This is a genomic window from Nocardia sp. NPDC004278 (assembly GCF_053602975.1).
Genome location: NZ_JBSGEQ010000011.1, coordinates 187830 through 244628, shown reverse-complemented (window position 1 = coordinate 244628; position 56799 = coordinate 187830). Strand labels below are relative to the sequence as shown.

Here is a 56799-nt window from a genome sequence, read left to right as displayed (position 1 = left end):
TTCGCGGCGCAACCGGACCAGGGCGGTCTGCAGAATGTGCTGGCCGCGCGGAATCGTCGCCAGGAAGTGCGGCTTGTCCACCACGAGCAGATCGTCGTCGCGATGGACGATGGGGATATCGAAGGGCACCACGGTTTCGTCGGGCAGATCGCGATGGAACCAGACCGCACCGCCCGGCACATAGGGCGCGTCCGGGGCGATCGGACCGGCCAGGTCGACGATGCCGCCCTGATGTAGTAGCTCGTCGATCCGCGCGGCCGGCACGCGCGGCAGCCGCTCCACGAGGTGGTCGCGAATCGTCGCCCAGCCACCCTGCTCCGGTAGGCGGAGCCGGGCCGGGTCCAGGCCGTGCCGCTTGGGCAACGGCGGCTGCTGCCTCCTTCTCATCGGCAATGACCTTAGCCGCCGGTAAACCCCCAGCTCACGGCCGGGTCGGGCTCAGAAGCCGCGCAGCCGATCCGGGGTGATCCGTACGGCGACCGAATATTCGGCGTGGAATTGGTCCTCGGTCATCGAGATGGAGGCCAGTCCCTCGGTGTATTTCTCGGTGAATGCGGCGGTTTCCGCCGGGGTGGCACCGGACTCATCGATCCGGGCGGTGCCGGTCAGCACCACCACATCGCCACCGCTCTCGGTGCTGTTGAGGTGTAGCGATACCCGCGGGTTGCGGGCGATATTGCGCAGTTTGGACTTATCGGCCTGGCTGAAGATCAGGAATTCACCGTCGCGCCACTGGAACCACACCGGATTCGGCTGCGGTGTCCCACTGGGGCCGACGGTGGTCAGCCAGATGATGTTCTCCTGTGCCAGGCGGGCGGCGACCTTGGCGCCGAATGTGGTACCGGTGTCGACGATGGCGGAGCGATCGGATTCGGTGGCAGGCCCACCCGTCACCCGACCACCACCCCCGGCGGAATCGCTTTGCGATGCTGCTCTCATAGTTGTGCACAACGCCGGGACAGTCGCGTCGATTCCGGGTCGGCACGGTTGCGCCGCCTACGGCTGGGCGCGTTCGTCCAAGACCATCCGACGGGACTCGACCAGGGTCTGTCTGGCGCGGCGGCGGACCTTGCAGATGTCGACACTGCAATACAGGTGCACTTGCATCGCGCGGTGCGCTTGCTCCTTGGTCAGGTCGCCCGGATCGTGGTGGCAATCGCTCATATTCGAAATAATTGTCGTGACAAACATTTTCACAACTCCAACCACAGTCGAATTCTGTTCAGCAGCAGAAGCTAGTGACGTTCGGGCGCGAAAGATACCGGTATGACCCGCCGTTCACACAACCTTCCTCGGCGCGTCGAACGCGTGAAATCCGCGGGTCCGGGTGGTCGTTCGACCGAAAGCCCGGCGTGGTCGGCGACACCATGAGTGGGCGGTTGCCATCGACCGCATCGCATGCGTTGCCAAGTGTCCGTGAGGTTTTCGACACCTGACGCAGCACCGCTTGGATCAGCTCGGTCCGGCTCGGAAAGTAGTGCTGCAGATGGCCGATGCGCACATCGGCCGCGGCGGCGACGGCGCGCATGGAGGTCTGTGCGTAGCCGACGGTGCGCAACCGGGCGACCCGAATCTTTGCACCGCCGATGCGCACCTGCCGGGAATCTCGCAGTGGCATCGTCATGCGCCGAACGCCATTCTGGATTATCTCGAATTCCATGCCGAGTCGGTCCATGAATTCACCGAGTCGAACCCTGCCCGATCGGCAAGCGCTAGCGAACTGCGATATCGACTTCCTTTGCGCCGCCCACTTGTTCGGCGAGCGCGGCGGTCACCGATCCGGTGACGCCACCAATCCAACTCGAGGACAGTAGAACCGGTGCGGTGGGATGCAGCGTCGCGGCGACCACGGCGGCCCGAGTTGGGCGGGTTGTCCAACGGGTGATGTCGACGTAAGGGATGCCCGCGCGGACGGCGGCCCGCAGTACGCGGTCGTCGGGATCGTTGACCGTACTCACCACCGCGCGCGCGTCGGTGTGGAAGCCGGTGGCGTCAGTGCGGTGCCAATGTGCCACCCGCGCGCCGAGTTCCTCACCAAGGGGCCTGCCCCGCACGGCATTTCGGCCGGTGAGCAGCAGCTGCCGAGGTGCGGGAGCGCGGCGGGCCAGTTCGGCGCCGACGGTGCCGTAGCCGCCGACGATGAGAACCGTTGCGTTGGTGTCGAACTGCAGGTGGTCGGGCATATCGGTAAATCCAGGTTGTTGTCGAGTCCACCCCCCCGGTTCACGGGTCTTGTGAAGTTGCCCAAATCGGATGCATCGTCTTCTTCGGATCTGATCGATATGACGGTCCACGCGGATTCCGGTGTCGCCGAGACGAACTCGGCGCTACGGTGGTCCGCATTCGATTCCGAAGGGCAGCGGGATCGGGGACGGGAGGTAACAACGTGTGTTTCCTCTATTTGCGCGTCCAGAGCCGCCGAAACCATTCACCACAGTTGGTTCGGTGCTACGACCGCCGCGGGCCGGGCGGCGATGATCAAGTAATGCGAGGGAAGTTTCAATGTCAACAGGGGTGACGCCGTCGAGTGCGCAGGACTACGCCTCCGACAAGTACACGAAGGGCTTCGAAGTATTCGAAGAATGGCAACTGCACCGCTACAACCGGGAGAGTTATCTCGCACATCCGCTGCGCTCCGTGCAGCTGGGAATGCGCTATCTGACGCTGCCGCATTATTTCGGCAGAGTACCTCCGGTTCGGCTGTGGTTGCGGCGCTTCGGCGGACCGCGAGTGTCGCCGGATTTCGCCTGTGTCGGCGCGCTGAAAAGCGGTACGACCGATCTGGCCAGCTATCTCATGCAGCATCCGAGCATCCTGGCGCCGCTCACCAAGGAGATCGGCCACGGCTACCCGCAGTTCTGGGGGCCGTACTTCCCGACCGAACATGAGAAGGCCGAGGTGCTGCGATGTACCGGCCGGGCGCTGACGGGCTACTTCGACCCACTGCTGCACGATCTTCCGTTGATCGACAACTACAGTGCGGCCCGTCCGGACGCCAAGATCGTCATGATGTTGCGTGATCCGGTGGATCGTGCCTATTCGCACTACAAATGGGATCTGTTCCTCAGTAACAAGGACGGCCTGTGCGCCATGCCGTACGGCAGGACCTTCGCCGACTACATCGGATACGCGCTGGACATGTTTCCGGCCCCACCGCCCCCGACCTCGCTGCCCTCCATGCCGGTGCTCAGCACCGGTGTCTACGCCAATGCGGTGGCCCGCTGGCTCGCGGCATTCGGCAAGGACAATGTCTATATCGTCACCGCCGAGGACTTCTTCGCCGATATCTGCAAGACCGTGCGCGGTATCCACGAATTCCTCGGACTGCGCGCCATCGAGCCGGTCCTGCACCACGTATTGAACCGCAATCCGCTCGAATTCCCCGACCCCGACGACGCATCGGTGGCCCGGCTGCGTGAGTTCTATCGCCCGTGGAACGAGCAGCTGTTCGAGCTGATCGATCGTGACCTGGGTTGGAATGATCACCAGTGACTACGCCCGCTTAGACGCGCTGCGCACCCAACGGTAGGAGAGCTCACTCGCTATGCCTATCGTCAGCCCGCTGGATGGGTCGATCCGACAGGACGGTCGGGTTCGTCGGTGGGAACGTCAGTTGCTGCGGTGGTAGCGATGCAGAAGGGATGTCCGACGGGGTCGAGAAGGACACGGAAGCGCTCACCGCCGGGCTGTTGAGACGCCAGCACGGCGCCGAGGCGGAGGAGGTGTTGTTCGGCCTGGCCGAGGTCTTCGACAGCGAAGTCGAGGTGGAGTCGACGTGGCGCGGCGGGATCGGGCCATGCGGGTGGCTGGTGGTTGGCAACGCGCTGGAAGTCCAGACGGACGTCGTGGCGGCTGGTGAGCACAACGAAGTCCGGGCTGGAGGAACGTAGCTGACCGCCGAGGAACTCCTGATAGAACCGAGCGAGTCGGGTGGGGTCGGGGCAGTCGATGGTGACGGCGAACAGGCGGGCGGTGATGGCCATAGGCACATCCTGTCAGCTGCGGCGGCCCCGGTGCCTGCCTTGCGGGGCGGTATCCGGTGTCGTCGACGAAGCAGCGGTACGGGGCCGACATACGCAACATCCTCACGTCAGCATGAGCGAGCAGTCTCAAAAGGGTTACGTCGCCGCGCTTGCGACCCCCTCGCCGCCCAACTAACGTCCGGCGAGCTCGGCGACGACCGGAGCGAACCTGTCGGCGCAGTCGGCGCCGAAGATGAAATAGGAGAAGCCGATCTCCTCGCGTCGCCGCTGAATTTCCTCGGCGGCGGCCGCCGGGTCATCCGGAAGTACGGTCATTGCGTCCACCGCGCGCAGCGCAGCAGGGTCGGTGTCGGGAGGCGCCATATGCGGCGCGACCGTGTCGCCGATGACCGGGACGGCGAGCGCGAGCTCGACGTCCGCGACAGCGCGGAAATCGCGTGCCAGCCGCGCGACTTCGCCCCGAGGCTGATCCCCAAGCACGAAGGTGACCGTGTCTGCGACCTCGGCCGCCAACGCCTGGGCCTTCGGACCGAGTACGGCCATCGCCACGGGCGTATGCAGGTCGGGGCCGTCGAGATCTCGCAGCGTCTTGACGGTCTCACGTACCTGTGCCAGCCGCTCGTACGGCGGCGGTACGTCGGGCATTCCCTTGTCGCGGAGCTCGTCCTCGATTCCCGGTCTGCCGGTGCCGATGCCCATCTCGAAGCGACCCTCGGTCAGCAGCGACAGCGAGTGCGCTTCCCACGCCGTCAGCCAGGCCGGGCGTAGTGGGGAGGCGTACACCCAGGTGCCCACACGCAGGTCGGTCAGGGCCGCGACGGTGGCCAGCATGGGGCCGGGCGCCGGTTGCGTCTGCGGGAAGTCGGGCACCAGCAGCGTCGAGTAGCCGCTGTCGGCGATGCGGCGCACGCGATCTCGCCACGTCGGCAGGTCGGTTCTGAGCGGGGCAACGACCCCGAATCGAAACGGTCGCATCATGTCTGGACTCCTGTCTTTTCGGTCTATCCAGACGTATGGACGAAGGATCCACCCGGAATTCATCGGTGCAGCCGAGATCGTGTACACGCTCCTGCGAATGCCCTGAATCGGCATTACCGCGCGGTCGCGACGGACGTTTGAAACTATCAGCTACGTGACCAGGCAAATCCGGCCAAGATCTTGACTCGAGACTTCTATCTAGCGAACTCACCAGGGATAAACGGTCATGCGTTGTCGCGCATCGGCTGGCTACCATCGCGCACGTCGATCAGATCCTGTTCCTGGATGACGGACGGATCTTCGAACGTGATACGCACGCTGAGCTTTTGGCACTGGGTGGACGATATGCGGACTTCTGGAACGAGCGGTCGCCTGCCACCGGTTGGCAGCGGCTCCCGCCTAGCCGCTCAGCGTTCGGGCCTCGCGTTGGCCGGAACATCCCCGGGTGATCCACCGCGTGGTCCTTGTAGGAATGCCGCGAGTATGTCGTTTGCCGCGCGCTGAGTATCCACTGGTCGTCGCGGTCGGTGGTTTCGGCGGCGCCTGATCTGTGAATGTCGTTGCAGGTGAAAGGTATTAGGCTCGGCCTGGTGGGGTCCGAACATAAAAGAACGCCTAGTAGATCAGCGGTTGTCGAGAACACTCGATACGACGAACGCCCCGAACCTCCACAGTGAGATTCGGGGCGCTGTCGTCGTTCCCAATGGAGTAGGCGGGGCGCAGACTTGCTTGGACTAGAGCAGATGCGCGATGCGGTCGATCATCCAGTCGGTTGCCGCGTCATGGTCGTTACCAGGGATTTCCCGAGTCGCATACATCGGCTTGCTTACGAAGCGACGTGAACCCTTGCCCATCTCCGGTCGCACCGTCCACCACCACAGCTCGCGATGCAGCATCGGACCGTTGCTCACGTCTCGGGGGTGCCGACGCCGCGTCCTTGGGCGCGAGAACCGGCGTGCGAACGATGCCGCACGTTCGCGCAAGCTGATCGGCCCGTGGTAGTCGGCGTATCGGCGTCCACTCAAAAGCGACATATCATCCTCTATTCGCATTGGGCGGCGGTCACAACCCGCACATGGCAGCTGTCACGACTTTTTGGCCGGATACCTGGGGGTACTCGTAATCTCGCCCCTGAATCTTACCCGTGGCGTTGGCATAGATCCGATAAACCCCAGGCACGCAGGGCGCCTGGGGGTCGTGTAGGTCTGACGCGATGTGGGGATGATGCTCGACCGCTTCGCTTCGCCGACCCTCTCCCATGTGTTGTCAGGAGTTCGCCGTTGCAGTTGCAGGTAGTAGTTGTGGGTCAGCCCCGCGTCGGCAGGTATGGGATCGCACTCCGCCCATCCGTAACCCTCGATATTCGGGATCAGAACTGTCGGCGTGCTGTAGGTGCACTTGCAGTCCGGGCTGGCAGCGTCACGGTCGGGCAAGCCTGTAGTCAGGCTGCGGGCAGGCCCTTCGAGACTGCTGGGGCAAGGAACTCGACGCGGAACGATGCGACGTATTCGCTGCGCTGGTCCAGGAACCGCCGGGTATGCGGCTGCCGCTCGTGCTCCTCGAACGCCTCGCGGTCGCGGTACACCTCATAGAAGATCCGCGAGAGCGGTTTCCCCTCAACGGTGTTGGTGGCATACACCAGCGTGCCAGGTTCGTTTTCGATGATGCTCTTAACGGTCTCGGCGACGAGTTGGTCGAAGGCCGCCACCATCGCGTACGCCGATCAGATCCTGTTCCTGGATGACGGGCGGATCGTCGAACGTGGCACGCACGCCGAGCTTTTGGCGCTGGGCGGACGATATGCGGACTTCTGGAACGAGCGGCGCCTGCCACCGGTTGGCGGTTGGAAGCGGCTCTTGCCTAGCCGCTCAGTGTCCGGGCCTGTGTTGGCTCGGAAAGGCGGGAGCCTACCGCCCCGCCATTCCAGCCTACGAGGCTGCCGCGGGGTCTAGGCGATGGGGCCGCCGCGGATATCGGCGTGCTGGGCCGCAGCGGCCGGAACATCCCCGGGTGTTCCACCGAGCGGCCCCTGTAGGAAGGCCGCGAGCATGTCGTTGGCCGCGCGCTGGGTATCCACCGGACCGCGCTCACCGCCGATGAATTGGGCGACGGCGAATCGTACTGGTGCGGTGAGGAATAACGGGACATCGGTGAAGCCGAAATGGTTGGCCTCGGCGATCTCGTAGCGGAAACCGCCTGCGCGCAGGTGCTGGATGAGATCGCGGTTGCGGTCCAGGTAGTTCGTGGAATGGCCGGTCTCGGCGTGATCGCTCTCCAATAGCAGGAACGGTTGTGGCAATGCGCGGTTCGGCAGATCGCCGTAGAGGGTGCCATCGATATTCGCCGCCGCCTTGATCCGGGGATCGTCGGCCGCCGCCGCGACTGCGCTCGCGCCACCGAACGAATGTCCGATTGCGGCAATGTGATCGGTATCCAACCGTCCCGCCAGTGCGCCCATCGCCTCGGGCCGGTCCAACTGATCGACCACGAAACGCAGGTCGCCCCTGCGGACTTCGAGTTGTCCGGTCATATACCGCTCGCCGTCCGCGTCGTTGTCCGGGAAGTCCTCGATCGGGGTTGCGACGGAGCCGTCCGCGAGTTCGGTGACGGCCACCTCATAGGGATGGTCGATGGCCAGTACGACGAAGCCGCGACTGGCGAGATCGCTGACGAGTCCGGTGTAGAACGCGCGGGGAGCGCCGTATCCGGGTGAGAACAGCACCACCGGCCAGCGCGCGCGTTCGGCGCTGATCGGCACATCGGCGTACGCGTGGGTATCGATCCGTCCGTAGTTGTTCATGAGGAACCCGGGAATCTGGGTGACTCGGCTCGGCAGCCGGTCGAGCCCGTCGATATAGACCCACTGCCGTGCCGAGGTGAACTCCGTCGGATACCAGGCCTGCACAATGACATTGCGCCGGTCCGCAGTGGAATCCGTTGCCGTCTCCGGCCTTTGCTGATCGACCCAGCGAAAGATCTCCGAGCCGACGCGGTATCGGCCGGACGGCTCGGGCAGGGTGGGAACGGGCGGAACGCTCCACGGCACAATGGCGAGCACGGCGAGCAGACCGACGGCCACGGGCGCGACGAAGGCGGGGATTCGGTGCTTCGCTGGCGGTTCGGTGATCGCGAGCTCGCGCAGTATCGCCGCGCTACGCCGCGATCGGCTGAAGACCAGCAGCGTCGCGGCGACAATGGCCAGATAGCTCGGCACCATCTGCCAGTAGAGGTTCTCCAATAGGAATTGGACCAGCCAGCCGACGACCAGCAGCGGCAACACCACCGGCATGGCGTGCGCGACGTGCCTGGGAAATACCGCCGCGGCCATCGCGAAAAGGATGGCAGTGGCGGCTACGACTGCATCGATGATCGACATTGCCCGCTCGCTTCCGCGCCACCGGGCTCAGAGTGCTGCGGCGGCGATTCGAATTCGAGCATCAGCATCGCGTATCGGGTGGGGCGGATACGTCGCCAGAAAGTAGCGAGTGGGGTCATCCCGGAGGATGATCTCGTTACTTCCAATAGGCGCGGGACTTGATCGAGGTCTTTGGCAGCCCGTGGGTTGTCTTGAGCGCCTTGACGATCGAACGCGTGGTGTGTCCGTCGCAGGCGACCCAGGCGTAGGTGTCCTTCGGGCAGTCCATTTCCTGTGCCTGTTCGCGCAGCAGTCGGCCGTCGTCGACGCGCTGCACCCAGGTCACCCGGTGGTGCGGCTTATTGCGCACCGGCAGACCGGTATCGGATTCGTATTGCCATTCCAGCCATACCCGCGCCGGAATATCGCCGATGGCATCGAGTAGGGAGTTGATGGCGGGCAGCGAGGCGGTGTCGCCGAAGATGACGAATTCGCTGGGCAGCGGATCGGGGAGTTGGAAGTCCGAACCCTGCACCGACACATCGATCTCATCGCCCACCGCGGCATTCTGCGCCCATACCGAGGCGGGGCCGTGGTGCACCGCGAATTCGATCGAGAATCTGTCCCCGGCCGGATCGGGATCGACCAGGGTGTAACCGCGCTGGTGTTCGCGCTCGCCATTCGGAATCCACAGCCGCACCCACTGGGTCGGATGCACCGGATGATCCGCGAGCAGTCCGCCCGCCTGGAAGCCGAGCCGCAGGTACTTATCGCTGATGTACTCGGTCGAGGTCACCGTGAGTCGGTAGTCCTCGGCACGCCACGCCTTCAGCATCAACCCTTCGAAACCTCTGCCCATGAAGATTAGGTTAGCCTAAACACACTTGAATGTCGCGGGGTGTCCGCTATCGCGTGCGGAGTGCCCGCAGTGGTTGAAAGGTTGGGGATCGACTTCGTTCGGGGCGTACTCCGACGATATGGATCTGTCCGGCTTCTGGGGGCATGGTCGTTGCCGCAGTCAGTTGGCTCGTTGCCGGCTATTGGGAGTTGTTGTGGCGCGGCGCCCTTCGCCTCGCGTGCCGGTCGCGTATTCCGGCGGTACGCTACCCGCCGCGCCGCAGCTGTCGGCCGAATAGTCGTGTGGCCCCGAGGTATTCGTTCGCCTCGGGGCCGACTTGCCTGTGGTGCCCGTGATTACAGGTTGCAGGGGAGCATGGCGACGCCCGCAAGGGTGCATTCGGCCTCGCGGGTCAGCTTCCAGGTGCCGTCGATCTGCTTCCAGGACAGGTCGAAGTACCAGGGGTCCCAGCCGTCGATGGCGGTGGTCAGCTGGGCGTTGAGCAGATCGCCGGAGATATTGACCGGTCCGAGCACATCCCAGCGGAAGCTGGACGGGGCGGCGGCCATGACGGTGCCGATCTGATCGACCAGGCCGAGACCGGCCTCGCCCGCTTCGAGTTCGGCCGCGCGGGCCGAGCGCCCGGCCCCGGTGTTGAACACCAGCTGCAGCTTGGCCTTCAGCTCACCCACGCCGGGTGCGGCGGTCCGCATCCGCGCGCCGATGGGCGCGGCAGTGGCCGGAACCGCCGTGGCGACGGTGCTGAATGCGCCGATCACGGCCGCCGCGGCGAGCGAGAACACCGCGGTGGCGGCGCGCGCCACCGGCTTGTTTCTGATGCTGAACATCGATACTTCCAATCGTTCGGAGGCGGTAGTGCATCCGTCCCAGGGACTGGCACTGCAGTGCAATATAAGGTAAGCCTATGCAAAGCTATTAGCCAGAAGTTAGGTGACCCTGGTTGCCGCCCGTGATCGAACGCAGGAGAACCGTGGACACACTGTTGGTGGTCGGAGCTGGGCCGAAAGCTCTTGCGGTGGCGGCTAAAGCGCACGTCATGCGGGAGTTGGGGCTCGCGGCCCCGCGCGTGATCGTGGTCGAGGCGCATGCGGTCGGCGGCAATTGGCTGCCGAGCGGCGGCTGGACCGACGGACAGCACCGGCTGGGCACCAGTCCGGAGAAGGACATCGGTTTCCCGTACCGCTCGACCTGGGCGCGCGGGCACAACCGCGCCATCGATGAGGCGATGATGGCCTACAGCTGGACCTCGTTCCTGGTCGAACACGGCACCTATGCCGAGTGGATCGATCGCGGCCGCCCGAGCCCGCAGCATCACGTGTGGGCCAAATACCTGCAGTGGGTGGCCCGCGTGATCGATCTCGAATTGGTGCTGGGGACGGTGGATTCGGTCGCCGCGGCGGCCGATGGCTGGCTGGTTTCGGTGACCGGCGCGGACGGCGTGACCACCGAAATAGATACCGACGCACTGATGATCACCGGCCCCGGCCACAGCCGCCGGGCACTGGCCGAGCATCCCCGGGTGCTCAGCATCGCCGAATTCTGGGATCTGGCGGGTAAGCGCGCATTGCCGGTCTCCTCGCGGGCCGCGGTGATCGGCGGCGGCGAGACCGCGGGCTCGGCCCTGGACGAGCTGGTCCGCCACGACATGCTGACCATCTCGGTCATCACGCCCAAGGCCACGATCTACACCCGCGGCGAAAGCTATTTCGAGAATGCGCTTTTCAGCGATCCGACCAAATGGAACACGCTGAGCATGGACGAACGCCGCGATGTCATCCGGCGTACCGACCGCGGCGTCTTCTCGGTTCGCGTGCAGGAGAGCGTGATCGGCGACAACCGTGTGCACCATCTACAGGGCCGGGTCGTGCGGATCGCCGAACAGGGTGACGGAGTCGCCATGACACTGCGCAACGACCGCCGCCCGGATCAGGTGCACACCTTCGATCTGGTGATCGATGCCACCGGCGGACAGCCACTGTGGTTCCTGGAACTTTTCGATGCCAACGCCGCCGACCTGCTCGAACTCGCGGTCGGCGGACCGCTGACCCAGACCAGGCTGGAGGCCGCGATCGGCTACGACCTGGCGGTCTCCGGACTGGACGCGAAGCTCTATCTGCCGAATATGGCGGCCGTCGCACAGGGGCCGGGATTCCCGAATCTCAGCTGCCTCGGCGAACTTTCGGATCGGGTATTGCGTACGGCCCCGGCGCGTCAGGTCGTCGGTGCGCGGCGTGGTGTGGCCGCGCGACCGGCCTGATCTCCCTTAATTCAGCTACGTGAGGTTTTCATGCGCATTGTCTTCTTCGGCTTCCAGACCTGGGGTCGCAGCACCCTGCAGGCCCTGATCGATTCCGAGCACGAGGTCATGCTCGCGGTCACGCATCCGGCAAGTGCGGACTCCTATAAGGGGATCTGGTCGGATTCGGTCGAGGAACTCGCCCGTGAGAACGGCATTCCGGTGCATCTGACGCAGCGGGCCGATGCCGAGACCATCGACCTGGTGAAGCGGGCCGAGCCGGACGTCATCGTGGTGAACAGCTGGTACACCTGGATGCCCGCCGAGCTCTACAACCTGCCCCCGCACGGCACCTTGAATCTGCACGATTCGCTGCTGCCCAAATTCACCGGATTCTCCCCGGTGCTGTGGGCGCTGATCAGCGGTGAATCCGAAACCGGCCTGACCGTGCACCGGATGGACGAGGGGCTGGACACCGGCGACATCCTGGTGCAGCGGTCGCTTCCCATCGGGCCCACCGATACCGGCACCGAACTGGTGCTGCGCGGTATGGAACTCATCCCCGACGCGTTGGCCGAGGCGCTGCACGCCCTCGAATCCGGTACCGCGCAATGGCAGCCGCAGCGCAAATCCGAGCGGACCTACTTCCACAAGCGCTCGGAGCGGGACAGTCGAATCGACTGGACGTGGTCGGCGGTGGACCTCGAGCGTTTCGTGCGTGCGCTGTCCGAGCCGTATCCGCGGGCATTCACCTATTACCGCGGCGAGCGGATCGAGGTGCTCGAGGCCGTGGTCTCGGAGGCGCGCTATGGCGGCACGCCGGGCCGGGTGATCGTGCAGGAGGGCGGCGGCGCGGTGGTCTGCGGTCAGGAGGCGCATCGGGGTCGCAATCGCGGTCTGGTGATCACCCGGATCCGCACTGCCGACGGTGTGGAGCACGCGGCCACCGAATTCTTCACGCGCGGCGGATATCTCACCGATCAGTGAGTGCGGAGCACGAACCAGTGGACTTGTTAGGGTAGCCTACGCTAATATCGGGCGACCGTTCAGAAATCAGATCAGTGCAGCGAGCCGGGGGGTGTTGTACGCCGCCGACCATTGACGCTGCCGCGCGACCATCGCGTCGGGCAACGTTCGGCGGAAGCGCAGGAGTCAAGAAATGCCAGCAACTCTCGGATGGATCCGGCAATTCCACCGGCCCCGCTCCGTCGATTGCCCACCGCTGTTGATCTGCCCGCACGCGGGTAGCGGCGCCTCCACCTATCGGGCGTTCTCGAAGGTGCTCAGCGAACACTTCGATGTGCTGGTCTTCCAATATCCGGGCCGTCAGGACCGGGCCCGCGAGGCGGCGCTCGGCACGCTGCCCGAACTCGCCGCCGGTGCGTTCGCGGAATTCCGCACTTCGGCACACAATCGCGGTCTGCCGCTCACCGTCTTCGGCCACAGCATGGGCGCGATGGTGGCATTCGAGCTGGTCCGTGCCGCAGAGGCGGCCGGAATCGAGGTGCGGCTGCTCGCGCCCTCCGCCGCGGTCGCACCGGGTCGGGCCGTCGATCTGCCGCCGCATCCGACCGACGACGAACAGATCCTGGACCACCTCGGCGCGTTGGCGGGGACCGGCGCCGAGGTGCTCGGCAGTCGCGAGGTGATGCGGATGGCGCTGCCGGTGGTGCAGGCCGACTACCGGGCCTTCGATGCCTATACCTGCCCGGTGGATGTCAAGGTGCAGGCCAAGATTCATGTGCTCGGCGGCGCCGAGGATCACTTCATCACCCCGCGTGAGCTGTATGCCTGGTCCAACCACAGTGCGCAGGAGATCGACGTCACCGTCTTCGACGGCGGTCACTTCTACCTGAACGACAATGCCACCGGTCTCGCGGAATTGCTGGCGCCCGAACTGGATCGGGTCGGATGAGCCCGGATATGGATCCGATCGTCATCTCCGGTATGGCCGTCGAGGCGCCGGGCGGTATCGATACTTTGCCCGAGTTCTGGTCCGCGCTGGCCGAGTCGCGTGAACTCATCGGACCGTTCCCACGCAATCGGGAATGGCCGATCGATGAGCTGCTTTCGCTGCATCGCCGCGAGGGCTGGAGCCGGGTCGCCGACGCCGGTGGCTTCCTCTCGGAGGCAACCGAATTCGATCCGATGTTCTTCGGCATCACCCCGCGCGAGGCGCTGTCCATGGATCCGCAGCAGCGGGTCGCGCTACGGGTGGCCTGGCGGGCGCTGGAGAACGCGGGCATCAATCCGGGCGCGCTGGACGGCGTCGAGGTCGGCTGCTTCATGGGCGCGTCCATCAATGAATACGGTCCGCAGGGCGGTGTGGTCACCGAGTACACCGGATACCGGGTGACCGGGACGGCGCTCGGCGCGGTGGCGGGCCGGATCTCGCACAGCCTCGGGCTGGTCGGGCCGTCGGTGACCACCGACACCGCATGCGCCTCAGCGTTGACCGCGGTCCACCTGGCCGCAAATGCGGTGCGCGCCGGCGAGTGCGATTGGGCGCTGGCCGGTGGCGTGTGCGTAATGGGTTCGCCCGCCGCATTTTTCGAGTTCTCCAAGAACAACGCATTGGCCGCCGACGGACACTGCCGCTCCTACGCCGCCGATGCGACCGGCACGCTGTGGGGCGAGGGGGCCGGTGTGGTGGTCATCGAACACGAATCGCGCGCACGCGAACTCGGCCATCGGATCTACGGCCGACTGCTGGCGACCCGGATCAATCACAATGGCAGGGGCGCACCCATCGCCGTGCCGAGCGCCCCGGCGCAGCGGCGGCTGATCGAGAAGACTGTGGCCGCGGCCGGAATTCGGCCGGACGATCTCGGGCTCATCGAGGGGCACGGCACCGGAACACCGGTCGGCGATCCGCTCGAGCTGACCGCCCTGGCGCAGGTGTACGGCGATATCAATCGCGGCGAAGACGGTCCGCTGCTCGGTTCGGTGAAGTCGAATATGGGTCACGCACAGGCCGCCTCGGGGCTGCTCGGCTTGATCAAGGTGCTGCTCAGCGGTGCGAACGGGCAGATAGCGCCGAGCCTCTACGCGGAAAACCCCACCGCCGAGGTGGATTGGGATGCCACCAGCCTGCGGCTCGCCACAAAACTCGAACCCTGGGATCCGGTCGATGGCCTGCGCTACGGCGCGGTGTCCTCGTTCGGCGTCGCGGGCACCAATGCACACGCGATCCTGGCGATGCCCGTGCTGGAGGATATCGATGCCTGAATACCGACTTCCGGACGGAACCATCCCGGTCCTACTGTCCTCCGATACGGTCGATGGACTGCGCGGTGAGGCCGCGGCGATCCTGTCGTATCTGGAACGGCATCCCGGCATCGGTCCGGATCGCGTGGCGGACATGCTGTTTCGCACCAGGGTCGCGCGGCGGCGCCGGGCACTCGCCATGGTCGAGACCAGTGCCGAACTCCGCGACGCGCTGCGGTCGATCATCGCCGATGCCGAACATCCCGCGGTGGTATCCACCGACGGCGTGGCTGCGGCTCGGCGGATCGGATTCGTGTTCCCCGGCCAGGGCAGTCAGCGCCCCGGAATGGGCAAGCTCTACTACGACTTCTCGCCCGCGTTCCGCGCTGCAGTCGACGAATGCGTCGCGATCTTCGAGGATCGGTTCGGTCACCGGGAGCCGCTGCACTATCTGCTCGGCACCGAGGGGGAGTTCGCGGACGCCGTGCGAGTGGTGCAGCCCGCATTGATGTTCCAGATGTTCGCGCTGGCCGCGATGTGGCGTGCGGCCGGTGTCGAACCCACCGCGACGATCGGACACAGCCAGGGGGAGTTGGCGGCCGGTGCGGCCTCAGGGGTCATGACGCTGCGCGATTCGGTGCTGGCGGTGACACATCGGGCCCTGTGTGTCGATCAGCTTTCGCCGCGCGGCTATTCGATGGCCGTGCTCGGCATGGACCGCGATCAATGTGAGGCGCTGCTGGCCAGGCATTCGGGCTGGGCCGAGCTGTCGGTGATCAACTCGGCGCACATCCTCGCCATTTCGGGTGACCGCGAGACCATTGTCGATATGGTGGCGACCGCGACCGCGCGCGGCCAGTTCGCGAAGGAGATCCGCGTCGCTTATCCGGCGCATACCTCGGTGGTCAGCGAGTACCGGGAGGTGCTCGAGGCGGTGCTCGGCGACGAGATGACCGGCGCGCACTTCGCGGCCACCGAAATTCCTTGCTACGGAGCGACGCTCGGCACCGCCATTACGCCCGATCTGCGGCACGACCAGTACTGGTACTGGAATCTGCGCAATCGAGTCCGGTTCGATCGGGCGATCACGGCGGCCACCGCCGATGTCGACACCTTCGTGGAAATGTCGGAACATCCCATGCTGCAGTTGGCCATTCAGGAAAACCTGAGCACGGTGCCGCGGGATCCGGCATCGCCGCAGCGCGAGTTCCGGGTGATCGGCACCTCGCTGCGCAGCGCGACGGGGCTGCGGGAGTTCACGCGGAATCTGGCGACCGTCGCGGTGCACGATCTGAACTATCGGTGGGATGCGTTGCGGCTCGAATCCGATTCGGGTGCAGCGCGATTGCCGCTGCGGGACTTCCCCAACACCGTGCTCGATCCGCATCGGCTGTGGGCCGCATACCGGACGAACGACACCCCCGGACCGGTCCGCTCCGAACATGCCGCGACCCGGCTGGCGGAGCGCTGGGTGCGGCTCGAGCGTCGCTCGCTGGTGTCCCCGCGCACCATGCTCGTCGTCGATCACACCGGACAGTGCGCCGAACTCGCCGCGGCACTGTGCACCGCGGCCTACGACCACGGCGGCGGCGCTTGCGTCTATGACCCCGACAAACCAGCCGATACGGGTGCCTACGACTCGGTCGTCGTACTGCTGCCGCAGCTGCCCGACCTGGACGGACCCGCCGCGATCGAGGAGTTGGCGCGGTTCTATGACGCCCGCTGGCTCCCCGCGCTCGACGCCACCATCACCGACTGCTGGCTGGTGACCGTCGGCGGTGAATCCGCGGTCGCCAACGATCCGGCACCGCAGCTGTTCCACGGCGCGGTCTCCGCCGGATTCCGCTGCATCGGTCTGGAGAATATCGGCACCGCCTTCCGGCATCTCGACCTGGGCGATGCCGATCCGGCGCAGGCCGCCGCGATCGTGCGGGCACTGCACGCCAAGGCCGAACCGCAGCTCGCACTGCGCGCGGGCGGTCTCTACGCCAAGCGGCTCGAGGTGGACAGCGATCCGCTCGCCGGGGCTCCGGATGACGCGGAGCTCGAGCATGTCGTCATCGTCGGCGGCACCGGCACGCTCGGCCTGAAGTTCGCCGAACACTTCGCCGATCGTGGCGCGCGGCGGATCACACTGCTGAGCCGGTCCGGCGAGACCGACGCCGTCGCAGCACGATTGCGCGCCATTCGGCAGATCGGCGCGGCCGAGGTCGCGGTCTTCGCATGCGATGTCAGCGAAGCATCCAGTGTGCGGGATCTCGCCGCCGCGCTGACGGACACACCGGCGACCATGCTCGTGCACGCCGCGGTGAACTATGTGCGCGCCGAACTCGCCGAGGTGACCGGCGAGAAGCTGTTCGAGATGGCGGCATCGAAGATCATCGGCACCGAACACCTGCTGCGGCTGCTGCCGCTGGCCGCCGATGCTCGGATCATTATCTGCTCCTCCGCGGCGGCCACCTTCGGTGGTCGCGGGCAGATTCTCTACGCGAGCGTCAACCGGATGCTCGATGTGCTGGCCAGCCGTCTGCGCGCCGCGGGTACGAATGCCGTTGCGATGCAATGGGGCATCTGGGATCTCGCGGGGCCACTGCATGCGGTCGGCGTGGATCGGATCGCCGCCGCGGGCGGCCAGTCCATGGACCCGCACGACGCACTCGCCATCGGTTTCACCGAGTACGCCGAGATCGGTCGGCCCGGCAATCGCATTGTCATGGCCGCCGACTGGCCGCAGTTGAACGACATCATCTCGGCCGTCGGCTGGGGTCCGCTGCTCACCGATGTGCTGGCGCGGGTGGACTCGGTGCCAGCGCCGGTCATGCCGGTTGTCGCTGCGCCCGCTCCCGTCGCGGCCCTGCTGCCGGAGGCGGTCGAGCCGTCCGCCGGTTTGCTGTCCGAGCAGGTGCGGGTGGAACTGGGCAAGGTAATGGGCACCGATGGGCTCGACCTCATCGACAGCTCCGTGCCGCTGGTCGCGCTCGGCCTGGATTCCCTGCAGGCGTTGGACTTCCGCAAACGGGTCCGGGCCGAATTGAACCGCGATCTTCCGGTGGCGGCCATTCTCGGCGGCGCGTCATTGGACGATGTCGTGCGCCTGATGGCCGACAGCAACGTCTAGGCGAGGGATCTGATGTCGAACAACGAGCTCATGAGCGTGCTGGACCGCCGGAAGGCACTGCTGCGCAAGCGTTTGGCCGAAAGCGGTCTGACCGCACCGACACCGACGGCCGCACCGATGCGAAGATCGAAACCTGGTGTGCGTCATCCACTTTCGGCCGGACAGCGGCGCATGTGGTTCCTGCAGACCCGGGATCCGGAGGACACCACCCTCAATATCTGTGTGGCCTACCGGCTGACCGGCGCACTCGATGAGACGCGGCTGCGTGGGGCGATTACGGCCGTCGTCGACCGCCACGACATCCTGCGCACCACCTACGGGCTCGACGAGAACGGTGAGCCGTATCAGATCGTGCGGTCTGATCTCGAATTCTCCTGGCAGTCACACGATCTGACCGATCTGCCGGAATCCGGCCGGGAACGCCGCTCGGAAGTACTGGCGCGTCGGGAATTCGGCCGCCCTTTCGATCTCGCGGCCGAATCGCCGTTGCGCATCAGCCTGGTGCGCACCGGTGCCGATGAATTCACCCTGCTGCTGGTCGTGCACCACATCAGCTGGGACGATGACTCGTGGGCGGTCTTCTTCACCGAACTCAACGACGCCTATCGCACCGCACCGGCTGAGCCCGACAGTGCACGTGCGCAATTCGTCGATATCGCGGTCTTCGGCGATAGCACCGACGACGACGCCATCGATATCGACTACTGGCGTGCGACACTGCGTCCGCTACCGGAATCCCTGGAACTCCCCGGTCCGGCCACGGTCCGCACCGTCGCGACCAAGCAGTCCGATCGTTGCACCGTGTCACTGTCGGCCGAGCTCGTCGGTCGAGTAGAGGCTTTCGCTCGTGCGCGCGGCGCTACCCCGTTCATGGTGTGGCTGGCCGCCTATGACGCGGTGATCCATCGCTACACCGCGGCAACGGATTTCCTGGTCTCGGTACCGGTGACCGTGCGCCGCGCTGCCGCCGCCGAATCATTGATCGGCTATTTCGGCAATACGCTGCTGCTGCGCGCCACCATCGGCGCGGGCAGCACCTTCGCCGACTTCACCGAATCCGTTCGCAATACCTGTGTCGGGGCCTTCGCCCATCAGCATGTCGGCATCGATCGCGTGGTGCGCGCGGCGAATCCAGACCGCGTCGGCGGTCGGGACGGGCTGGAGCAGCTGGTCCGACTCGGCTTCGGGGTACGCAAGAGCGCGCAGGGCTTCGATCTCGACGGTGTCGACGCGACGCTGCTGGACCTCGGCAGCGCGGTTGCGCAGGTGCCGCTCGGCCTGACCGTGGTCATGGAGGCCGATGGCGCCCATCTGGAGGCCGAGTACCGGATCGCCGATCTGGACCGCGCACTGGTGCAGCAGCTGCTCGGCCACTACGTGCAGCTGCTGGACAGCGCGCTCGCCGAGCCCGATCGCCGGCTCGGCGATATCGATATGCTCGGTGCGGCCGATCGTGCTGCGATCCTGGCGCTGTCGCACGGCGCGATCGTCGATGCGGAGCCGACCACCATGGTCGCACTCTTCCAAAACCAGGTCGCCGCAACGCCGGACGCGCTCGCCATCGTCGCCCCGGCCGAACGCGGCAGCGCCGATACCGAACTCGGCTACGCCGAGCTGAATCGTCGCGCCAATCGGCTGGCGCGCTGGCTGATCGGGCAGGGCCTCGGTACCGAGGACATTGTCGGATTGCGGCTGTCCAACTCGGTCGAGTTCGTGGTCGCGGTGCTCGGTGTGCTCAAATCCGGTGCGGCGTACCTGCCCATCGACCCGGCCTACCCGGACGAGCGCATCGACTATCTCGTCGAAGACGCCGCACCCCGACTGGTGCTCGGCCGGGTCGAGTTGGCGGCCGCCGAGACCGCGGCCGACCGGCTTCCGGACGCCGATCTGGTCGATGCCGACCGGCTGCGGCCACTGCTGCCCGGTCACCTCGCCTATGTCATCTACACCTCCGGGTCCACCGGAAAGCCCAAGGGCGTCCCGGTATCCCATGCCGCCATTGCCGAACATCTCTCGGGCTTCGTCGCGGAATGGAGTATGACCAGCGAAGACCGGCTGCTGCAGTCGTCTTCGGTGAGCTTCGACGCCTCGCTGCTCGATATCTTCGTGACGCTGACCCTCGGTGCCCGCCTGGTCATCCCGAAACCCGATGCGTTCCGCGATATTCCGTATGTCGCCGAGCTGATCACCCGCTGCGGGGTGACCGTGCTGCATATGGTGCCGTCGATGTTGAGCACCTTCCTGCTGCTGCCGGAGGTGAGCGAATGGCGTGCGCTGCGGCATGTGCCGGTGGGCGGTGAGGCGCTGCCCGGTGAGGTGGCCGACAAGTTCGCCGGTGTCTTCGATGCGGAACTGCGCAATCACTACGGCCCGACCGAGGCCGTGGTGTGCGCGACGCATATGAATGTGGACGGCCCGCAAGGGACCCGGAGCGTGCCGATCGGGGTGCCGAACCAGAACGTCACGGTGTATCTGCTCGACGAGGCGCTGCAGCTGGTGCCACCGGGTGTGGTCGGTGAGATCTATCTCGGCGGTGCGCAATTGGCGCGCGGGTACCTGAATCGGCCCGGACCGAGCGCGGAGCGGTTCGTCGCCGATCCGTTCGCATCCGGCGCGCGGTTGTATCGGACCGGAGATCTCGCGCGGCGCAATGCCAATGGTGAGATCGAATTCGTCGGCCGGGCCGATGAGCAGGTCAAGGTGCGCGGTTTCCGGATCGAACTCGGCGAGGTCGAGGCGGCCATCGCGTCCTATCCCGGTGTCGGACACTGTGTGGTCATCGCGGTGGCCGACGCGGCGGTCGGTGCGATGCTGGCCGCGTATGTCGTGGTGGCCAATGGACTTTCGGAGTCGGCACTCGATATCGATGACGTTCGGCGCCATGCCGCGGCCACGCTGCCGGAGTACATGGTGCCCAGCGCGTTCGCCGTGATCGATGAGATTCCGCTGACCGCGCACGGCAAACTGGACCGGCGCGCATTGCCCGCACCGGAGCGCACCACCACCCACCGCTATCGGGAGCCGGGCACCGCCACCGAGATTCGGCTCGCGGAGCTGTTCGCGCAGATCTTCGGTCGCGAGCAGATCGGTGCGGACGATTCCTTCTTCGAACTCGGCGGACATTCGCTGCTGGCCACCCGGTTGGTCGTGCAGATCCGCACCGAGTTCGGCGTCCAAGTCGATGTCCGGGCGCCATTCGATACCCCGACCGTGGCCGGGCTCGCCGCGCTCATCGAGGCGGCACCGGCGCGCATCGCCGCCGCCGTGCCCGCACTGCGGAAAAGGTCGAGACCCGAACGCATTCCACTGTCCTACTCCCAGCGCGCGCTGTGGTTCCAGCGAAAGCTGGAGGGGCCGAGCGCCATCGGCAATATTCCGTTCGCGGTGCGGGTGGACGGTCCGCTGGAGCTGGACGCGCTGACCGCCGCCCTCGCCGATGTGGTGGCTCGGCACGAGGTGCTACGCACGGTATTCCCGGAAAGCGATGGCGTGCCATATCAGTCGGTGCTGCCCGCCGGGTCGATCGATATTCCGGTGACGGAGCTCAGTGATCCCGAACAGCTGCGCGCCGAGCTGGCGCAGGCGGGTCGGCACTGCTTCGCCCTGGATGGCGAATTGCTCATCCGGCCGCGGATCTTCGTGCTGGACACCAGGACCCATGTGCTGTCGCTGCTGGTCCACCATCTGGTTGCCGACCACTGGTCGTTCCGGACGATTCTCGACGATCTCGCCATCGCCTACCGGGCGCGCACCGCCGGTGCGGCACCGGAGTGGTCACCGTTGGCCGTGCAGTACGCGGATTACGCACTGTGGCAGCGTGAGGCGGTCGATGCACTCGATGCGCAGGTGGACTACTGGCGCGGCGCACTCGCCGGTCTGCCGGACCAGATCAATATCGCCACGGACAAGCCGCGCCCCGCGGTACTGAGCAAGAGCGGGCAGGTGGTGCCGTTCGCGGTCCCGGCCGCGCTGCGCGGGCAGCTGAAGTCCGTCGCCGAGGCGAGCGGGGCCAGCGAGTTCATGCTGTATCAGGCCGCGGTCGCGACACTGCTGCACAAACTCGGTGCTGGCGTCGATATTCCGCTCGGTACCCCGATCGCGGGCCGGGTCGACCCGGCGGCCGCGAATCTGGTCGGCCTGCTGGCCAATATGGTGGTGCTGCGCAATGACCTGTCCGGCGATCCCACGCTGCGCACCGTGCTCGCGCGCTCCCGCGATATCGCGCTCGGTGCGTACAGCAACCAGGACATCCCCATCGAGCGTCTAGTGGATGCGCTCAACCCGGCCCGTTCGCGGGCCAGGAATCCGCTGTTCCAGGCCATGATGCACTTCCGCGAGGAGAACTGGGACGGCGCGGCCCAGGGACTCGACGCGCGGACCGCACTCACGGTGCTGCCATTGGACTTCGATATCTCGCTGCTCGACCTGAGCATCAATTTCTTCGCGGGATCCGATGGCGGCTTCGAGGCCAGTGTGATCGTCAATACCGATCTCTATGAGCCCGCGACCGGAGAGTTGTTCGCGCAGCGCATGCTCCGCGTGCTCACTGCCTTCGCGGAATCTCCCGACAGCACCGTCGGCGAACTCGACATCATGCCCGTCGCCGAGCGTCAGCGGGTGCTCGGCGAATGGGCCACGGGCGTCGAGCTTTCCTGGATGCCCGGGATCGCCGAGCTGATCCGGCGCGGGCGCGGCATTCCCGCCGACCGGATCGCGGTGCGTTGCGGTGCGGAAGCCCTCAGCTATGGTGCGCTGTTCGAACAGCTCGATCGTGGGGCCGGGGCGATTGTGCCCGATGGTGCGTCGGTGGCCGCAGTGGTCCGTCGCCTGGCCACGCTCGACGCGATCACGAATACCGATGGGAACATTGCACTTTCGCGTGTCGATGCGCCTACCGCGGTGTTCACGCGGGACGCCATCGCGGCCGCTGTCGCCGATCGACGCGCTGTCGCCGCCGATCGCCGTGCCGAATCACGCGACCGGGCAACGGGTTCGGCGGATGTGCGACTCGTCGCCGCACCATGGTCGGGATCCGAGATCGAGGTCGAACTGCTGGCCGCGCTGGCCGATGGTGCGACGCTGATCTTCACCACCGATTCGCAGCGCGACGATCCGGTCGCACTGGTCGAATTGATCGGCGCGCACGCGGTCACCCACGTGGTCGCCGAACCCGCCACGCTTGCGCGGATCGTGCACACCGGAATCTCGATGCTGCCGTCGGTGCGCAGCTGGGAGGTCACGGGAACCGCGTGGCCCGCCGCACTGCCCGATCTGCTGCCCGCGCTCGCGGCCGGTTCGATCGCCACCTTCGACTATCGGATCCGGGAATACGCGGGCGCGGTGGCGCGCGGTGCGGTCGACGGAAGCGGCTACGCGCGTCCCATCCCGGGGGCTCGGGTGCTGGTTCTGGATGCCGCCTTGCGTCCGGTCGCACCCGGTGTGCACGGCGATGTCTATGTGGGTGGTGCCGGACTCGCCGACGGATATGTCGAGGAGTCGGCGGACGCCTTCATCGACGATCCGTATCTGCCGGGAGGCCGATTGTTCCGGACCGGGCAGCGAGCGCGTTGGGATACGGCGGGGCGACTCGCCTTCGCAACCGAGGTGACGGCAATCGTCGACACCGGCACAGCGCCTTCCGATGCCGCGCACACCGATACCGAACAGCAGCTGATCTCGATTCTCGAGGAACTGCTGGAAATCGAGGACGTCACCGCCGATGACGGCTTCTTCGCACTCGGCGGCGACAGCGTGATCTGCATCCAATGGTCGGCACGCGCCAACCAGATCGGACTGCCGCTGTCCCCGCAGCTGGTATTCGAACACCTGACCATCGCCGAACTCGCGGCCGCGGTCGATGCGGCGGTAGCGGCGGGTGTGACCACGACCATCGAAGACACCTTCGGTACGGCCCTGGACGACGCGAATAGCGATGGCGTACCAGCGGATACCGATCGGCCCGCCGAACCGGCCCGGCACCAGCATGCCGCCATGACTGTGTCCGGCCTCAGCTCGGACGCACTGGCCGCATTGGGTGCGGCGTGGAAGCAGTCGCAATGAGGGGCGGCTGCTTCCGATCGGCTCGCCGGATGAGTGGCGGTATCGCGGTGACCATCGGTCGAAAGGCGTTGCGATGAAGGTGGACCGGAGCGTTCCGGCCGAAATCGAGGATGTGCTGGCGCTCAGCCCGCTGCAGGAGGGCCTGTTCTCGCTGGCGCGACTGGCCGCCGACGGGGTCGATCTGTACACCATGCAGTTCGTCATCGATATCGGCGGTCCGATCGACGTGCCGATGCTGCGGCGCAGCGCGGAGGTGATCCTGGAGCGACACGCCAACCTGCGGGCCTCGTTCTGGGATAAGGATCTACCCAAGCCGGTGCAGATCGTGCCGACCTGGGTGGATCTGCCGTGGCTCGAAATCTCTGCCCGGCCGGAGGAATTCGATGCCATCGCCGAGGCCGAACGGCAGCAGCGGTTCGACCTCGGTCGCGGCCCGGCCCTGCGCATTACGCTGGTCGCGCTGCCCGATGAGCGCCGTCGAATGATCGTCACCGCACACCACATCCTGATGGACGGCTGGGCGGTCGCGGTGTTCTTCCGCGAGCTCATCGCGGTGTACGAGGCCGGGGGACAGGCGGATTCGCTACCGCCCGTCCGGCCCTACCGCGACTACATCGGCTGGCTCGTCGTACAGGACGCCGCCGCGATCACCCGCAGCTGGACCGAATACCTTGCGCCACTGAGCGGTCCGCTCATTCTCGCTGGTGGTACGGCGACCGAGGTCGGCGCGGCGATTCCGCGCCGCAGCCGATTCGGCTTGGACACCGCCGAAACCGCGCGGCTGGTGCACTGGGCGCGGTCGAACGGCCTGACTCTCAATACCGTTGTGCAGTACGCCTTGGCGGTCGTGCTCGGCAGGCTCACCGATCGACGCGATATCGTTTTCGGCACCACCATCTCTGGTCGCCCGGATGCGCTGCCCGGTGTGGAGACGATGATCGGGCTGTTCATCAATACCGTGCCCGCCCGCGTCCTGATCGATGGCACCCGCACGGTCGCCGAGCAGTGCGCGCAACTGCAGCGTGAATCGGCGGCCATGCGCGATGCCGGATACGTGAGCCTGTCGACCATTCAGCGCGCGGCCGGTCACGGTGCGCTGTTCGATGTGCTGTTCGTCTTCGAGAACGCGCCCATCGGCGCGGCCACCGATCCGATCGTCACCGCGAATGGCACCCGCTTCCTGCCGGTCGCAATGGAAAGCCTGGTGCACTACCCGCTTTCGGTGGTCTCCTACCTGAACGACGGGACGCTCGTGGTGATGCTGGAGGCGATTGCCGAAGCGCTGCCGCACTTTTCGGTCGCCGATATCGGCGCGCGGATCCTGTCGGTGCTCCGCCAGCTGCTCGACCATGGCGATGCGAGTCCCGATACGGTGGATGTGCTGCTGGCCGAAGAGAAGGCGCGGATCGGGATCGAATCGCCTTCGAGTACTGCCGGGCTGCATGAGGCCGCAGGAGTCTACGAACTATTCCTGAGCCAGGTCGACCGGACCCCGGACGCGGTTGCATTGAGAACCGGCACCGCGCGCTATTCCTACCGTGAGCTGCGGGAAGTTGCCGGGCAGCTGGCGAGCGAGCTCGTCGCGCACGGCATCGGACCGGAAACGGTTGTGGCCTTGATGCTTCCGCGATCAGCGCGATCGATTGTCGCGATCCTCGCAGTGCTGGAGGCGGGTGGCGCCTATGTGCCGGTGGATATTTCGGCGCCGGCCGCGCGCATTGCATCCATCCTGCGTCAGGCGAGCCCGGAACTCGTCCTGACAGTGGGCGACTGCGCACACCTGCTCGGCGAGAACGAGCGCCCGCTACTGGTACTCGACGACCCCGCCGTTGCCGAGCGGATCGCGCACCATCCCATTTCGCCCTACCGGCCGATCCACCCGGAGACCGCCGCATACCTGATCTTCACCTCCGGCTCCACCGGCGAACCCAAGGGCGTCATGGGCACGCACGCCGCCCTCAGCAGCTATTTCGCCGATCACCGAGACCGTGTCTACCGTCCGGCCGTGGCCCGGCTAGGCCGCCGACTGCGGATCGCACACGCCTGGTCGCTGAGCTTCGACGCCTCCTGGCAGCCGATGATCGGACTGTTCGACGGCCACGCGGTGCATCTGTTCGACGAGACCGAAATGCGTGATGCGCAGGGTCTGGTCGAGGGCATCGTCGGGCACGAGATCGATATGATCGACACCTCGCCGTCCATGTTCACCCAGCTGGCCGCGGCCGGTCTGGTGGACGGTGAGCGGCTGACCGTGCTCGCGCTCGGCGGTGAGGCCATCGGTGCGCCCATGTGGGAGCGGCTGCGCACCCTGCCCGGCACCGCCGTCTACAACTGCTACGGCCCCACCGAGACCACCGTCGAGGCGGTGGTCGCGACGGTGAACACCGGTCGCGACCAGCCCGGCAATGCGCAGCCGAGCATTGGCGGACCGGTGGATCGCATGTCCGCCTACGTCCTGGACGCCATGCTGCGGCCGGTGCCGCACGGCGTCATCGGTGAGTTGTACCTCTCGGGTGCCCAGGTGGCGCGCGGTTATATCGGTAAGGCCGCCACCACGGCCGACCGCTTTGTCGCGAACCCCTTCCGGCCGGGTGCGCGCATGTATCGCACCGGCGATCTGGTGCGGCAGTTGCCGAATGGCAACCTCGCCTATTTAGGTCGGGCCGATGACCAGGTCAAGATTCGCGGCTACCGGATCGAAATCGGCGATATCGAAACGGCTTTGCTGCGGCTGCCGCAGGTGCGTGCGGGCGCGGTCGTTGTGGTGCAGCGGCCCAGCGGCCCCAGCCTCGTCGCCTTCGCGGTCGGTGCGACGGCCGATGCGGCCACGCTGCGCGCCGACCTCGCCGAACAGCTGCCCGGATATATGGTTCCGGCCCGGATCATTTCGCTGCCGGAGCTCCCGGTCACCTCCAATGGCAAGCTCGATATCCGCGCGCTGAACGCACTCGGCCAGGAGGCACTGCGGGGGTCGGCCGGTCGCACCCCACCGAATACCGATACCGAGCGGACGCTGTGTCGCGCCCTCGCCGAGGTGCTGGGTGGGACAGCGCCCGGCATCGATGACGACTTCATCGCGCTCGGCATGGACAGCATTGTCGCCATCTCACTGGTGAACGCGGTGCGCCGTGCCGGGCTATCCGTCAGCCCGGCCGCGGTCATGTCCAACCACACTGTCCGTGACCTGGCCGTCGCAATCGATTCCCGTGTGGCACATCAGGAGTCGGTGCGCACCCCGGTCGAATTCGGTGAGGTACGTCCGACGCCGATCATGTCCTGGATGTACGAGTACGGCGGTTTCCGCAGGCTCGCACTCTCGACGCTGATATCGCTGCCCGCCGAACTGGACCGGCCGCAGTTGGAATCGGTACTACAGGCCCTACTCGATGCCCACGACATGCTGCGCGCCCGGCTGACGACGACCGCGGACGGGCACCGGCTCGAAACCAGGGCGCCGGGTAGCGTGCGCGCCGCCGATATCGTGCGGGAGGTCCCGGTACCCGGCGACTTCGCCGCCGTGCTCGCGCAGCATTCGCGCGCGGCGATCGACCGTATCGATCCGCTGACGGGCACCATGATGCAGGTCGTCCGCTTCGAGGGCACCGACATACTGCTGCTGTCGATCCACCACCTCGCGGTGGACCCCGTCTCCTGGCACATCATCCTCGCGGATCTGGCCGATGCCTGGTCACAGCTCAGCGCAGGCCGAATCCCCACCATCGCAGCGGAATGCACCAGCTACCGAGGCTGGGCCGAACTGTTGCACGAGCGCCGAACGGCACCGGAAGTACTCGCCCAACGCGACTTCTGGACAGCGCAGCTGACCGGCCCCGATCCGGAACTCGGCCGGCGCCACCCGGATCCGACCCGCGACACCTGGTCCTCCTACCGGATCACCCCATCGTTCGCGCCGACCGACCGCACCCGCCGCATCCTCGACCGCCTCGGCGCCGATATCGGCATGCACGAATTCCTGCTCACCGCGCTGACGATCGCACTCACCACCTGGCGATTCGAACGAAACCAGGACGCCACCACCGGCGCACTGGTGGCCCTGGAGGGACACGGCCGCGAAGACGCCACCGTCGGCGGTGTCGACACCGCTCGCACCGTCGGTTGGTTCACCACCGTCTATCCGCTGCGCGTCGGCGCGGGCTCGGCACTCGACATCATCGGCGCCGAAGCCGATCCGGCCGAGGTGGCGAGTCTGCTGAAAGCCATTGGCACCCAATTGGACAGTGTCCCGAACAAGGGCTTGGACTACGGCCTGCTCACCTACGGTGACACCGCGCCGCAGCCCGATCCACAGGTGATGCTCGACTACCTCGGCCGCATGGACCTCGCCGCCAGCGCATCGCGACCATGGTCCCCGATCACCGATCTCGGCCTGCACCAACGCCTTCCGATCGCCCCCGAACCGGATATGCCGCTGCGCTACGCCATCGACCTCGTCACCGCGGTGTACCCCGGTGTCGACGGACCCCAGCTGGCCACGCTGTTCCGCTGGAGCGACTCACTTTTCGATACCGCGGAGATCGACCGCTTCACCACCATCTGGCAGCGCTGCGTCACCGCGGTGGCCGCCGCCCTGCCCAACGCAGCACCGGGAGAACGATGAACGCGACTGATAACGCCATTGCGGTCGAGGACGTCCACAAGTCCTTCGGCGACGTCCACGCCGTGCGCGGCCTCACCTTCGCGGCACCCGCCGGGAGTGTGCTCGGAGTGCTCGGCCCGAACGGCGCGGGCAAGACCACCACGGTCTCCATACTGTCCACGCTGACCAAACCCGATGCGGGCCGCGCACTGGTGGCCGGATACGACGTGGTGCGCGAGGCCGCGGCCGTGCGCGCATCCATCATGCTCACCGGCCAATACGCGGCGCTCGACGAGGTGCTGACCGGTCGGGAGAACCTGGTCCTGTTCGGCCGCCTGATGGGCCTGCGCCCGAAGCAGGCCAGGGTTCGCGCCACCGAACTGCTCGAACAATTCGACCTGACCGAGGCCGGCGACCGCCGCGTCGGCGGCTACTCCGGCGGTATGCGCAGGCGCATCGATATCGCCTGCGGCCTGGTCCGCCCGCCGAAGGTCGTCTTCCTCGACGAACCGACCACCGGCCTGGATCCGGTGAGCAGGCAGGGCGTCTGGTCGCTGGTGCGTTCGCTGCGGGAACAGGGCGTGACGATCCTGCTCACCACGCAATACCTCGAAGAGGCGGATGCGTTGAGCGACAACATCATCGTCATCGATAAGGGCCGGGTGATCGCCGAGGGCACCGCCGATGAACTCAAGGCCCGCTCGGGTTCGAGCTACTGCGAGGTCGTCCCGGTCGACGCGGCCGACGTGCCCGCCGTCGTCACCGCGCTCCACGGCCTCGGCGCGGTCACCGTCGCCGAATCCAAGGACCGGGTTTCGCTGCCCGCACCCGACGGCGCGGCCACACTGGCCGAAGCGTTGCGCCGCATTACCGACGCCCGCATCGAACTCATCGATATCGCCTTGCGCAGACCATCGCTGGACGAGGTTTTCATCGAGCTCACCACCGACGCACCGGCAGCGCTGACCGCATGACCGAAATATCCTCCATACCAGCCGGAATGCAATGGAGCGCACTGAGCGGGCGCACCGTGCGCGCGGCACTGCGCGAGGGCGATCTGGCCTTCGGCTGCCTCGGTCCGATGATCTTCTTCCTCTGTTTCTACGTCCCGCTGCGCAAGTCGATGGAGCAGACCGGTGCCGACTACGCCCAGTACCTGCTGCCGGTGATCGTGTTGCAGAGCATGTTCTTCACCGCCATGTCGGCCGGTGATCGCGCCGCCCGAGACACTTTCAGCGGCATGGGAACTCGCATGCGCTCCATGCCGGTGCGCTCCTGGATCCCGCTGGCCGCCCGGATGTCGGCGAATCTGGTCCGCGCACTGGCCGGGCTCGCCGGAGCGCTGGTGATCGGCACTGGCTTCGGCTTCCGATTCGACGGCGGGGCCGCGGCTCTCACCTTCGCCGCACTGTCCTTGGCCTTCGGTGTGGCACTGGTGATCGGTGCCGACGCACTCGGCGTCGCCACCGGTAAGCCGGAGATCGGCGCATCGGCACTGCTGGCCCCACAACTGCTGCTGATCATGATGTCGACGGGTTTCGTTCCGGCGGAGGGCTTTCCGGGATGGATCCAGCCTTTTGTGCGCAATCAGCCGGTATCCCAGGCGGCAGCCGCACTGCGCGATCTCGCCGCGGGCGATTACACCTCGGCCGTCGCGATTGCGCTGGCCTGGATCCTCGGCCTGATCGTGGCGTTCACCGCCGTCTCGGTCCTGGTGGAAAGGCGGCGGCCATGAAGACACTGATCGACCAGAGTCTCGTCGAAACGGGCCGACTGCTGCGGCGCTGGCCGCGCGAGCAGGAGGTGCTGACCTCCACGCTGATCCTGCCGGTGCTGCTGCTGTTGATGTACCAGCTGGTGCTCAACAAATTCCTCAGCGCATCCTCCGGTGTGGACACCATCTACGGTTTCGTCCCGATGATCGCGGTCACCGGCGCGATGTACGGCGCGATGGGCACCGGGCTTTCGCTCTACGCCGAGCGGGAAAGCGGTCTGCTGCGGCGCTTTTGGGTGCTGCCGGTGCACCGCGCGGCCGGACTGGTCGGCAGGCTGCTCGCCGAATGCGGGCGCACGCTGATCGCCACGATCATTGTGGTCGCCCTCGGTATCGCGCTCGGCTTGCGCTTCCACCAGGGCTGGCTGGGCGTGCTCGGTGCGCTCGCCGTTCCGGTGCTGCTCATACCCGGTTTCGCGACCATGGTGATCACGGTCGGCGTCAGCAAAGCGGGCAATAAGGTCGTGCAGCTGTTCTCGGCGCTCGTCCTGCTCGGCATGTTCTTCAATTCCGGCTTCGCTCCGGTGCAGAACTATCCGGGCTGGCTGCAGCCGATAGTTCGAGTCCAGCCGATGAGCTGTGCGATCGAGGCGATGCGCGGCTGCACGATCGGCGGCCCCGTCGCCATCCCGCTGCTGCAGACGATGGCCTGGTCCATCGGGCTCGCCGTGGCCTTCGGCGCCTTCGCCGTTCGCGGCTACCGCAAAGCCGCCGAGAGCTGAGACTTCTCACTGGGTGGGCCCTCGGCTTGTTCGTTACATCAGCTAACTATATAGTTTGCTGAGGTAATAACTCAGCAAGGGGCTGCCGTGACGATTCCATCCGCCGATCTCGATCTCGGTGATGTCCAGACCATTCGCCGTCGCCTGCGCTACGACCGCGATCACCCGCACTACAAGTGGATCGTCCTGACCAACACCACCCTCGGTGTGCTGCTCAGCGCGGTCAATGCCTCGATCGTGTTGATCTCGCTGCCCGCGATCTTCCGCGGCGTCGGGCTGAATCCGCTGGAAGCGGGCAATGTCGGCTATCTGCTGTGGATGCTGATGGGCTATCTGCTCGTCACCGCCGTGCTCGTGGTGATGTTCGGGCGGCTCGGCGATATCTTCGGCCGCGTCAGGATCTACAACCTCGGTTTCGCGGTCTTCGCGGTGACCTCGGTCGCGCTGTCGTTCGATCCGTTCCACGGCGGATCGGGCGCGATGTGGATCATCGTCTGGCGCGTGCTGCAGGGCATCGGCGGCGCCATGCTGACGGCCAATTCGACAGCCATCCTGACCGACGCTTTCCCCGCCAAACAGCGCGGCACCGCGCTCGGCATCAATATGGTCGCCGCGGTGGCCGGTTCATTCCTCGGACTGATCATCGGCGGTGTGCTGTCGGAATGGGATTGGCGCGCGGTGTTCTGGGTCAGTGTGCCGATCGCCATCGTCGGTGCGATCTGGTCCTATCGCTCGCTGCACGAGGTGGGAACGCGCACCAAGGGCAAGGTCGACTGGGCGGGCACCATTACCTTCGGACTCGGCCTCACCGCACTGCTCACCGGCATCACCTACGGCATCCAGCCCTACGACGGCCAGCCCACCGGCTGGTCCAACCCCTGGGTGCTCGGCGCGGTGCTCGGCGGCATCGCCCTGCTCGCGGTGTTCTGCGTGGTGGAGACCAAGGTCGCCGAGCCGATGTTCCATCTGTCGCTATTCCGCAACCGCGCCTTCGGATTCGGCAACTTCGCCAACCTGATGGTCTCGATCGGTCGCGGCGGTATGCAGTTCATGCTGATCATCTGGCTGCAGGGCATCTGGCTGCCGCTGCACGGCTACGACTACGAATCGACCCCGCTGTGGGCCGGTATCTACCTGCTGCCGCTGACCGTGGGATTCCTGGCCGCCGGACCGGTTTCGGGTTGGCTGTCGGACCGCTACGGTTCGCGTCTGTTCACCACCGGCGGCGCGACGCTGGCCGGGCTCACCTTCCTGCTGTTGCTCGTCATCCCGGTCGACTTTAACTACTGGGTCTTCGCCGCGATCGTGTTGCTCAACGGCATCGGCTGCGGACTGTTCTTCTCCCCGAACACCGCCGCCATCATGTCCAGTGTGCCCGCGTCCCAGCGCGGCGCGGCCTCCGGTATGCGCGGCACCCTGTTCAACGGCGGCAATGCGCTGTCGATGGGAATCTTCTTCTCGCTCATGGTCATCGGCCTCGCCGCCAGCCTGCCCTCGGCGCTCGACAGCGGCCTGCGCGCCCAGGGTGTCTCCGCGGGTGCTGCGACCCAGCTCGCCGACCTGCCCCCGGTGGCGAGCATGTTCGCCGCCTTCCTCGGCTACAACCCGATCCAGGAATTGCTCGGCCCCACCGGCGAATTGGCCAAGCCCGGCGTCAACGCCGACACCCTCACCGGTCAGGAGTTCTTCCCGAATCTGCTGACCGGACCGTTCCACTCGGGCCTGATCGTGGTGTTCGTATCCGCCGCACTGATGATGTTCCTGGCCGCCGCGGCCTCGTACTTCGCCGGCAATAAGTACGTCGAGGACGAACAGGCCGAACTCGCCGAGGCCGAGGAACTGATCGCGGTGCGCTGAGTAACGGTCGACGCGTGACGCGCCCGGACCTTGCTGTTTGCGGGCCGTTCCTCGCGTATCCGAGTCGACCGTTGTCAGCCGCCCGCTTCCTCAGCCGCGTCGCTGGACCGTATCTCGCCTATTCTCCGCCGTTCTGGGTGTGCCGCCCAGTACCGAGCTACTACCCCGTCGATCTCGGCTTGCATGCGCGGTTGGCCCGACTGCTGGCGCAGTTCGGTAGCGATGCGCGCCAGCGTATCCAGATCCGCCCGGCTTGCCTCCCGAAGGATCGACTCGACTTCGGCGAGTTCCTGTGAGTTGAGCTTGCTACGCCATGGGAGCCGCTTCATCGCCTCGTTCATGATGTGGCCGCCGACCGGAGTGCGCGGTGCAAGCACCCGGCAGCTTCCAGCGTGCTGAGCGCTGCCTGTCGCTGCTTGCATTGGACGGAATCGTTGTGCAAATGGATCTGCCATAACTGGTGCGCCTGCTCGGTAGTGAGCGAGCGGGGCTCGAAACCGCAATGGTCGTAGTACGGGTAGTCGTTTGGATCGTCCGAGCCGTTCTCGAAGCGGACCGTCACCCGGACGGTGTCGTAATCGACGTTCATGGCTGCACTCCCACGGTATTCGGTGCCTCGAAACCAGATCGAATCGCGAACTCCACGTGCGGGTTCACGCTGAGCCTGTACATCACCCTGTCTCCGGTGAATCCTGTACGTCCGTGCAACCAGCGATGGTTGTGCAGCGCATAGCCCTGCCCAGGTTCCAACTCGAACTGGATTGTGCGGCGCTCTATGGCATCGGTCAGCGCGGGCAACCATCGCACGATGCCAGGCGAGAACTTCGCTAACTCGTCACTGCGATACCGAATCCGAATCCGTCGGTCCGGCGTGTGCTCGAATATCGAGCTCAGATACCCCGACGCGCCACCGAACAGTACCGTTCTCGGCCGCGAAAGTACCTGTGCAGCTTCGGGATTGGTGCGAATCAGATCGGCGTACACGCGTTGACCGTCGATGGCGATGCACTCGCCGCCCTTGCCCTTGCGGCCACACACCACCATCAGCAGCGCGGGCGGGTCCGGTGTGCCCGACCGGTCCGTGTGCGGCGGTAGCGGACCATTCCCGAAGTCCTCGAATCCGATACGGCCCGCGAGCCCACCGCGATGCATCAGCGTCGTCACGCCGTCCGGCTCGCTGTCCCGGTGCGGGACAGTGCGGCCGAGAGACGCCCCCAGGGCGACCAGCTGCGCCCGCGTCGTAATTCCATCGAACCGGGCCAGCCCATCCGCAACCAGCTTTGCGGCTACCCCTGCTGCCCACTCCTGCTGTAAGTCCACGAACATGCGACCAACGGTGCGTCTGGCGGTGCGGGCGCGTCCACTGACAGACTGTCACCGTGCAACCGGCTGACCTGTGCTCATGCCGGTGCTAGCGTCGCGGGCATGACGGCCTCCGGTTACGTACCGCACATGTACTCGATCTCGATCAAAGGCGTTGTCGTTCGTGACGGTCAGGTGCTCCTGCTGAAGAACGAGCGCGAAGAGTGGGAATTGCCAGGCGGCAGAATCGAACCCACCGAGACCCCCGAGGAGTGTGTGGCGCGCGAGATTACCGAGGAAACACAGTGGCCGGTAACCACCGGTCCGATCCTCGACTCGTGGGTCTATTACATCAACGAGGTCGAGCGTCACGTATTCATCGTGACGTACGGGTGCTACCCGGACACCGACGCCGAGCCGGTGCTGTCACATGAGCACAAGGAAGTCGGATTGTTTCGGGAGGACGAGATCGCCGGGTTGAACATGCCCGATGGCTATAAGCGGTCCATCATGACGTGGTTCGCGCAACTCCGGGCAGCCGAGAGCGTGTAGGAGGACACCGTGGATGGCGGCAGGTGTCAGGCATGCGGCGTCACCATCGGCCGCTATACGACCGAGCCCGTGTGCCCCACCTGCGTGGCGAACACCCGGCCGAGTCCGCCACCGATCCGCGCCGCGCCGATCGTTTCCGCGATCTGGTTGTGGGCCGCCCCGGAAGCGGCCACCGCGATAGCGACCCGCGACCTACCGACGATTCTCCGCGCCTACCGCCGGATAAACGGGCTCAATCAAATCGCGCTGGCCGAGCTGCTCGGCTACGACAAGTCCTATGTGTCGATGATCGAAACCGGGCGACGAGCAATAAGCGATGTCGCATCACGCCGTCATATCGCCGCCCGATTGGGCCTGCATCCTCATGTCCTCGGCATCACCGGAGTAGATGACGCCGAGTATCGCGCCATGCTCCAATTCGGCGACAGCACAGTCCGACTCGCAGAGATAGCGCGCCAGTCCGGTCATGCCGTCGAAGCCGTCAATGAACTGTGGCCACTGGTAGCCCGATTGGAAGCGAGGGCAGCCGAGGGCCACATGGAGCGGGATGGCTTGATCTTGCTCGCACAAGCTCGAGTGGCACTCGGCGTCTCGCTCGGGTCCGTGCTTCCCGAGGAGCGCCTACCGTCGGCCGCCCGATGGACCGGGCAGGCGGTCAAGATAGCGGCACATCTCGACGCCCCCGCGTTCTACGCGCACACGCTCCGAATGCACGGCAACGAGCTTCGCAAGGCTGGCCATGTCGCCGCGGGTGTTGCACGGCTGGAACAGTCGTTGTCGCTGACCGCCAATCCGGCCGACCAAGGCAGTGCGCTCGCGTTTCTCTGCCGCGCGACAGGCGAACTCGGTCACGGCGAACAATTCGACATCGCGCTACAGCGATACCGGCATCTGCTGGAACGAAATGCGCACAGTGGCTTACTGTTCCATCCATTCACTCGGCGTGAAATCGAAATGCGAGGCTTACACGCAACGGGCCGACTGGCCGAGGCCAGCCGACTCGTAAAGGTCACCGTCGGGACCCCTTCCGCGCCACAGTGGAGGATTATCGAGCGCGTGACCTCGGGCGAAGTATTCGCCGCGATCAATGAGCCGGATGCTGCAACAGACGCATTCAGAACCGCCATCGAATCTGCCGAACACCACCGACTACCGCACCAGATTCAGCGGACCATCAGGGCCACCGTCAAGACAGGCATGCGTGAGCTGACGGCCGACGCACACGCAGCCCTGCAACGCATCCGTTCCCTGCTGGCACCCCGCCGCAACCGGTAGGTTTTGCGTAATTGTCGACGGCCTACGCGCGGTTCAGGTTTGGCTGCGCTGATCGAATCGCGTTCGGCCCCTTCGGGTTCTAGGGTCGAGCGCGATGAACAGTGTGCCGCCCGTGGTCGGAGTGTCGACCTTCGTCTTCGTCGCCGTGATCACGGCCGCTCGCTGGTTTCTGCTCGACGAGGCGACGATGGATCGGCTCGTCAATCGCGCGCTGGGGTGGAATCTGGTCGGACTGCTGATGGCCGGGCCGGCCTTCGCGCTCGATCATGACGATCTCGGACACCGGTTGTTCCTCAGCGCCGGGCTCATTGCGGTCGCGTACCTGTACGGCCTGGCACGACTGCTCGATGGGGCGCCCGCCGCGGCGGCGGTCCGCAGACAGCGTCGCTACAACGCGGTCGGTGCGTCGGTCAGCGGATTGGTGCTGGTCGGCGCGGTGACCGAGGGCCTCGGACTGCCCGTCGTCGGCGGGCTGCGCTGGGATGCCGTGATCTGGGCGGGCTCATATCTGCCGATCCTGGCCGCCAGTGTGCTGATCGCCCGCGCTTGCATCCGGGAACTGCGGCTCCCCGGTGCGACGGTGGCCGAGCGGCTGGCCTACTCGGCCCTGCTGACGACTGCCTGCTGCTGGATCGTATCCTCCTGCGTGGCCTTGGTGCGCGCCGCCATCGGCGTCTCGCCGGAGCAGCCGGGCACCGCCTTCGCCGTGCTGGCCTTCGTGAACTTCGCCGTGATCGCGGTACTGATCTCGTTCCCGGTCGTGGACGCGGTGCTCGTGCGCGCCCAGTTGGATCGAGCGGGCCGGGCCTGCCGGGTGCTGCGCCCGCTGTGGCGCGATCTCACGGCCGCGGTGCCGGAGGTCGTACTCCGTGACGGCCCGGTCCGCGACGGGGAATCGCTGTCGCGGCTGTACCGCATGACGGTCGAGATCTGGGATGCCATGCTGCACCTGAAGCAGTACCGCGCGGACGCGCCCTTCGACGGCGATGTCGGCGGGCGCGCCCTGGCGATTGCCTATGCCGCACAGGCGAAGACCCGCGGCGTCGCACCGGAACCGGTCCGGCACGCCGCGGACGCGGTGCCGGTCGGCACCCGCGATCGGTCCGATGAACTGCGCTATCTGCTCGAACTGGCCGCGCAATGGCCGAAGGCCCGCGCGCTGGCGGGCCGGCAATCCGCCGCGGGCTGAACCTATTTCGCCGCGGCGGCGAAGGCCGGCTCCAGCTTGGTCAACAGGTAGGGCACCGAAAGCGCGGTCGGCTGGTTGACGGCGCTGATCTCCTGCACCGTCAGGAACACCACCGAGCCCTTGCGCACCGCGGGCAGATCGGCGTATCCCGGCAGCTGCCGGTACTTTTCGTCCATGCCCTGGGAGTATCCGGCCAGCAGCAGATCGGCGGTGAGCTCGTCGACCCGCTCGGGCGATAGCGCGAGCCTGCCCTGATTCGACGGCTTATCGGTCAGGTTCTTCGGAATGCTCAGCCCGAGCTGGGTGAAGATCCTGCTCGATCCGTCGTTCGGATCGGTCAGCACCATCAGCTGCGCCGGGCTGGCCAACCAGGTGCTGGCGAAGGTCTTGCCCTTCAGTCCGGGATTCGCCTGGCCGATGGACTCCACCTTCTTGTCCACGTCAGCGATCACCCGCGTCGCGGCATCCTCGTTGTGCAGGACCTTGCCGAGCGCGGTCACCTGATCCTGCCAGGACGCGACCGTCTCCTTCGTCAGCGCGGGCAGGGTCGGCGCGACCTTGGACAGTTCGTCATAGGTCTTCTGGTCGGCCAGGAATCCGTCCACCAGAATCAGATCCGGTTCCAGCGCCGCGACCTGTTCGGCGATATTGCTGGTGGTATTCAGGGCCTTCGACGATTCGAGCGCCTTCGGCTCCCACGGCGGCGTGCTCTTGGATATCGAGGCGACATTGTCGATATATCCGACCGGGGTCACGCCGAGCGCCAGTGTCGAATCCAGCCACTGATTCCCCAGCGTGACAATCTTTTTCGGGGTGCCACGGACGGTTGTCGTGCCGCGCGCATGGTTGATGGTGACCGGCGCGCCGCCGTCGGATCCCGCATCATCGCTGGACGACCCACAGGCGGTAATACCCAGGGTCAGCGCACCGGCCAGCACGGCAACCGCCGCCCGCTGCCAGCCGCGAGACATCCGAACAGACTGCATTGTCACCCTCTCCTTCATCGAGTAATTCCCCGATTCGGCTCCCTTCGAGCCAATAGGATAGGTCAGCCTAACCTATGTTGATTCTCGCGTCGCCTCTGCCGCTTGCTGTCATGTCATCTTTCGTGGACCTATTGAACGTGCCGCTATATAGCGGTACGTTAAATGGCGTCAATAAATGATCCTCTCATCCGGGAGGCATCGACGTCGGACCCGTGAGCACGCGGGTCTTCGCACGACTGACGCATACCGAATCGAGGTTAGTTCCGATGAATCAAAAGAGTTCCGCCGGACGCGTCCGGCTTGCCCGCATCGCCATCATCTCCGCCCTGGCCCTGGCTCCGATCGCTGCGGTAGCGGGCCCGGCGCTCGCCGAAACGACCGACGCCCAGGGCCCGGCCATCGTGCTGGTGGATCAGGCCGACGACATCCACGGCCACGGCGGCTGGGGCCATGGTGGCTGGGGTCGTGGCGGTTGGGGCGGCTGGGGTGGTCGTGGCGGCTGGGGCGATTACGACGGTTGGGGCGGTTACGGCGGCTGGGGCGGTTACGGCGGCTGGTTCGGCTACCCGGGCTGGCCGGGCTATTTCCCCATGCCCTCCACCGGCAGCGCCTTCTGACCAGAGTCGCCTCGGCGGAGCAAGCCTTCCCCTCGAAGCGCTTCCCGTATGAATTAAGCCCGGCACAGCAGCCGGGCTTATTCACATCCATCCGACGACCTACACCGGCGAAGTAGATCGCAGGTGTGGGTCAGCTGCCGCAGACATGGGCTCTCGATATGGCGAATGGGTAGGCTTCCGTCATGACGATCGAGCCGTCCGGCCATCTGCCGCACGAGATGACCGAGGAGCAATACCGTCTCCTGCCCGAGGACACGGCGCGTGAGATCGAGGTCGTCCATGGGCATGTGATCGTCTGTGAGTCGCCGGTGCCCGAGCACAATCGTGTGGCACGCAGACTGGCCGGTGCCATGGAGCAACTGCCGAGCACCGAGCCGTGTATTCGAGTCGAGACCGATATCGACGTAGTGCTCTGGCGAGTACCCAAATTCACGTTCCGGCGGCCGGATGTCACGGTCTATCGCTGCCTTCCGGAGCGGGGTGCGAAACCCGAGGCCGGTGATGCCCTGATCGTCATCGAGGTTTCCTCGCCATCTACCGCCGCTGAGGATCTGCTCGACAAGAAGGTGCAGTACGCCCGCGCAGGCATCCCGCTCTATCTGGTCGTAGCTCTCGATACCAAATACGACATCGAAGAGGTCCGTGAATTCCGGCTCGACGCGCACGCCGCCGAATACCGCTTGCACCGGTTGCATCGCGACGGATTCGTGCAGCTCGAGCACGTCGTGCTGGGCGAGATCAGTTTCGCTGACCTGGTTCGGTAACGAAACAGCCCGGCGTGGGCCGGGCTGCTACGGGGCGGGGTTCAGAGTGTGATGCGCTGGTTCTCCGTGAGGAAGAGTTTGTCGCCTTCCTTGACGGCGAAGGTGTTGTAGAACTGGGCGATATTGCGGACGATCTGGTTGCAGCGGAATTCGTTGGGGGCGTGCACGTCCTGCAGCAGGCTGATGGTGGATTCCTCGGTCTGCTTTTCCCGCCAGCTGCGGGCATGCGAGAGGAACATTTGCTGGTAGTCGGGTTCGATGCCCTCGCGCCCGGCGGCGATGCGGTACGCCGCGACGGCGATTTGCAGGCCGCGCAGGTCGGCGAGGTTCTCGCCGACGGTGAGCGCGCCGTCGACGTGATACTTGGGATCGAGCCCCTCGGGTACCAGCGCATCGAATTGCTCGATCAGCTGTTTGGTCTTGGCTTCGAATGCGGCCAGGTCCTCGGGGGTCCACCAGTCGCTGCGGTTGCCGTCGGCGTCGTATTTACGGCCCTGATCGTCGAAGCCGTGGCCGATCTCGTGGCCGATAGTGGCGCCGACCGCGCCGTAATTGACGGCGGTGGTGGCGTCCTTGTCGAAGAACGGCGGCTGCAGATAGGCGGCGGGGAAAGTGATCTGGTTGCTGGTCGGTGAGTAGTAGGCGTTGACGGTCTGCGGTGACATACCCCATTCGGACTTGTCGACCGGGGTACCGAGCCGGTTGAACGCCTTCTTGGATTCGAAAGCGCTTACCGCACGCAGGGATTCGATCAACTTGCCCCTGGTGATCTGCAACGCCGAGTAGTCGTCCCACTTGTCCGGGTAGCCGATTCTGGCCTCGATCTTGTCGAGTTTGACGATCGAGGCATCCCTGGTCGGCTGCGACATCCACGACGAATGGGTGAAGTTGTCCTTATAGGCGGCCATGAGGTCGGCCACCATCTGCTGGGCCCGATCCTTGGCGGCGGGCGGAAAGTGCTTCTCCACATAGAGTTTGCCGAGTTGGTCGCCGAGATTCTCATTGACGATGCCGACGCCGGACTTCCAGATTTCCGGCCGCTCCTCGATCCCGTTGAGCACCTTGCCGACGAATTCGAAGCGGGCATCGCGGATCGCCTTGGGCAGGAAGCGGGCATACTCCGCAACCACATTGACGCGCAGGTACTCCCGCCACAGCGCGATATCGGTATCGCCCCACAGCCGCGCCACCGCGGTCACGAATGAGGGCTGCGCGACCACGATCTTGTCGAACAGCGAGCGCGGCCGATCGGTATTGCCCGTCATCCACGGATCCCAATCGAATTGCGGTCCGAGCGCGACCAATTCCTGCCAGCTCATCAGGTTGTAGGTGGCGTCGGTATTGCGATTGCGCACACTGTCCCAATGCGCCGCCGCGATCTTGGTCTCCAGATCGACCATGCGCTGCGCAATGCCGGCTGGATCGGCGAAACCCGCGCCCGCAGACATCTTCTCGAGATAGGTCTTGTAGCCCGCGAGCTGCTTGGCGTATTCCGGCTTGCGGTAGTACTGCTCGCTGAGCCCGATACCCGATTGGCTGACGGTGGGGATATAAGCGTTGGAGTTCTTGCGATCGATGCCGATACCGATGCCGATCAGCCCGGAGATCGGCAGCTCCGCCATGGCCTTGGCCAGATCCGCTTTGGTCGCCGCGGCGTCGATCTTGGCGAACAGATCGGCCAGCGGCGTCATGCCGAGCGTTTCGAAGGTGGCCTCGTCCAGCCGCGCGTCGTAGAGATCGCGAATCTGCTGTGCCTCCGAACCCGCCTTCGGATCCTTGATGGCCTCGATGATCTCGTGCAGCTGATCCAGCGTCCGATCGCTGGCGTCGCTGATCGCGCCGACCGCGGCCTTATCCGGCGGCAGCTGGTACTCGCGCAGCCACTTGCCGTTGACATGCCGGTACAGATCGTCCTGCGGCCGGATCGTCAGGTCCGCACCGCCCATATCGACCCCGGCGAGCTGGACCGAACGCGCATCCTTCGAGCAGGAGACCAGGGCGACGGCGGCGGGCGCCAGCCCGAGCGCCACCAGGAAGGCGCGTCGGTCCAGCTGACCGGGACGACCGGTTGATGTCACGGGGATTCCTCTCCCGATGCGGTCCCGCCGCATCCTCGTCAGGGCGATAGTGCTGGCCCGAGGCTACCCGGCGGCGGCCCCGCCAGCCCGTCGGATCAGAGCGAGACGCGCTGGTCCTGGGGCAGGAACAGCTGGTCTCCCGGCTGTACGCCGAAGGTGGTGTAGAACTCGTCGATATTGCGGACCACCTGATTTGCGCGAAACTCATTGGGTGCGTGCACGTCCATGGCGAGTCGCATTTCCTGCTGCTGCACGGTCGCCTTGTTCCGCCAGATACGCGCCCAGGACAGGAACATCGTCCGGTGGTCGGGATCGTCCTTGCCGTCGCGTTTATCGGCGATGCCCAAGGCGGCCAGGGCGATACCGAGACCGCGCAGATCGGCGAGATTCTCCCCGACCGTGAGGGCGCCGTCGACGCGCTTGCTCGGATCCAGGCCGGCGGGAACCAGCACGTTGTACTGCTCGATCAGCTGTTTGGTCTTGATGTCGAAGGCGGCGCGATCCTCGGGTGTCCACCAGTCGCGCAGATTGCCGTCGCCGTCATAGCGCGATCCCTGATCGTCGAATCCGTGTCCGATCTCGTGCCCGATGACCGCCCCGATCGCGCCGTAATTGACCGCGGCCTGAGCGTCCTTATCGAAGAACGGCGGCTGCAGAATGGCAGCGGGAAACGAGATCGAGTTGGCATTCGGGTCGTACATGGCATTCACCAGCTGCGGCGGCATACCCCATTCGGACTTGTCGACCGGGGTGCCGAGCCTTGCAAAATGGCGTTTGGTCTCGAATTGGTTTGCGGCACGGACGGATTCGATCAGCTTGCCGCGGGTGATGGTCAATCCGGAGTAGTCGATCCAGGTATCCGGATAGCCGATCTTCGTGACGATCTTGTCGAGTTTGGCGATGGCGGCCTGCTTGGTCGGCGGCGACATCCAGGTGGACTCGGTGAAATCGGCCCGGTAGGCCGACATCAGGTCCGCGACCATCGCCAGCGCGCGCTCCTTGGCCGCGGGCGGAAAGTGTTTGCCCACATAGAGTTTCCCGAGCACCTGGCTGAGATTCGCATTGACGGTGGCAATGCCGTCCTTCCACGGCTCCTGGCGTTCGCGCAGCCCCTGCAATGCCTTGCCGACGAAATCGAATTCGGCATCGGCAATGGCCTTGGGGAGCAGCGCCGCGAAGCGCTTGACCACCGCCAGCCGCAGATACTCCCGCCAGGCCGCGATATCGACCTCGGCCCAGAGCTGTCCGGCGGCCGTCACGAACGACGGCTGCCCGACCACCACCCGGTCGAATAGCGAATGTGGCCGGTCGGTGGTACCGGCGAGCCATGGCTCCCAGTCGAATTGCGGTGCGAGCGCGGTCAATTGGGGCCAGTCGAGCGGGTTGTAGGTGGCATCGGGATTGCGCAGTCGTACGTCGTCCCAGTAACCGGCGGCGATCCTGGTCTCCAGGTCGAATACGCGCTGGGCGGTGCCCGCGGGATCGGCGAAGCCCGCACCCGCGGCGACCCGCTCCAGATAGGTCCGATAGGCCGCACGCTGCTCGGCGTATGCGGGCTTGCGGTAGTACTGCTCACCCATATTCGGATCGATACCGGACTGGGAGATGGTGGCGACATATCGGCCGGAATCCTTCGGATCCACCCCGACGTCCAATCCGATCAGCCCGCCGATCGGCAGCCCGCCCATTACCTGCGCGAGATCCGCCTTGTTTGCCGCACCATCGATCGCGGCGAGCAGATCGGCCAGCGGGGTGAGGCCGAGCCGCTCGATCTCGGCGGAATCGAGTCGGGCGTCGTAGAGATCGCGGATCTGCTGTTCGGCGGATCCGGCCTGCGGATCGTGGATGCCCTCCACGATCTCCCGCAGCTGCAGTTCGACGCGATCGCTGACCTCGTCGAAGGTGCTGTAGGACGGCTTATCCGGCGGCAGTTGATAGTCACGCAGCCAGCTGCCGTTGACGTAGCGGAACAGATCGTCCTGCGGCCGGATGGCCTGGTCTTCGCCCCGCATATCGACCCCGGTGAGCCGCACCGGCTGATCCCGCGAGCAGGAGACCAGCGCCGTGGCCGGAATCACGCCGAGGGCGATCAGGAAGGTGCGACGACCGAGCCGGGCGGAACGCGCGGACGAACTCAAGAGAACCTCTCTTCCAGCAGTGATACGGAATGTGCACAGTTCTACAGGCGATCTTGCTCGTTCTCGAGGGTAGTAACGTCGCAGCTCGCGAGCACTGATCCACGCGGTTTCACAGCGGAAGCTCAGCCTGCGTTGATGGGCCCTGATTTGGGACCGACCTGGGCATTCACCTACACTGAACCGGTTGCCTGCGGGAGCTATGCCCGCAATCCGGCCGTGAACCCCCAGTGGTTGGGTCATCGAGATCCACATAACCGCTGGCAGGCGCGCGTTCGGGTGGTGACACGACCATGCCCGTCGGGTCGGCAATCCGGCGTGCGTATACATCCAGGTCAAGGAGGCTGAAGTGATTCAGCAGGAGTCGCGACTGCGGGTCGCCGACAACACGGGTGCGAAGGAAATCCTCTGCATCCGCGTTCTCGGTGGTTCGTCGCGTCGCTATGCCGGTATCGGTGACATCATCGTCGCCACCGTCAAGGACGCCGTCCCCGGCGGCAATGTCAAGAAGGGCGAGGTCGTCAAGGCCGTCGTCGTGCGCACCGTCAAGGAGCGTCGTCGCCCGGACGGTTCGTACATCAAGTTCGATGAGAACGCGGCCGTGCTGATCAAGGCGGACAACGACCCGCGTGGCACTCGTATCTTCGGCCCGGTCGGCCGCGAGCTGCGCGAGAAGAAGTTCATGAAGATCGTTTCGCTGGCCCCGGAGGTGCTCTGACATGAAGGTGCACAAGGGCGACACCGTGCTCGTCATCTCGGGTAAGGACAAGGGTGCCAAGGGCAAGGTCATCCAGGCCTACCCGAAGGAGAACCGGGTCCTGGTCGAGGGCGTGAACCGGATCAAGAAGCACGTCGCGAACTCCGCCAACCAGCGCGGCGCCTCCTCGGGCGGCATCGTGACCCAGGAAGCCCCCATCCACGTGTCCAACGTGATGGTCGTCGACTCCGACGGCAAGCCGACCCGTATCGGCTACCGGACCGACGAGGAGAGCGGCAAGCGGGTCCGGATCTCCCGTAAGAACGGGAAGGACATCTGATATGACCACCTCTGAGCAGACCCAGCCGCGCCTGAAGGCCCGCTACCGGGCCGAGATCAAGGACGCGCTGAACACCGAGTTCAACTACGCCAACGTGATGCAGATCCCGGGCGTGGTCAAGGTCGTCGTGAACATGGGTGTCGGTGACGCCGCGCGCGACGCCAAGCTCATCAATGGCGCGGTCAAGGATCTGGAGCTGATCACCGGTCAGAAGCCCGAGATCCGCAAGGCCACCAAGTCGATCGCGCAGTTCAAGCTGCGTGAGGGCATGCCGATCGGCGCGAAGGTCACCCTGCGCGGCGACCGCATGTGGGAGTTCCTGGACCGTCTGGTCTCCATCGCGCTGCCCCGTATCCGTGACTTCCGCGGCCTGTCGCCGAAGCAGTTCGACGGCAACGGCAACTACACGTTCGGCCTCAGCGAGCAGTCGATGTTCCACGAGATCGACGTGGACTCCATCGACCGCCCGCGCGGTATGGACATCACGGTCGTGACCACCGCGACCAACAACGAAGAAGGCCGTGCCCTGCTCAAGCACCTCGGCTTCCCGTTCAAGGAGAACTGAGCAAATGGCTAAGAAAGCACTGGTCAACAAGGCCAACAGCAAGCCGAAGTTCGCCGTTCGCGCCTACACCCGCTGCCAGCGCTGCGGTCGCCCGCACGCGGTGTACCGCAAGTTCGGCCTCTGCCGCGTGTGCCTGCGCGAAATGGCGCACCGCGGTGAGCTGCCGGGTGTGCACAAGAGCTCCTGGTGAGCCCGCGCTCATTGTGAGCGCACCCGCATAACTGAGCACAGAACAAGGGCACGGACTCTCGGTAAGTCCGTGCCCTTGTGCGTTTGCTGGGCAAGAACCGATAGCAACGCGAATCCTTATTAAGTGTTATCTGTTAACCTTTAATAAGGAGGTGTCATGGCGAAGTTTGTGCAGCTGCGCTGGTCAGGCAATCTGGATGGCAGCGGTCTGTCTCGAAGGGATCGCGGCTCCGGCACCTACCAGGCATATCTGCCTGATCCATTGGTCGGTCGCCCCATCGTTCTGACCAGTGAGACCGCTGCTGATGTCGTCGATGCCGAGGTAGCGATCGCTCGGCTCGACACCGAAGCACAGGCGCTGGTCGAGACGGAAGCGTTGTCTCGATTGTTGTTGCGTGCCGAGGCCGTCGCATCTTCGCGGATCGAGGGCCTGGAAATCGGCGCGCGCCGACTTCTGCGCGCTGAGGCGGCACGGCAGTTGGAAGGTGAATCCTCTGACGTGACGGCGACCGAGGTGCTGGCCAACATCGACGCTATGGCGGTCGCCACCGACGCGGTGCGGCGTGGCCAGCCGATCAGCGAAGACGTTTTGCTCGAGGCTCATCGCCGCCTGCTTGCCGGTACCAGGCTCGCGCAGCACGGGGGATGCCTGCGTGACGTGCAGAACTGGATCGGTGGCAGCTCGTTCAACCCCTGTTCGGCCGCTTTCGTTCCGCCGCCGCCGGAATACGTGCCTGAGTTGATAGAAGACTTGATCGCCTTCTGCAACAGCGACGACCTACCCGCCGTCGCGCAAGCGGCGATCGCCCACGCTCAGTTCGAGACGATCCACCCGTTCATCGACGGTAACGGCCGCACCGGGCGCGCGTTGATCCATCTCGTGCTGCGCCGCCGCGGCGTCGCAGAACGAGTCATCGCGCCGGTGTCGCTGGTCCTCGCCACTTGGAGCGACAGCTATATCGACGGGCTGAATCGCTTCCGGCATCTAGGTGCTGCGGAATCGGCGCAAGCCACCGACGATTTGAACACCTGGGTGGCGCGCTTTGCCGCCGCGTGCACTCGTGCGGTCGAGGATGCGACAGCTTTCGAAGTGAAAGCTGCTGCCCTGCAACGATCGTGGCGGGATCGGGTAGCGCCGGTACGGGCGAATTCCGCGCTGGACTTGCTCTTGGACAAACTCGTCGGAGCCCCGATTCTCACCGTCTCCACCGCGGCCGCCCTGATCGGGCGGAGCTTTCCCGCCGCGAACGCCGCGGTCGAGCGATTGACCGAGGCTGGAATTCTGCATCAGCTCACCATCGGCCGTCGCAACCGAGCATTCGAGTCACCCGAAGTGATCACTGCGTTCACCGCACTGGAACGGCGCCTCGCCAGCCCGGACGGCGACACACGAACATCGGATCCGAAACGTCCGGTGCCGCGCCACGCCGCCCGCTAGGCGGTCCGAGACAAGACGCAAAGTCAGCCCGAATTTTCGCCCGTGGATTATGTTGACCTCGACTCGGTACGGAGCTTCCCGACACCGATTCCCGCGGTTCAGAATTCGAGGTCGGACCAGGGGATGTGGATCGGGAACGGGAAGTCCGTGGTGATCGCGTCGGAATCCTTCGGTGCCCACGAGCCGATCAGCAGGTAGTTGGCCGGGTAGAGCGGGTGTACACCGGCGGGGAGCTGGCCGTGCGTGGTTTCCAGCGCATAGGCGTGCACCACCGAGATCGCGCTCTTCTCCCGCTCCAGGGTGACTTCCCAGTACCAAGGGATACCAGCCTGCGCATAGCGAGCTTTCTTGGCTTCCATGTCGGTCTGCGTATTCGACGGCGAGAGGACTTCTCCGGCCAAGAGCACGTCCCTGGCTCGGATGTCCTGGTACGGCGCATCGAGGCACCGGTAGGCGAGGAAGTCAGGTGTCACGAAGTCGGACTTTCCAGTTTCACCAAAGAACACGTTGGTTTCGAAGTCGACGCGCCAGCACTCCTGCGGCTGCTGCGTCATCCCCGCCCGCGCACATCGTTTGAGCGCGCTGGTCAACGCAAATGTGAATGCCTGGTGCTCGGCAGGTCCGCGTCGAAGCCACACAACCCGCCCCTCCCATAGTTCGATCTGCCCGGCGACTTCCTCGGGCAACTGCTCGAGCTCCTCCCATGTCATGTACTCGGGGAGGCTGGGGCGTTGGATGCGCGGAAGCGACATGGTCCAATCCTAAGCTCGGCCGCGGAACGCTAGGGCTGGTCAGTAGTCGTTAGACGGCACTTCCATTGCCTCGACAAGGTGTGGAGTCATCGAGTTCCGGGCATGGCGGTGGCGATTTCGCGGCGGGAGTGGAGGTCGAGTTTCGCGAGGATGTTCGAGACGTGGGATTGAATGGTGCGGCGGGACAAGTACATTTGGGCTGCGATATCGGTGTTGGACAGGCCCTCGGCGGCCTGCACGGCGACTTTGCGTTCGGTGTCGGTGAGGGCTGCCCAGCCGGACTTGGGGCGGTTGCGGGGGCCGCGGACGCCGCGGCGGATCCCGTAGGGGCGCACGCGGGCCACTGCACGGGCGGAATCCCAGGATGCGCCGAGGCCGGAATACAGTTCGATCGCGGCGTCCAAGGCGTTGCGGCATTCGGGTCCGCGGCCCGCGGCGGCGAGTAGGACAGCGGCGTTTTCCTGCGCTTGGGCCTCGAACAGCGGGCGGCCGGATTGCCGGAAGACGTCGGCGGAGGCGAGCAGGTCATCGGGATCGGAGTCGGCGAGGCCGCGGCACAGCAGGGCCGTTCCGGTTCGCGATGCGGTCGGCTGTCGGGTCAGGAGTAGATCCGCGCTGGCTGCTACCGACCGGGCCGCGGGCGCGTCACCGATTTCCGCGGCCAGGCGCGCGATATCCGGGAAGATGTAATGCAGTGTGGCTGCGGCCAATCCGTCGGCCAGTCGCTGATGTGCGTCGAGGAGAAGTTCCAACGCCAGCTCAGGGCGACCGCGGGCCTCGGCAGTCAGGGCCTTGACCCACGGATGGAAGTGCGCATAACCGATATTGCCCGGTCGATCATCCGGCGCGGGCAGGCCGTCCGGGTCCGGCACGAAGGTGCCACGGCGAATTCCGATGAGCGCCGCAACGGTGTGCGCAACCGTCGCATACCCGAGCACATCGGGGGTCTGCATACTCGCCGCGCATTCGGCCAGCGCGTCGTCCCAACGCCCGCCCACCAGATACATCCGCGCCTTGGCGACCAGATTCGAGGACAGATAGACGCCGCGGAATCGGCGGTTGCGCCCGATGGCCGTCTTCAGCACCTCCTCGGCGTCGGCCAGCCGATCGAGTTCGATCAGGCAGTGCGCGTAGAGCGCGTACGGATCGAATTGGTCGGGCCCGGTCCCGTCCTCGAAGAGGGCCGGGATTCGAGCACTCAGGTTCAGCGCCTCGTCGAGATGACCCTCGGTATAGCGCACCGCGCCCACCGCGGTCAGTCCGTATCCGGTGGCCAGCGAATTCCCGGCGCGCTCGCCCAGCGATACGGCCTGCCGACCGGCCTGCTCCGCCGCCGCGAACCGCCCGAGGAAGAAATTGCCGAGTCCCGACATACCCAGAAACCGGGCGGCGTCCTCGACGCCCAATTCCCTGGTCGTGCCCAGCTCGCTGGCGGAGAGCACCTGCTCGGCGACCGCGACGGCATCGGTCAATTGGGCCTGGGCTTGATAGATCTGGGCGAGCAGCCAGCGCAGTTCGATATGGCCGCCGTCCTCCGGCTGGGTGAGCAGCGCCTCGCGCACCACCGATTCGGCCTCGGCCGCGTTCCCATCCCACAGCAGTGCATGAATTCTCAGCCGGATCAGTACCGAACGCCTTGCCGCATCGAGATCCGGCGCCGTTGCGACGCGGCTCAACAACCGTTTCGCCAGTTCGGGTGCGCGAACGATCAGCTTGTCGGCGGCACCGATCAGCCAATCGAGGCTGGCCGCGTCCAAATCGCGGTCGGCGACCGACAGATAGTAGGCAACCCGTTCGATCGGCGCATCGGTCGACTGGAGCGCCTGTCCGGCCCGCTGGAGCAGATCCGACCGCAGTGAAGCGGGCAGCCGATTGGCCAAGGCATCGCGGATCAGGTCGTGCCGAAACACCAGCTCGGAGTTCACCCGGATGAGCAGCCCGCCGTCCAGTGCCTCGGTGACGGCGCTCCAGACATCCAGAATTGGGATCTGCAATATCACCGCGAGGTCCGCGACATCGATGGTCGGACCGAGGGCCGCGGCCATCGGCAGCACATCGCGTGTTGGACGGGACAGGAAGTCCAGCCGCTGGGTAATCGCCTCGGCCAAGGACGCGGACGTGTTCGCGACAACAGCGCCCGCGGGATCGGCGGTGTCGGCGATCACCCTGATCGCCCCGTCGCGCACCAGGGCAGCCACCAATTCCGAGACATGCAGCGGATTTCCACCGGCCTCGGCCACCTTCGCCAACAGCCGTGGTCCCGGTTCGGCGCCGATCAGCTCGCGCACCAGTTTCGCGGCGTCGGTTGCGGGCAGGGCACCGAGCCGCAGCACCGGGGCCGGCCGGGCCACGAGTTCGGCCGACAGCGCGGCGAAGGCCGGATCGCGCGGCAGCGGCCGGGCCGCGAGCACCAGCAGCAGCGGCAGTTCGTCGACGAGGGTGCAGAGCCGGTGCAACAGCGTCAGGCTCGACCGGTCCGCCCAGTGCACGTCGTCCATGACCAGGGCAATCGGGCCCGCGGCGCACCAGGTGTCGATCTGGTCCAGAATCGCCTCGGCGATGGTCAGTTCATGGGTCGCCGCCACATCGCCTACGCGATCTCCGCTGCGCAGTGCGTCGATCGGGGATGTCGGGCCCGGGTCGTCGAGCCAGGAGCACACCGCGGCGAACGGCACGCCCTGCCGCAATTGCTCGGCGGCGCCGACGCGAATGCGCAGGCCCGCTGCGGCAAATGGATTTCGCATCGCTTCCAGCAGTGCCGATTTACCGATTCCCGGCTCACCCTCGACCAGCACGACGCACCCGTGTCCGGTGGCCGCACGCCGTCCGAGTGCCGCCAGACTCGCCACTTCGACATCGCGACCAACGAGTGCGGTCGCGAAGCAATCCTGCACGCGGGTGAGTGTAAGGGGCGAACCCCGGATTTTGTCCTGGTAGCGACCTTGCCTACACTAGAGCGGTTGCTTGGGCACCTCTGTGCCCGCATGTCCTGGATGCAGCGACTGTATCGATGTGCGGGCGGCCCGGGCACCGAGAGCTCTGATGAGAACTCAATCCGGTCGGCAAGTGTCGGCCGGACCGCCGAATTGCTATAGGCCCACGGCTGGCGTGCGCATGCGTACGCCGGTGTTGCATGGGAACCGTAGCGAGAAAGGTGTCAAGGTCGAACTATGACCATGACTGATCCGATCGCAGACTTCCTGACGCGTCTGCGCAACGCCAACTCGGCGTACCACGATCAGGTGAAGGCTCCGCACTCGAAGCTCAAGGCGAATATCGCCGAGATCCTCAAGCGCGAGGGTTACATCGCCGACTACCGGACCGAGGACGCGACCGTGGGCAAGACCCTCATCGTCGACCTCAAGTACGGCCCCAGCCGTGAGCGCAGCCTGCAGGGCCTGCGCCGCGTCTCGAAGCCGGGTCTGCGTGTGTACGCGAAGTCCACCAACCTGCCCAAGGTCCTGGGCGGCCTCGGCGTGGCCATCATCTCCACGTCGACCGGTCTGCTCACCGATCGTCAGGCGGCCAAAGCTGGCGTGGGCGGCGAAGTCCTCGCCTACGTCTGGTAAGGGGAGGTAGGACACATGTCGCGTATTGGTAAGAAGCCCATCGCAATTCCTGCCGGTGTCGAGGTGAACATCGACGGCCAGAACGTGTCGGTGAAGGGTCCCAAGGGCACCCTGACCCACATCGTCGCCGAGCCGATCACCGTCGCCAAGGGTGAGGACGGCCAGCTCGAGGTCGCCCGTCCGGACGACCAGCGCCAGAACCGCTCGCTGCACGGCCTGACCCGCACCCTGGTCTCGAACATGATCGAGGGCGTGACCAAGGGTTACGAGAAGAAGATGGAAATCTTCGGCGTCGGTTACCGTGTCGCGGCCAAGGGCTCGAACCTGGAGTTCGCCCTCGGCTACTCGCATCCGGTGCCGATCGAGGCCCCGGAGGGCATCACCTTCGCGGTGGAATCGCCCACCAAGTTCTCCGTGTCCGGTATCGACAAGCAGAAGGTCGGCCAGATCTCTGCTGTCATCCACGGACTGCGCAAGCCCGACCCGTACAAGGGCAAGGGCATCCGCTACGCCGGTGAGGTCGTTCGCCGCAAGGTCGGAAAGACGGGTAAGTGATCATGGCGCAAACCGAAAACCAGAAGGCCAAGCGCATTCCGCGTGGCAAGGACGTGTCGACGACGCGTCGCCTGTCGAAGGCCCGCCGTCACTTCCGCCTGCGCAAGAAGGTCGTCGGCACCACCGAGCGTCCGCGCCTGGTGGTCAACCGCTCCTCGCGGCACCTGCACGCACAGCTCATCGACGATTCGGTCGGCAAGACCATTGCCGCCGCATCCTCGATCGAGGCCGATGTGCGCGCACTGGACGGCGACAAGTCGGCCAAGGGCAAGAAGGTCGGCGAACTGCTGGCCGAGCGCGCCAAGGCCGCTGGCATCGAGGCCGTCGTATTCGACCGTGGTGGCCACGACTACCACGGCCGCATCGCGGCGCTGGCCGATGCCGCTCGCGAAGGTGGGTTGAAGTTCTGATGACTGCAAACATTTACGGAAGGAACGTCTGATGCCGGGACGTCAGAGGCGTGACGGCGGCAACGGACCCGCCGGACAGCAGAATGGTGCCGCTGGTGGCGGCGACAGCCGCGACGGCCGCGGCGGTGGCCGGGATCGTCGCGGCGGCGGTGACCGTCGTGACCAGCAGGCCGACAAGAACCAGCTCGAGCGCGTAGTCGCGATCAACCGTGTCTCCAAGGTCGTGAAGGGTGGTCGTCGCTTCAGCTTCACCGCCCTGGTGATCGTCGGTGACGGCAACGGCCTGGTCGGCGTCGGCTACGGCAAGGCCAAGGAAGTTCCCGCGGCCATCCAGAAGGGTGTCGAGGAGGCTCGCAAGGGCTTCTTCCGCGTCCCGATGATCGGCTCGACCATCACCCACCCGGTGCAGGGTGAGGCGGCGGCCGGTGTGGTCATGCTGCGTCCGGCCTCGCCCGGTACCGGTGTGATCGCCGGTGGTGCGGCGCGCGCGGTGCTGGAATGCGCTGGTATCCATGACATTCTGGCGAAGTCGCTGGGTAGCGACAACGCCATCAACGTCGTGCACGCGACGGTTGCGGCGCTCAAGATGCTGCAGCGTCCGGAAGAGGTCGCGGCCCGTCGTGGTCTGCCCCTCGAGGACGTCGCCCCCGCGGGCATGCTGCGCGCACGCGCTCAGGCAGTCGGAGGTGCCAGGTAAATGGCAGATCTCAAGGTGACCCAGATCAAGTCGTCGATCGGCGCCAAGGCGAACCAGCGGGAGAGCCTGCGCACGCTCGGCCTGCGCAAGATCCGCCAGACCGTGGTTCGCGAGGACAACCCGCAGAACCGCGGCCTGATCAACGTCGTGCGCCACCTCGTAACAGTTGAGGAGGTCTGACATGACCATCAAGTTGCACCACCTGCGTCCGGCTCCCGGCGCCAAGACCGAGAAGACCCGCGTGGGTCGCGGTGAAGGCTCCAAGGGCAAGACCGCGGGCCGCGGTACCAAGGGCACCAAGGCTCGCAAGAATGTTCCCGCCGCCTTCGAGGGTGGGCAGATGCCGATTCACATGCGGCTGCCCAAGCTCAAGGGCTTCACGAACCCGTTCCGCACGGAATACCAGGTCGTGAATGTCGGCTCGATCGCCAAGCTGTTCCCCGAGGGCGGCGAGGTCGGCAAGGCTGAGCTGGTCGCCGCCGGTGCGGTGCGCAAGAACCAGCTGGTGAAGGTTCTCGGCGATGGCGAGATCGGCGTCGCGGTCCAGGTGACCGTCGACAAGGTGACCGGCGCCGCCAAGGAGAAGATCACTGCGGCCGGTGGCACTGTCACCGAGCTGGGCTGACGGTACTCTGCAGATAGTGGCGCCGGACGAGTGAACAGCTCGTTCGGTGCCACTGTTAGAGTTCAATTGTTGTCTGCCAAGCCTCGTCATGGGTTTTCTATATCCGTGGCATGACCATGTCGTTCGCCAGGAGGATCTGTGCTTTCCGCCTTCGTATCGGCCTTCCGGACTCCGGACTTACGGCGGAAGATTCTCTTCACGCTGGGGTTGATCGCGCTGTACCGCTTGGGTGCATCGCTGCCGTCCCCCGGTGTCGACTACAAGAGCGTGCAGGAATGCATCGACCTGGTCTCCGGCGGTGATTCCGCCGGTATCTATCAGCTGATCAACCTGTTCTCCGGTGGTGCGCTGCTGCAGTTGTCGGTCTTCGCGATCGGCATCATGCCCTACATCACCGCGAGCATCATTATCCAGCTGCTCACCGTCGTTATCCCACGCTTCGAAGAACTGCGTAAAGAAGGCCAAACCGGCCAGAACAAGATGACGCAGTACACCAGGTACCTCTCGGTCGCGCTGGCGATCCTGCAGGCCACCGGTCTGGTCGCGCTCGCGGCCCGCGGTCAGCTGCTGCAGGGCTGCCAGAAGGACATCCTGGCCGATACCAGCATCTTCGGCATGGTGATCATCGTGCTGGTGATGACCGCCGGTGCCGCACTGGTCATGTGGTTCGGCGAGCAGATCACCGAGCGCGGTATCGGCAACGGCATGTCGCTGCTGATCTTCGCCGGTATCGCCGCGCGCATCCCGAACGAGGGCAACAACATTCTGCAGAACCGCGGCGGACTGGTCTTCGGTCTGGTCTGTGTCGCCGCGTTTGCCATCGTCAGCGGGGTCATCTTCGTCGAGCAGGGCCAGCGCCGGATCCCGGTGCAGTACGCCAAGCGCGTGGTCGGCCGCAAGATGTACGGCGGGTCCTCGACCTATCTGCCGCTGAAGGTCAACCAGGCGGGTGTTATCCCGGTGATCTTCGCGTCGTCGCTGCTGTATCTGCCGAACCTGGTCGCGCAGCTGACGTCCTCGAAGAACAACCCCAACCCCAGTTGGTGGCAAGAGACCATCCAGAAATACCTGGTGAATCCGGGGAACCCGGTATACATCGCGATCTACTTCAGTCTGATCGTGTTCTTCACCTACTTCTATGTCGCGATCACCTTCAACCCGGAGGAACGCGCGGACGAGATGAAGAAGTTCGGCGGCTTCATTCCGGGATACCGCCCGGGTAAGCCGACCGCCGACTACCTCAATTTTGTGTTGAGCCGCATCACTCTGCCCGGCTCGATCTACCTCGGTCTCGTGGCCGTCCTCCCGAACCTGTTCCTCGATATCGGCGCGTCCGGTGGCACCCAGAACCTTCCGTTCGGTGGCACCTCGGTGCTGATCATGGTGAGTGTCGGCTTGGACACCGTGAAGCAGATCGAAAGCCAGCTGATGAATCGAAATTACGAAGGGTTCCTCAAGTGAGACTTGTACTGCTCGGACCGCCGGGTGCCGGAAAAGGAACTCAGGCCGATCTCCTGTCGGACAAGCTGGGTGTCCCGCACATCTCCACCGGGGACCTGTTCCGCACCAATATCTCGGCCCAGACCCCGCTGGGGCGTGAGGCGCAGAAGTACATCAACGCTGGCGATCTCGTGCCGAGCGATGTGACCAACCGCATGGTCGAGGCTCGGGTCGCTGAGCCGGATGCCGCGAACGGCTTTGTGCTGGACGGCTACCCGCGCACGGTTGACCAGGCCGACGCGCTGGAGAAGATCCTCGCGGATATGGACAAGAAGCTCGACGCGGTGCTGTGCTTCGTCGTGCCCGAGGACACCGTGGTTTCCCGGATGATGGCGCGCGGTCGCGCCGACGACAACGAAGATGTGATCCGCAACCGGCTGCGGGTGTACCGCGAGGAGACCGAGCCGCTGTTGGAGCACTACGACGGTCTGGTCGTCTCGGTCGACGGTGTCGGCGAGATCGACGAGGTCAATGCCCGCGCCTTGCGCGCTCTTGGGCACTGAATGCTGCCCCCTGCGGAGCACATGATGCCGCTCGGAATGGAGCACTGAGCCCGGATGGTCTTCAACCGCAAAAAGAAGGTCGTGCCGTTCCGTACGGCAGGTGAACTGGATGCCATGGCGGCGGCGGGCGCGGTCGTCGGCCGTGCACTCGTCGCGGTGCGTGCGGCCGCCAAACCCGGGGTCTCCACCCTGGAGCTGGACGAGGTCGCCGAGCAGGTGATCCGTGATGCGGGTGCCGTGCCGTCCTTCAAGGGCTACCACGGCTTTCCGGGTTCGATCTGCGCATCGGTGAACGACCGTGTGGTGCACGGGATTCCGACCGCCGCGGAGGTGCTGGCCGAGGGCGATCTGGTTTCGATCGACTGCGGCGCGATTCTCGAAGGCTGGCACGGTGATTCCGCCTGGACCTTCGGTGTCGGCGAGATCATCGAGGCCGATCAGCTGCTCAGCGAGGCCACCAAGATGTCGATGGAGGCCGGTATCGCGGCAATGCTGCCCGGTAATCGGCTGACCGACGTCTCGCATGCCATCGAAATGGGTACGCGCGCGGCCGAGAAGCAGCACGGCCGGTCCTATGGGATCGTCGACGGTTATGGTGGGCATGCCATCGGCCGGGAAATGCATATGGATCCGTTCCTGGCCAATGAGGGTGCACCGGGCAAGGGCCCGAAACTCGTGGTCGGATCGGTACTCGCGATCGAGCCGATGCTGACCCTGGGCACCACGCAGACCAAGGTGCTCGACGACGACTGGACCGTGGTGACGCTCGACGGCAGTCGCGCAGCGCACTGGGAACATTCGGTCGCGGTTACCGAGGACGGACCGCGGATTCTCACACTGCGTCCGGAGTAGGTGGCGGTACCGGACATTGCTCCGGGACTTTCGATGCCGAACGGTGGATGGCATCGGACAATGCGTTGGCCCAGAACGGTATTTGCCGGACGTTGGTCGGCATGTGACTTTGCTCGGTGCTCGGTGCTCGGTGCTCGGTGCTCGGTGCTCGGTGCCGGCATTGGTTGGCATGGGCCCTTGCTAGGTGCTGGACCTTGGCTGGGCGCCCGATGTTGCTCGGCGCTGGCTCCGTTGGTTCGCGTATTGGTCCGGCACAAAGCCTCGCTCAGTGCCGGGCGCTGGTCGGTGCGGGATGTTGCTTTGTGCCGGACATTGGTTGGCACGGGATGCTGGCTTGGCGTCCGATGTCGCTTGGTGTCGGACCTGTTGGTGCCGGACATCGGTTGTTAGCCCTTGTTCGGTGTCGGACGTTGCTCGGTGCCGGACATTTGTCGGCATGGCGCTTTGGCTTGGTGTGCGATGT

51 protein-coding genes and 2 pseudogenes (1 of these 53 cut by a window edge) are annotated in these 56799 nt (G+C 65.5%); 33 read left to right on the top strand and 20 right to left on the bottom strand.

What is annotated here, in order from left to right; translation table 11 throughout:
• The 5 genes from ACWEO2_RS19600 to ACWEO2_RS19580 form a co-directional block, all read right to left on the bottom strand.
• Positions 1–387 carry the 5' portion of an RluA family pseudouridine synthase gene (locus ACWEO2_RS19600; RefSeq protein ID WP_452406602.1) on the bottom strand. Its footprint begins 564 nt before the window's first position, so only the first 387 of its 951 coding nucleotides appear in the window; the start codon lies at positions 385–387; its stop codon lies beyond the left edge, outside the window.
• 51 nt (positions 388–438) lie between these two features.
• Complete coding sequence (locus tag ACWEO2_RS19595) at positions 439–894, bottom strand: TIGR03667 family PPOX class F420-dependent oxidoreductase (RefSeq protein ID WP_452406601.1); 456 nt, start codon at positions 892–894, stop codon at positions 439–441.
• 102 nt (positions 895–996) lie between these two features.
• Positions 997–1164 carry a hypothetical protein gene (locus tag ACWEO2_RS19590; RefSeq protein WP_355183894.1) on the bottom strand — a complete coding sequence of 56 codons (168 nt, stop codon included), beginning with the start codon at positions 1162–1164 and terminating at the stop codon, positions 997–999.
• Positions 1165–1222: 58 nt separating this feature from the next.
• The gene (locus ACWEO2_RS19585; protein WP_452406600.1) at positions 1223–1558 is read right to left on the bottom strand and encodes a TetR family transcriptional regulator; all 336 of its coding nucleotides are present in this window, start codon (positions 1556–1558) and stop codon (positions 1223–1225) included.
• A 154-nt stretch (positions 1559–1712) separates the two neighbouring features.
• Positions 1713–2183 (bottom strand): hypothetical protein, encoded by a 471-nt coding sequence (locus ACWEO2_RS19580; protein ID WP_452406599.1) that lies wholly within the window; start codon positions 2181–2183, stop codon positions 1713–1715.
• 319 nt (positions 2184–2502) lie between these two features.
• Here ACWEO2_RS19580 and ACWEO2_RS19575 point away from each other — a divergent pair, with 319 nt between their 5' ends.
• Positions 2503–3492 (top strand): sulfotransferase family protein, encoded by a 990-nt coding sequence (locus tag ACWEO2_RS19575; protein WP_452406598.1) that lies wholly within the window; start codon positions 2503–2505, stop codon positions 3490–3492.
• Positions 3493–3554: 62 nt separating this feature from the next.
• Here the strand turns inward: ACWEO2_RS19575 and ACWEO2_RS19570 are convergent, their stop codons facing one another.
• Together ACWEO2_RS19570 and ACWEO2_RS19565 are read right to left on the bottom strand one after the other, a co-directional pair.
• Positions 3555–3983: a VOC family protein gene (locus ACWEO2_RS19570; RefSeq protein WP_452406597.1), complete on the bottom strand. Its 429-nt coding sequence runs from the start codon at positions 3981–3983 to the stop codon at positions 3555–3557.
• A gap of 171 nt (positions 3984–4154) precedes the next feature.
• Positions 4155–4961, bottom strand: coding sequence for an LLM class flavin-dependent oxidoreductase (locus ACWEO2_RS19565; protein WP_452406596.1), 807 nt, complete (start codon positions 4959–4961; stop codon positions 4155–4157).
• A 203-nt stretch (positions 4962–5164) separates the two neighbouring features.
• Here ACWEO2_RS19565 and ACWEO2_RS19560 point away from each other — a divergent pair.
• Positions 5165–5410 (top strand): annotated as a pseudogene (locus ACWEO2_RS19560) (ABC transporter ATP-binding protein); the annotation flags it as partial.
• Positions 5411–5695: 285 nt separating this feature from the next.
• Here ACWEO2_RS19560 and ACWEO2_RS19555 read toward each other — a convergent pair.
• Positions 5696–5872 (bottom strand): hypothetical protein, encoded by a 177-nt coding sequence (locus ACWEO2_RS19555; protein ID WP_452406595.1) that lies wholly within the window; start codon positions 5870–5872, stop codon positions 5696–5698.
• 530 nt (positions 5873–6402) lie between these two features.
• Positions 6403–6672 carry a putative quinol monooxygenase gene (locus tag ACWEO2_RS19550; RefSeq protein ID WP_452406594.1) on the bottom strand — a complete coding sequence of 90 codons (270 nt, stop codon included), beginning with the start codon at positions 6670–6672 and terminating at the stop codon, positions 6403–6405.
• On the opposite strand from ACWEO2_RS19550, the pseudogene ACWEO2_RS19545 reads away from it, so the two are divergent.
• Positions 6659–6825 (top strand): annotated as a pseudogene (locus ACWEO2_RS19545) (ABC transporter ATP-binding protein); the annotation flags it as partial. The gene ACWEO2_RS19550 and the pseudogene ACWEO2_RS19545 overlap by 14 nt on opposite strands.
• Positions 6826–6909: 84 nt before the next feature.
• Here ACWEO2_RS19545 and ACWEO2_RS19540 read toward each other — a convergent pair.
• The 3 genes from ACWEO2_RS19540 to ACWEO2_RS19530 all read right to left on the bottom strand — a co-directional run bounded on the left by ACWEO2_RS19540 (position 6910) and on the right by ACWEO2_RS19530 (position 10002).
• Positions 6910–8337 carry an alpha/beta hydrolase family protein gene (locus ACWEO2_RS19540; RefSeq protein WP_452406593.1) on the bottom strand — a complete coding sequence of 476 codons (1428 nt, stop codon included), beginning with the start codon at positions 8335–8337 and terminating at the stop codon, positions 6910–6912.
• A 136-nt stretch (positions 8338–8473) separates the two neighbouring features.
• The gene (locus ACWEO2_RS19535) at positions 8474–9175 is read right to left on the bottom strand and encodes a siderophore-interacting protein (RefSeq protein ID WP_452406592.1); all 702 of its coding nucleotides are present in this window, start codon (positions 9173–9175) and stop codon (positions 8474–8476) included.
• Positions 9176–9510: 335 nt separating this feature from the next.
• On the bottom strand, positions 9511–10002 hold the full coding sequence (locus ACWEO2_RS19530) for a hypothetical protein (protein ID WP_452406591.1): 492 nt from the start codon (positions 10000–10002) through the stop codon (positions 9511–9513).
• A 143-nt stretch (positions 10003–10145) separates the two neighbouring features.
• Here ACWEO2_RS19530 and ACWEO2_RS19525 point away from each other — a divergent pair, with 143 nt between their 5' ends.
• From ACWEO2_RS19525 to ACWEO2_RS19475, 11 genes are all read left to right on the top strand, one after another.
• Positions 10146–11432 carry a SidA/IucD/PvdA family monooxygenase gene (locus ACWEO2_RS19525; protein WP_452406590.1) on the top strand — a complete coding sequence of 429 codons (1287 nt, stop codon included), beginning with the start codon at positions 10146–10148 and terminating at the stop codon, positions 11430–11432.
• 30 nt (positions 11433–11462) lie between these two features.
• The gene (locus tag ACWEO2_RS19520; protein ID WP_452406589.1) at positions 11463–12398 is read left to right on the top strand and encodes a methionyl-tRNA formyltransferase; all 936 of its coding nucleotides are present in this window, start codon (positions 11463–11465) and stop codon (positions 12396–12398) included.
• A gap of 172 nt (positions 12399–12570) precedes the next feature.
• Entirely contained in the window at positions 12571–13326 is a 756-nt protein-coding gene (locus tag ACWEO2_RS19515) for a thioesterase II family protein (protein ID WP_452406588.1), read from the top strand.
• Positions 13323–14639, top strand: coding sequence for a beta-ketoacyl [acyl carrier protein] synthase domain-containing protein (locus ACWEO2_RS19510; RefSeq protein WP_452406587.1), 1317 nt, complete (start codon positions 13323–13325; stop codon positions 14637–14639). The genes ACWEO2_RS19515 and ACWEO2_RS19510 overlap by 4 nt, the downstream gene beginning before the upstream one ends.
• Positions 14632–17736 carry a nocobactin polyketide synthase NbtC gene (gene nbtC, locus ACWEO2_RS19505; RefSeq protein WP_452406586.1) on the top strand — a complete coding sequence of 1035 codons (3105 nt, stop codon included), beginning with the start codon at positions 14632–14634 and terminating at the stop codon, positions 17734–17736. The genes ACWEO2_RS19510 and nbtC overlap by 8 nt, the downstream gene beginning before the upstream one ends.
• Positions 17737–17748: 12 nt before the next feature.
• Positions 17749–23796: an amino acid adenylation domain-containing protein gene (locus ACWEO2_RS19500; protein ID WP_452406585.1), complete on the top strand. Its 6048-nt coding sequence runs from the start codon at positions 17749–17751 to the stop codon at positions 23794–23796.
• Between the two features lie 73 nt (positions 23797–23869).
• Positions 23870–28414, top strand: coding sequence for an amino acid adenylation domain-containing protein (locus tag ACWEO2_RS19495; RefSeq protein WP_452406584.1), 4545 nt, complete (start codon positions 23870–23872; stop codon positions 28412–28414).
• Positions 28411–29367 carry an ATP-binding cassette domain-containing protein gene (locus ACWEO2_RS19490; RefSeq protein ID WP_452406583.1) on the top strand — a complete coding sequence of 319 codons (957 nt, stop codon included), beginning with the start codon at positions 28411–28413 and terminating at the stop codon, positions 29365–29367. The genes ACWEO2_RS19495 and ACWEO2_RS19490 overlap by 4 nt, the downstream gene beginning before the upstream one ends.
• Positions 29364–30128, top strand: coding sequence for an ABC transporter permease (locus ACWEO2_RS19485; RefSeq protein ID WP_452406582.1), 765 nt, complete (start codon positions 29364–29366; stop codon positions 30126–30128). Before ACWEO2_RS19490 ends, ACWEO2_RS19485 begins: the two co-directional genes overlap by 4 nt.
• Positions 30125–30889 carry an ABC transporter permease gene (locus ACWEO2_RS19480; RefSeq protein WP_452406581.1) on the top strand — a complete coding sequence of 255 codons (765 nt, stop codon included), beginning with the start codon at positions 30125–30127 and terminating at the stop codon, positions 30887–30889. The genes ACWEO2_RS19485 and ACWEO2_RS19480 overlap by 4 nt, the downstream gene beginning before the upstream one ends.
• A gap of 87 nt (positions 30890–30976) precedes the next feature.
• Positions 30977–32746 (top strand): MFS transporter, encoded by a 1770-nt coding sequence (locus ACWEO2_RS19475; protein ID WP_452406580.1) that lies wholly within the window; start codon positions 30977–30979, stop codon positions 32744–32746.
• Between the two features lie 74 nt (positions 32747–32820).
• Here ACWEO2_RS19475 and ACWEO2_RS19470 read toward each other — a convergent pair whose 3' ends face one another.
• From ACWEO2_RS19470 to ACWEO2_RS19460, 3 genes are read right to left on the bottom strand one after another with little or no spacing between them, the layout of a single operon-like run.
• Positions 32821–33087 carry a hypothetical protein gene (locus ACWEO2_RS19470; RefSeq protein WP_452406579.1) on the bottom strand — a complete coding sequence of 89 codons (267 nt, stop codon included), beginning with the start codon at positions 33085–33087 and terminating at the stop codon, positions 32821–32823.
• Complete coding sequence (locus tag ACWEO2_RS19465) at positions 33084–33335, bottom strand: hypothetical protein (RefSeq protein WP_452406578.1); 252 nt, start codon at positions 33333–33335, stop codon at positions 33084–33086. The genes ACWEO2_RS19470 and ACWEO2_RS19465 overlap by 4 nt, the downstream gene beginning before the upstream one ends.
• A complete protein-coding gene (locus ACWEO2_RS19460; protein ID WP_452406577.1) occupies positions 33332–34072 on the bottom strand; it encodes a TauD/TfdA family dioxygenase in 741 nt (246 codons plus the stop codon). Before ACWEO2_RS19460 ends, ACWEO2_RS19465 begins: the two co-directional genes overlap by 4 nt.
• Positions 34073–34171: 99 nt before the next feature.
• Between ACWEO2_RS19460 and ACWEO2_RS19455 the strand changes: the two genes are divergently transcribed.
• The 3 genes from ACWEO2_RS19455 to ACWEO2_RS19445 all read left to right on the top strand — a co-directional run bounded on the left by ACWEO2_RS19455 (position 34172) and on the right by ACWEO2_RS19445 (position 37064).
• The gene (locus tag ACWEO2_RS19455) at positions 34172–34600 is read left to right on the top strand and encodes an NUDIX hydrolase (protein ID WP_452406576.1); all 429 of its coding nucleotides are present in this window, start codon (positions 34172–34174) and stop codon (positions 34598–34600) included.
• 9 nt (positions 34601–34609) lie between these two features.
• Positions 34610–35875 carry a helix-turn-helix domain-containing protein gene (locus tag ACWEO2_RS19450; RefSeq protein ID WP_452406575.1) on the top strand — a complete coding sequence of 422 codons (1266 nt, stop codon included), beginning with the start codon at positions 34610–34612 and terminating at the stop codon, positions 35873–35875.
• Between the two features lie 94 nt (positions 35876–35969).
• A complete protein-coding gene (locus ACWEO2_RS19445) occupies positions 35970–37064 on the top strand; it encodes a DUF6545 domain-containing protein (RefSeq protein WP_452406574.1) in 1095 nt (364 codons plus the stop codon).
• A gap of 2 nt (positions 37065–37066) precedes the next feature.
• Here the strand turns inward: ACWEO2_RS19445 and ACWEO2_RS19440 are convergent, their stop codons facing one another.
• Positions 37067–38050 (bottom strand): ABC transporter substrate-binding protein, encoded by a 984-nt coding sequence (locus ACWEO2_RS19440; RefSeq protein WP_452406573.1) that lies wholly within the window; start codon positions 38048–38050, stop codon positions 37067–37069.
• 266 nt (positions 38051–38316) lie between these two features.
• On the opposite strand from ACWEO2_RS19440, the gene ACWEO2_RS19435 reads away from it, so the two are divergent.
• Positions 38317–38667 carry a hypothetical protein gene (locus ACWEO2_RS19435; protein WP_452406572.1) on the top strand — a complete coding sequence of 117 codons (351 nt, stop codon included), beginning with the start codon at positions 38317–38319 and terminating at the stop codon, positions 38665–38667.
• A gap of 182 nt (positions 38668–38849) precedes the next feature.
• Positions 38850–39431, top strand: coding sequence for a Uma2 family endonuclease (locus ACWEO2_RS19430; RefSeq protein WP_452406571.1), 582 nt, complete (start codon positions 38850–38852; stop codon positions 39429–39431).
• Between the two features lie 41 nt (positions 39432–39472).
• On the opposite strand, the gene ACWEO2_RS19425 is transcribed toward ACWEO2_RS19430, so the two are convergent.
• Positions 39473–41509 (bottom strand): M13 family metallopeptidase, encoded by a 2037-nt coding sequence (locus ACWEO2_RS19425; RefSeq protein ID WP_452406570.1) that lies wholly within the window; start codon positions 41507–41509, stop codon positions 39473–39475.
• Positions 41510–41604: 95 nt separating this feature from the next.
• Positions 41605–43647, bottom strand: coding sequence for a M13 family metallopeptidase (locus tag ACWEO2_RS19420; RefSeq protein ID WP_452406569.1), 2043 nt, complete (start codon positions 43645–43647; stop codon positions 41605–41607).
• A gap of 346 nt (positions 43648–43993) precedes the next feature.
• On the opposite strand from ACWEO2_RS19420, the gene rplN reads away from it, so the two are divergent.
• The 5 genes from rplN to ACWEO2_RS19395 all read left to right on the top strand — a co-directional run bounded on the left by rplN (position 43994) and on the right by ACWEO2_RS19395 (position 46873).
• The gene (rplN, locus tag ACWEO2_RS19415) at positions 43994–44362 is read left to right on the top strand and encodes a 50S ribosomal protein L14 (protein ID WP_040686591.1); all 369 of its coding nucleotides are present in this window, start codon (positions 43994–43996) and stop codon (positions 44360–44362) included.
• A gap of 1 nt (position 44363) precedes the next feature.
• A complete protein-coding gene (rplX, locus tag ACWEO2_RS19410) occupies positions 44364–44681 on the top strand; it encodes a 50S ribosomal protein L24 (RefSeq protein WP_355183835.1) in 318 nt (105 codons plus the stop codon).
• Position 44682: 1 nt separating this feature from the next.
• Complete coding sequence (rplE, locus tag ACWEO2_RS19405) at positions 44683–45246, top strand: 50S ribosomal protein L5 (protein ID WP_452406568.1); 564 nt, start codon at positions 44683–44685, stop codon at positions 45244–45246.
• A 4-nt stretch (positions 45247–45250) separates the two neighbouring features.
• Positions 45251–45436, top strand: a complete 186-nt coding sequence (locus ACWEO2_RS19400) for a type Z 30S ribosomal protein S14 (protein ID WP_062983162.1) — start codon at positions 45251–45253, stop codon at positions 45434–45436.
• Between the two features lie 156 nt (positions 45437–45592).
• Positions 45593–46873, top strand: a complete 1281-nt coding sequence (locus ACWEO2_RS19395) for a Fic family protein (RefSeq protein ID WP_452406567.1) — start codon at positions 45593–45595, stop codon at positions 46871–46873.
• Between the two features lie 98 nt (positions 46874–46971).
• Here the strand turns inward: ACWEO2_RS19395 and ACWEO2_RS19390 are convergent, their stop codons facing one another.
• Positions 46972–47625: a Uma2 family endonuclease gene (locus ACWEO2_RS19390; protein WP_452406566.1), complete on the bottom strand. Its 654-nt coding sequence runs from the start codon at positions 47623–47625 to the stop codon at positions 46972–46974.
• 86 nt (positions 47626–47711) lie between these two features.
• A complete protein-coding gene (locus ACWEO2_RS19385) occupies positions 47712–50519 on the bottom strand; it encodes a helix-turn-helix transcriptional regulator (RefSeq protein WP_452406565.1) in 2808 nt (935 codons plus the stop codon).
• A gap of 276 nt (positions 50520–50795) precedes the next feature.
• On the opposite strand from ACWEO2_RS19385, the gene rpsH reads away from it, so the two are divergent.
• From rpsH to map, 9 genes are all read left to right on the top strand, one after another.
• Positions 50796–51194 carry a 30S ribosomal protein S8 gene (rpsH, locus tag ACWEO2_RS19380; RefSeq protein ID WP_354952709.1) on the top strand — a complete coding sequence of 133 codons (399 nt, stop codon included), beginning with the start codon at positions 50796–50798 and terminating at the stop codon, positions 51192–51194.
• A gap of 15 nt (positions 51195–51209) precedes the next feature.
• Positions 51210–51749 carry a 50S ribosomal protein L6 gene (gene rplF, locus ACWEO2_RS19375; protein WP_355183825.1) on the top strand — a complete coding sequence of 180 codons (540 nt, stop codon included), beginning with the start codon at positions 51210–51212 and terminating at the stop codon, positions 51747–51749.
• Positions 51750–51751: 2 nt separating this feature from the next.
• On the top strand, positions 51752–52159 hold the full coding sequence (rplR, locus tag ACWEO2_RS19370; RefSeq protein WP_354952713.1) for a 50S ribosomal protein L18: 408 nt from the start codon (positions 51752–51754) through the stop codon (positions 52157–52159).
• Positions 52160–52190: 31 nt separating this feature from the next.
• A complete protein-coding gene (rpsE, locus tag ACWEO2_RS19365; RefSeq protein ID WP_452406564.1) occupies positions 52191–52856 on the top strand; it encodes a 30S ribosomal protein S5 in 666 nt (221 codons plus the stop codon).
• Entirely contained in the window at positions 52857–53036 is a 180-nt protein-coding gene (rpmD, locus tag ACWEO2_RS19360) for a 50S ribosomal protein L30 (protein ID WP_062983142.1), read from the top strand.
• A 1-nt stretch (position 53037) separates the two neighbouring features.
• The gene (gene rplO, locus ACWEO2_RS19355) at positions 53038–53481 is read left to right on the top strand and encodes a 50S ribosomal protein L15 (RefSeq protein WP_433680965.1); all 444 of its coding nucleotides are present in this window, start codon (positions 53038–53040) and stop codon (positions 53479–53481) included.
• 138 nt (positions 53482–53619) lie between these two features.
• Complete coding sequence (gene secY / locus ACWEO2_RS19350; RefSeq protein ID WP_355183819.1) at positions 53620–54942, top strand: preprotein translocase subunit SecY; 1323 nt, start codon at positions 53620–53622, stop codon at positions 54940–54942.
• Positions 54939–55484 (top strand): adenylate kinase, encoded by a 546-nt coding sequence (locus ACWEO2_RS19345; RefSeq protein WP_355183817.1) that lies wholly within the window; start codon positions 54939–54941, stop codon positions 55482–55484. Before secY ends, ACWEO2_RS19345 begins: the two co-directional genes overlap by 4 nt.
• A 54-nt stretch (positions 55485–55538) precedes the next feature.
• A complete protein-coding gene (gene map / locus ACWEO2_RS19340) occupies positions 55539–56336 on the top strand; it encodes a type I methionyl aminopeptidase (RefSeq protein ID WP_354952723.1) in 798 nt (265 codons plus the stop codon).
• The last annotated feature ends 463 nt before the right edge of the window (positions 56337–56799 follow it).

What these genes read in the sequence shown, in the direction of transcription:
- ACWEO2_RS19530 (WP_452406591.1), bottom strand. Translation starts at nt 10,002, where the DNA reads ATGTTCAGCATCAGAAACAAGCCGGTGGCGCGCGCCGCCACCGCGGTG.
- rpsE (WP_452406564.1), top strand. Translation starts at nt 52,191, where the DNA reads ATGCCGGGACGTCAGAGGCGTGACGGCGGCAACGGACCCGCCGGACAG.
- ACWEO2_RS19510 (WP_452406587.1), top strand. Translation starts at nt 13,323, where the DNA reads ATGAGCCCGGATATGGATCCGATCGTCATCTCCGGTATGGCCGTCGAG.
- ACWEO2_RS19435 (WP_452406572.1), top strand. Translation starts at nt 38,317, where the DNA reads ATGAATCAAAAGAGTTCCGCCGGACGCGTCCGGCTTGCCCGCATCGCC.
- rplR (WP_354952713.1), top strand. Translation starts at nt 51,752, where the DNA reads ATGGCGCAAACCGAAAACCAGAAGGCCAAGCGCATTCCGCGTGGCAAG.
- ACWEO2_RS19500 (WP_452406585.1), top strand. Translation starts at nt 17,749, where the DNA reads ATGTCGAACAACGAGCTCATGAGCGTGCTGGACCGCCGGAAGGCACTG.
- ACWEO2_RS19455 (WP_452406576.1), top strand. Translation starts at nt 34,172, where the DNA reads ATGACGGCCTCCGGTTACGTACCGCACATGTACTCGATCTCGATCAAA.
- ACWEO2_RS19390 (WP_452406566.1), bottom strand. Translation starts at nt 47,625, where the DNA reads ATGTCGCTTCCGCGCATCCAACGCCCCAGCCTCCCCGAGTACATGACA.
- ACWEO2_RS19565 (WP_452406596.1), bottom strand. Translation starts at nt 4,961, where the DNA reads ATGATGCGACCGTTTCGATTCGGGGTCGTTGCCCCGCTCAGAACCGAC.
- ACWEO2_RS19570 (WP_452406597.1), bottom strand. Translation starts at nt 3,983, where the DNA reads ATGGCCATCACCGCCCGCCTGTTCGCCGTCACCATCGACTGCCCCGAC.
- rplX (WP_355183835.1), top strand. Translation starts at nt 44,364, where the DNA reads ATGAAGGTGCACAAGGGCGACACCGTGCTCGTCATCTCGGGTAAGGAC.
- ACWEO2_RS19580 (WP_452406599.1), bottom strand. Translation starts at nt 2,183, where the DNA reads ATGCCCGACCACCTGCAGTTCGACACCAACGCAACGGTTCTCATCGTC.
- ACWEO2_RS19445 (WP_452406574.1), top strand. Translation starts at nt 35,970, where the DNA reads ATGAACAGTGTGCCGCCCGTGGTCGGAGTGTCGACCTTCGTCTTCGTC.
- ACWEO2_RS19460 (WP_452406577.1), bottom strand. Translation starts at nt 34,072, where the DNA reads ATGTTCGTGGACTTACAGCAGGAGTGGGCAGCAGGGGTAGCCGCAAAG.
- ACWEO2_RS19430 (WP_452406571.1), top strand. Translation starts at nt 38,850, where the DNA reads ATGACGATCGAGCCGTCCGGCCATCTGCCGCACGAGATGACCGAGGAG.
- ACWEO2_RS19490 (WP_452406583.1), top strand. Translation starts at nt 28,411, where the DNA reads ATGAACGCGACTGATAACGCCATTGCGGTCGAGGACGTCCACAAGTCC.
- ACWEO2_RS19440 (WP_452406573.1), bottom strand. Translation starts at nt 38,050, where the DNA reads ATGCAGTCTGTTCGGATGTCTCGCGGCTGGCAGCGGGCGGCGGTTGCC.
- ACWEO2_RS19395 (WP_452406567.1), top strand. Translation starts at nt 45,593, where the DNA reads ATGGCGAAGTTTGTGCAGCTGCGCTGGTCAGGCAATCTGGATGGCAGC.
- ACWEO2_RS19485 (WP_452406582.1), top strand. Translation starts at nt 29,364, where the DNA reads ATGACCGAAATATCCTCCATACCAGCCGGAATGCAATGGAGCGCACTG.
- rpsH (WP_354952709.1), top strand. Translation starts at nt 50,796, where the DNA reads ATGACCATGACTGATCCGATCGCAGACTTCCTGACGCGTCTGCGCAAC.
- ACWEO2_RS19590 (WP_355183894.1), bottom strand. Translation starts at nt 1,164, where the DNA reads ATGAGCGATTGCCACCACGATCCGGGCGACCTGACCAAGGAGCAAGCG.
- rplO (WP_433680965.1), top strand. Translation starts at nt 53,038, where the DNA reads ATGACCATCAAGTTGCACCACCTGCGTCCGGCTCCCGGCGCCAAGACC.
- nbtC (WP_452406586.1), top strand. Translation starts at nt 14,632, where the DNA reads ATGCCTGAATACCGACTTCCGGACGGAACCATCCCGGTCCTACTGTCC.
- ACWEO2_RS19520 (WP_452406589.1), top strand. Translation starts at nt 11,463, where the DNA reads ATGCGCATTGTCTTCTTCGGCTTCCAGACCTGGGGTCGCAGCACCCTG.
- ACWEO2_RS19515 (WP_452406588.1), top strand. Translation starts at nt 12,571, where the DNA reads ATGCCAGCAACTCTCGGATGGATCCGGCAATTCCACCGGCCCCGCTCC.
- rplE (WP_452406568.1), top strand. Translation starts at nt 44,683, where the DNA reads ATGACCACCTCTGAGCAGACCCAGCCGCGCCTGAAGGCCCGCTACCGG.
- ACWEO2_RS19550 (WP_452406594.1), bottom strand. Translation starts at nt 6,672, where the DNA reads ATGGTGGCGGCCTTCGACCAACTCGTCGCCGAGACCGTTAAGAGCATC.
- ACWEO2_RS19535 (WP_452406592.1), bottom strand. Translation starts at nt 9,175, where the DNA reads ATGGGCAGAGGTTTCGAAGGGTTGATGCTGAAGGCGTGGCGTGCCGAG.
- rpmD (WP_062983142.1), top strand. Translation starts at nt 52,857, where the DNA reads ATGGCAGATCTCAAGGTGACCCAGATCAAGTCGTCGATCGGCGCCAAG.
- ACWEO2_RS19470 (WP_452406579.1), bottom strand. Translation starts at nt 33,087, where the DNA reads ATGAACGAGGCGATGAAGCGGCTCCCATGGCGTAGCAAGCTCAACTCA.
- ACWEO2_RS19575 (WP_452406598.1), top strand. Translation starts at nt 2,503, where the DNA reads ATGTCAACAGGGGTGACGCCGTCGAGTGCGCAGGACTACGCCTCCGAC.
- ACWEO2_RS19540 (WP_452406593.1), bottom strand. Translation starts at nt 8,337, where the DNA reads ATGTCGATCATCGATGCAGTCGTAGCCGCCACTGCCATCCTTTTCGCG.
- ACWEO2_RS19495 (WP_452406584.1), top strand. Translation starts at nt 23,870, where the DNA reads ATGAAGGTGGACCGGAGCGTTCCGGCCGAAATCGAGGATGTGCTGGCG.
- map (WP_354952723.1), top strand. Translation starts at nt 55,539, where the DNA reads ATGGTCTTCAACCGCAAAAAGAAGGTCGTGCCGTTCCGTACGGCAGGT.
- ACWEO2_RS19400 (WP_062983162.1), top strand. Translation starts at nt 45,251, where the DNA reads ATGGCTAAGAAAGCACTGGTCAACAAGGCCAACAGCAAGCCGAAGTTC.
- ACWEO2_RS19465 (WP_452406578.1), bottom strand. Translation starts at nt 33,335, where the DNA reads ATGAACGTCGATTACGACACCGTCCGGGTGACGGTCCGCTTCGAGAAC.
- ACWEO2_RS19480 (WP_452406581.1), top strand. Translation starts at nt 30,125, where the DNA reads ATGAAGACACTGATCGACCAGAGTCTCGTCGAAACGGGCCGACTGCTG.
- rplF (WP_355183825.1), top strand. Translation starts at nt 51,210, where the DNA reads ATGTCGCGTATTGGTAAGAAGCCCATCGCAATTCCTGCCGGTGTCGAG.